The sequence below is a fragment of the Ideonella sp. genome (assembly GCF_044358605.1).
In the GTDB taxonomy this organism is placed as follows: Bacteria; Pseudomonadota; Gammaproteobacteria; order Burkholderiales; family Burkholderiaceae_C; genus Ideonella.
On record NZ_JBIKNQ010000009.1, the window covers coordinates 1 to 56,648 of the forward strand.

A 56,648-nucleotide genomic window follows, 5' to 3' on the forward strand; every position below is an offset into this window, starting at 1 on the left:
GTTTTTGTCGCAATCCGGCGAGGAACTGAGCGTCATGGCTCGGTCTTTGGGCCAAGTCTTCAGAGCGCAAGACGTCGCCAATCAAAGACCAAGTGTGCCAATCTTCGCGGGTGCTGTCGTCAGACCATTGCTGGCAGAGGCGCTCCAACTCGGGCGCGTCCGCCGCTTCGCCATCGAAGAGCGCGCTGATCTGCTCAGGCGTCAGCGGGGGCGATTGGGGAATGGCGCGTGTCATGAGCTAACTCCTACAGACCAAGCAACAAGATCATCCCACTCACCACCGCTCACCCGAGCGGGTCGCCAACAGGGGGCGCAGGCGCAATGCGATGGCTTCTCGGGCACGGAAGATCCGCGACCGAACGGTTCCAATCGGGCAAGCCATGATGTCGGCGATCTCTTCATAACTTAGACCTTCAATCTCGCGCAAGGTGATGGCCTGCCGAAGGTCCTCGGACAGTGCTTCAATGGCGGCATTCACTGCGGCAGCGACTTCTTTGCTGGCCAACTCCGATTCCGGCGTGGCTCCATCGCTTGGTTCCAAATCCGGCCGATAAGTTTCATCATCTTCATCAGCACTTGCCCGAGAGGCCTCGATGACCAAAGGGTCGCGCTGAAGGTCACCCAAAGCCCGCTTAGCCGTATTGACGGCAATGCGGTAGAGCCAGGTGTAGAACGCGCTCTCGCCACGAAAGCCTGGAAGGGCGCGGTAGGCACGGATGAACGTTTCCTGGGCAATGTCTTGCACCTGGTCGACGTCGCGCACCATGCGGCCGATCAGGCGCTCGATGCGGCGCTGGTATTTGATGACCAGCATTTCAAAGGCCTTGGTGTCGCCGCGCTGCACGCGCGCCACCAAGGCGGTATCAATGTCCGCAGGGCTTTCCATCAGGTGCCAGCGAGCGCATCAAGCGCGCAAGACCCGTAGGGTGCGACAGCGAGTTGCTGGGGCCGCGCGGCCGTTGGCGCGACCTTCATGCTGGCTAGCCGGCGCGTCAAATCCGGCGGAACACCAGCGTTCCGTTGGTGCCACCGAAGCCGAAGTTGTTCTTAACAGCCACATCGATCTTCATGTCCCGAGCTTCATTGGCACAGTAGTCCAGGTCGCACTCGGGGTCTTGGTTGAAGATATTGATGGTGGGCGGTGAGACTTGGTGATGCAAGGCCAGCACGCTGAACACCGACTCGACACCACCGGCGCCGCCCAGCAAGTGACCCGTCATGGACTTAGTGGAATTCACCACCAGGTTCTTGGCATGGTCACCAAAGGCCAGCTTGATGGCATTGGTTTCGTTCAGGTCGCCCAGCGGCGTGGAGGTGCCATGGGCATTGAGGTACTGAACTTGGTCGGGGTTGAGGCCGGCATTGCGCAACGCCGCCTTCATGGTGCGCTTGGGGCCGTCCACGTTGGGGGCGGTCATGTGATAGGCGTCTGCCCCCATGCCGAAGCCAATGACTTCAGCATAGATGCGCGCGCCACGGCGTTTGGCGTACTCGTAGTCTTCCAAGACCATCACGCCAGCGCCCTCGCCCATCACAAAGCCATCGCGGTCTTTGTCCCAAGGGCGCGAGGCCGTAGCTGGGTCATCGTTGCGGGTGGAAAGCGCACGTGCCGAGGCAAAACCGCCCACGCAGAGCATGGACACGGTGGCTTCAGAGCCACCCGCCACCATCACGTCGGCGTCACCTGCTTCAATCATGCGCGCAGCCTGGCCGATGCAATGCAGGCCGGTGGTGCACGCCGTCACGATGGCGAGATTCGGACCGGTAAAGCCAAACCGAATAGAAACGTGCCCGGAGATCATGTTGATGATCGAGGCAGGCACAAAGAATGGCGAAATCCGGCGCGGACCACGGTCAAACATGAGTTTGGCCGTCGCCTCGATGCCGGGCATACCGCCAATCCCTGAACCGATGAGGCAACCGATGCGTTCGGCTTCGTCTTCTGTCAGGGCGTCGCCCGTTGGCAGCCCCGCATCCTGAACGGCCTGAATGGCCGCGGCCATGCCGAAATGGATGAAGGTGTCCATGGCCTTGGCTTCCTTGCCGGGGACGTAGTCCTCGACTTGGAAACCTTTGACCTCACCGGCAACTTGGCAGGTCAAGCCCGACGCATCGAACTTGGTGATGGTGCCAATGCCTGAGCGGCCGGCGACCAAATTGGCCCAGCCTTCGGAAACGGTGTTGCCGACCGGGCTGATGAGCCCAAGGCCGGTAATGACGACGCGTCGACGAGTCATGCGTGAAGATCGGTGCGTTGTAGGGCCCAGGGCCCGTCAAAGCGGGCGACTGGTATCGGGCACCCAATGAGTGCCCTGAGTCAAGATCAAGCCTTGGCGTTGTTCTTGGCGTAGTCCACCGCCAATTGCACCGTGGTGATCTTTTCGGCTTCTTCATCGGGGATCTCGATGCCGAATTCGTCTTCCAGAGCCATGACCAGCTCCACAGTGTCCAGGGAATCTGCGCCCAGGTCGGCCACAAAGGCCTTGTCGCCGACAACGTCAGCTTCGGGAACGCCGAGTTGTTCGGCAATGATCTTCTTGACGCGTGCTTCGATATCGCTCATATCTCCTCCGGGAGGTGATTCAAAAACGGGGCGGATTCTACGCTGGCAGCGTGGGTACTCCGCCCCAGGGGGTTCAGTTCATGAACATCCCGCCATTGACGGGAAGTTCGCTGCCAGTGATATAGCCCGCTTGTGGCGAAGCCAAGAACGCCACGGCATGGGCGACTTCTTCGGCTTGCCCCAGGCGTTGCAAGGGGATTTGTTGCTGAAGCGCAGCCTTTTGCGCTTCAGGCAGTGCATCGGTCATGTCGGTGGCAATAAAGCCTGGGGCCACACAGTTCACCGTGATCGAGCGGCTGCCCAGTTCTCGGGCCAGCGAACGGGTCATGCCCGCCACACCGGCCTTGGCCGCAGCATAGTTGGCTTGGCCCGCGTTGCCCATCCCCCCAACCACCGAGGTGATGTTGACGATGCGGCCATAGCGCTGCTTCATCATGGGCCGCAGCACGGCGCGCGACATGCGGAACACCGCCTTGAGATTGGTGTCGACCACCGCATCCCAGTCGTCGTCCTTCATGCGCATGGCCAAGGTATCGCGGGTGATGCCGGCGTTGTTGACCAACACGTGCAAGGCACCATGCGCCTTCAAGATGCCGTCAATGGTGGCATCCACCGCTGCAGCATCATTGACATTGAGCACGACGCCGCGGCTTTCACCCAAGCCCGCCAAAGCCTCTGTGATGGCTTGTGCGCCTGACTCTGAGGTGGCGGTGCCGATGACGTGCAGACCTTGGCGCGCCAGTTCCATGGCAATGGCGCGGCCGATACCGCGCGATGCGCCGGTGACGAGGGCCACTTGCCCCGCGAATGTGGTGACCTCACTCATGCGAGCATTCCCTTCACTTCTTGCAGGCTGGCTGGGTCCAACACGGTGGCGGACTGAGCTTCTGCATCAATGCGCTTGACCATACCCGCCAGTACTTTGCCAGGGCCACATTCCATGATGTGGGTGAGATCACGCGCACGCAGCGCTTGGATCACTTCCACCCAACGCACGGGGCCAAAAGCCTGGCGATAAAGAGCGTCTTTGATGGCCGCCGGATCTTGCACCACCGCCACATCGACGTTGTTGACCACGGCGATCTCGGGCGAGCGGACCTCGATCTCACTCAAACGAGCCTTGAGACGCTCAGCAGCAGGCTTCATCAAAGAGGAATGAAACGGTGCCGACACGGGCAGAGGCAACGCACGCTTGGCGCCCCGTGACTTGAGCAAGTCACAGGCTGCGGCCACGCCTTCTTTGGTGCCGGCAATGACCGTTTGCTTGGGGTCATTGAAGTTCACGGCTTCGACCACGTGGCCACTGGCGGCAGCGGCGTCCAAGCAACCGGTTCTGACAGCCTCAGCATCGAGACCCAAGATAGCGGCCATGGCACCCACGCCGACCGGCACGGCTTCTTGCATGGCTTGTGCTCGCAGGCGCACCAGGGGCAGTGCATCAGCCAGGCTGAGACTGCCCGCGGCCACCAAAGCGGTGTATTCACCCAAAGAATGCCCGGCAACGGCTGCCGGCTTGGCACCGCCTTCAGCCAGCCATGCACGGTAGCAGGCGATGCCTGCCGTGAGCATCACGGGCTGGGTGTTGGTCGTAAGGTCCAACTGCTCTTTGGGGCCAGCTTGGATCAAACTGGCCAAGTCTTCACCCAAAGCCGCATTGGCTTCACGCAGAGTGTCGCGGACGGCGGGGTGGTCGCCCCAAGCGTCCAACATGCCCACCGCTTGGGAGCCTTGGCCCGGAAATACAAATGCAAATGCTGTCATGGAAGTCTTGCGTGGGGAGGTCAGAAATCCAACAACACCGCGCCCCAGGTGAATCCACCGCCCACGCCTTCCAGCATCACGGTGTCGCCCCGACTGATGCGGCCAGAACGAACAGCATGATCCAAGGCCAACGGGATGGACGCCGCTGAGGTGTTGCCGTGTTGATCAACGGTCACGATGACACGATCAGAAGGCACTTTGAGCTTGCGCGCAGTGCCTTGCATGATGCGGATGTTGGCCTGATGCGGGATCAGCCAGTCAATGTCGTCTTCAGTGCGGCCGGCGGCTTCCAGCACTTCGCGTGCGACCTTTTCAAGCACCGATACGGCAAGCTTGAACACGGCCTGACCGTCCATGCGCAACAGCGGTGAGCCCAAGACCTGACCACCAGACACCGTGCCGGGTGTGCACAGCACATCGGCGTAACGACCATCGGCATGGAGCTTGGTGGCCAAAAGGCCAGGCTCAGCACTGGCTTCTAGCACCACGGCGCCAGCGCCATCCCCGAACAGCACGCAGGTGGTGCGGTCGTTGAAATCCAGAATGCGAGAGAAAACTTCAGCGCCGATGACCAAGGCCTTCTTGGCCGAGCCTGCTCGAATCATCGCGTCAGCCACGGTCAGGCCATAGACAAAGCCGGCACACACCGCCTGCACGTCAAAAGCCGGGCAGCCCACGATGCCTAAGCGACGCTGGATCAAGCAGGCCACCGACGGGAACACCATGTCCGGCGTAGAGGTGGCGACGATGATCAGATCGATCTCTTGGGCCGAGATGCCCGCAGCCTCAAGTGCCCGTTGAGCAGCTTCTGTGCCGAGATCGCTGGAGGTCACCTCAGGCGCCGCAAAGTGGCGCGCATGGATGCCTGTGCGCTCGACGATCCACTCGTCAGAGCTTTCCAGGTTCCGCTCGGCGAGTTGGGCCACCAAGTCTGCGTTGGTGACACGTCGCGGCGGCAACACACTGCCGGTGCCGGCAATGCGGGTGTATCGGGGCAAAGTGGAAGATGCGGTCATGCTGCAACAGGTGCACCCGACGCGCCGTCGGCTGCAGAAGGCATCGCCTCAAGAGTCTCGATGATGCGATCCCGCACCCGATCGAGCAGACGATTTCTGGCTGCATCATAAGCGCGCGCTAATGCCCGCTCGAAAGCAAATGCATCGGCAGAACCATGGCTCTTGAACACAAGGCCCCGCAAACCGAGCAGCGCAGCACCATTGAAACTGCGCGGATCGACCCGGGCTCTGAAGCGCTTCAGCACAGGCAAGGCCACCAATGCGGCTAACTTCGTCCACCACGTCCGAGTGAACTCTTCTTTGATGAAGTGCGCCAGCATGGACGCGAGGCCCTCTGTGGTCTTCAGGGCCACATTGCCAACGAAACCATCGCAGACCACGATATCCACCGTGCCCTTGAAGATGTCATTGCCCTCGACATTGCCGTAGACATTGAGGTGACCATCATCTGCAGCAGCGCGCAACAAATCGGCGGCTTGCTTAATGACTTCGCTGCCCTTGATGGCTTCCGCTCCGATATTGAGCAAACCCACCGACGGCTCGGCTTTGCCGTCGACGGCCGACACCAAGGCACTGCCCATCACCGCGAACTGCAGCAGGTGTTCTGCAGAGCAATCAACGTTCGCACCCAAATCCAGCATGGTGGTGAACTCACCGCGATCATTGGGGATCACCGACGCAATCGCGGGGCGATCAATGCCGTCCAGGGTCTTGAGGAGATAACGCGCCAGCGCCATCAGGGCACCTGTGTTGCCCGCAGACACGCAGGCATCAGCCGCAGGGGGCGACTCCCCTTGCGATTTCAGTTGGCTGATGGCGACCCGCATAGACGAGTCTTTTTTGCGACGCAGCGCCACCTCGACCGGGTCATCCATGGTGACCACTTCAGAGGCGTGAACATGAACGCAGCGCGGCCAACCCAAAGCAGGCGCGAGGCCCTCTGGCGTGCCGACGAGCAGCAACTCAGCCTGCGGATGCGCCGCCAGAAAGGACTGACAGGCCGGCAAGGTAACAGAGGGGCCATGGTCGCCGCCCATGCAGTCCACGGCGAGGCGGACACGCGATAGGGGCGTCAGAGAATCGGTGTGAGACACAGCGTAGGCAAAGCGGGCGCAAACTTCAAGCGCCCACTCTCTGAACGCAAGAGCATTCGAGAGGACCTGCGGCGCACCACATGGACATAGCGAAACACTGCAAGAGCGCTCGCTCAGCCACCCCAAAAGATCAGGCGTCAGCCTTGGTCTTCAGGACCTTACGGCCACGGTAGAAACCGGTCGGGCTGATGTGGTGACGCAGATGCACTTCACCGGTGGTGGCCTCAATGGCAGTGCCCGGCTGGGTCAGCGCGTTGTGGGAACGATGCATACCCCGCTTGGAGGGCGACTTTTTGTTCTGCTGAACAGCCATGGAAATCTCCTGGTGCGCTTTAAAAACGCAAAACAGCGCGCGATAAACCCAAGGGCTGAAACTTGCATCCGCAAGACTCAGCGGGCTTACCCCGGCGCTCGTCAAATCATCGGTTCAGGACTGAAGCCAAAACCGCACACACAACCCTCGCGGGCCGCCCGGCACCCTCAGCATAGGCGCGCATCAATCACTGAGGCGCATGCCGTAAGACCGGGAAAGTCCGCGAGTATAGCATGCACACGTCATTTGCCCAACTTACCCTTCAAGCCCGCCAATGCAGCGAACGGGTTCTCCTCGGGCACTACCGGCAGGTCATCTGCAGGCACTGGCAGCGGTTTGGGGCACACGCCGTGGCGTGGCACCAGCGGCATGCCCAAAATCAACTCATCCTCGATCAGCTCGAGAATGTTCAGCCAGCGCGGCAGGGCCAAGACATCGTCTTCCAACTCGGCATCCAGCGCCTCGGCTTCCTCCTCGGTGTTCACAAAGCGCACCCAGCGGTCCAGCGAGAGATGCTCACGCACTGGCCCCAGGCATCGCTGGCAGACCAGCGCCACCTCGACATCGGCGGCCAGCCGCCCCCACATTTCAGGTGGGCCACCCGTCACGGGACGCAGTTCGCCTTGGAACTGCCACGCCACCGAGGTCTCTGGCGGCATGTGCTCGGTCATGGTGAGTTCATGCAGACGCTCAAGCTGGGCGACTGAGGCTTGGCCTTGCACGGTTTGGGCCTCCGTGATCAGCGGTTTGATGTCGAGCCGCAGGGGGTTGAGTGATGTTGCCGTCATGGCCCGGAGTTTAAGGGGGCAAGAGTGGGAAAATCGGCGCATGTCGCCCTCCCCTGCATTGATTTTGGCCTCCACATCGCGCTACCGGCGCGAGTTGCTGGAGCGTTTCAGGACTCCTTTCCAAGCCGTGTCGCCCCACGTCGATGAAACTCCGCTACCGGGCGAGCGGCCCGCAGACTTGGCGCTGCGACTGGCCTTGGCCAAAGCAGAGGCTGTGGCCAGCCAATACCCTGATGCTGTGGTGATTGGCTCCGACCAAGTGGCCGACGTGGACGGAGAAGCCGTGGGCAAACCCGGTACCCACGAACGCGCTGTGGCTCAGTTGACCCGCATGAGCGGCCGACAAATCGTGTTTCAAACCGCAGTGGCTGTGGTGCGCCGCAGTACCGGCTTTGCACAGGTACAACTGGCCCCGGTGCAGGTGCGGTTCCGCCCACTCAAGCCCAGAGATATTGAGCGTTATCTGCGCCTGGAGCAGCCCTACGACTGCGCTGGGAGCGCAAAGTGCGAGACGCTGGGCATCTCTCTGCTCGAAGCCATCGTCTCTGACGACCCCACAGCGTTGATCGGCCTACCCTTGATCCGCACCGCAGCCTTGATGCGCGCAGCCGGACTGGACCCGCTGCTTGCTGCCGAGGGGCTGGCATGAGCGACACCCGCGGACGCTTGGTCTTGGTTCCTAACACGCTGGATTTGGCCACCAGCCCGACAGCGATTGAGCAGGTGCTGAGCCTAGGGGCATTGCAGCGCGCCGCTGGCCTGCAGCACTGGGTGGTGGAGAACGCCAAGACCGCCCGCGCGTTTCTCAAGCGCGTGAATGAGGTGCAGCCTTTAAGCAAGCCTTTGCAGGAGCTTTCCATTCAGGAGATGCCCAGAGCCCGCAAAGGCAGCACCGAAGGCATTGGCGCAGACGCTTGGGAGGCCCTGCTGGCCCCCGCGCAAATTGGGCACGACATCGGCCTGCTGTCAGACGCCGGCTTGCCCGGTGTGGCCGACCCAGGTGCTGGACTGGTGAGCGCTGCGCACAGGCGCGACATTGTGGTGGACGTCTTGGCGGGGCCGAGTTCATTGACCTTGGCCCTGGCCGCCAGCGGCTTGAACGGTCAACGCTTTGCGTTTGAAGGCTATCTGCCCCAAGATAACGCGGAGCGGGCTCAACGGGTGCGCGCTCTGGAAGCGCGCTCTGCGCAGGAGGGGCAGACCCAAATCGCGATTGAGACGCCCTACAGGAACACCGCGCTGTTGACGGCATTGATCCAAGCCCTGAAGCCCAGCACTCGGCTCAGCGTCGCCTGGGGCTTGACCTCAACAGGCGGCGGCTGCAAGACTCTGAGTGTGGCTCAATGGCGCCAACAAGCCAGCCCGACACTCCCGGCCGACCTGCCCGCAGTGTTCATGTGGCTGGCTTAACGGCCACCAAGCCCCAGCCAAGGGCGACGCCCAGGGCATCCGCCGCCAAGTCGGGCAAACTGGCTTCACGGTAGCCCGTCAAGCCTTGGGCCACTTCAATCAAGGCCCCGAGCCCTAGCAACATGCCGGCCAGCGGCAGCTTGCGCCACCAGCCGGTGCGTGCGCCCATCACCCACAAGACGAAGAAGGCGAAGGCGTGCTGCACCTTGTCGGCATAAGGCACGGATCTGGGGGACGGCGGCATGGGTGCCAGGGCCAGGACAAGAATGGTCAGCACCGTCACCACAAACACAGCGCGCCAGAGACGCGGACGCCAATCAGCACTCATGAAGCTACTCAGGCCTTGCCGCCACCCAACAAGGCCGCTACTTTGCGCTTGGGCCGGATATTGGGTGACAAGCGCACCGGCGCTTGAGGTGCAGGGCCACGCTCCCAGGCGGCAGGCTGCTCGCGCTCAGAGGATTCGTAAGGCCTATCAAAGAAAGGATCTTTGGGCGCAGCCGGAGGCCGAGACTCATAGCGAGGTTCGCTGCGCGGTCGCGCAACAGGTGCGTCTTCAGTGTCGCGAAAGGAAGGGCGTCGTGGCCGGTCATCCTCGAACTCCAAGGCATCGAGGTCGATCTTCTTCTTAATCAGCTTTTCGATGTCACCGATCAGTCGCGCATCGCTGCGCGCCACCAAAGTCACCGCCAGCCCAGAGGCGCCCGCTCGGCCGGTGCGGCCAATGCGGTGAACATAGTCTTCGGCATTGAAGGGCACATCAAAGTTGAAGACGGCTGGCAGGTCCGCAATGTCTAGGCCGCGCGCTGCCACATCAGTGGCCACCAGCAAATCCACTTCGCCCGCCTTGAAGGCTGCCAGGGCTTTCAAGCGCTCATCTTGTGACTTATCGCCATGCAGGGCCGAAGTACGCAGGCCGTCCCGCTCAAATGAACGGGCCAAACGGGCCGCACCGAGCTTGGAGTTGACGAAGACGATGGACTGCTTGATGTCGTTGTCCCGCAGCAGCTTGAGCACCGCACGGCGCTTGTCATCGCCCTCCACGCTGTAGAAGCGCTGCTCCACCGTTGAGGCGGTGGCATTGGCACGCGCCACCTCCACCAAGACCGGGTCTTGCAGATAGCTGGAGGCCAAGCGCTTGATCTCGGGTGAGAACGTGGCCGAGAACAGCAAGGTCTGGCGTTGCTTGGGCAGGTAGCTGAGGATGCGCTGCAGGTCCGGCAAAAAGCCAATGTCCAACATGCGGTCGGCCTCGTCCAGCACCACGTACTCGACTTGACCCAAAGAGCAGTTCTTGGCTTCGATGTGGTCCAGCAAGCGGCCTGGCGTGGCGATCAAAACTTCCACGCCCCGCTTCAGGTCCAGCGTCTGGGGCTTCATGTCCACCCCGCCAAACACCACCAACGACCGCAAGTTGCTGTGCGTGGCATAGGCCTTGACGTTTTGCGCCACTTGATCCGCCAGCTCGCGCGTGGGCGCCAGCACCAAGGCCCGCACGGGGTGGCGAGCCGGTGAGGCGCTGCTGTTTTCGTGCCGCAGCATTTTTTGCAGCAACGGGATGGAAAACGCTGCCGTTTTGCCCGTACCCGTCTGCGCGGCCCCCATCACATCACGGCCCGCCAACACCACCGGGATGGCTTGGGCTTGAATCGGCGTCATGAAGGCGTAACCCTGGTCTTCCACCGCTCGCAAGAGCTTGGGATCCAGTGGAAGCGTGTCAAAACGGGCGGGGGAAGCGTCCACAGGGGCGCTGGGCTCTAAGGCAGTGTTTTCAATAGTCATCGCCTTGCATTATCTCCTTTTGCTAGAAATCACGGCAATTGACTACACTCACGGGCTGGCATGCGCTATGGCGTTTTTCCGGAGATGCGCCCAAAAAACTCAAAAAAGCATCGCCGATCCTTACCTGCATTCAAAGGCATCTCATGATCCTCGTCACCGGCGGCGCCGGCTTTATCGGCAGCAACTTCGTGTTGGACTGGCTGGCTCAATCCGATGAGCCCGTCATCAATCTAGATGCGCTGACTTACGCCGGTAATTTGGCCAATTTGGCGTCGTTGCAAGGCAACAGCCGCCATGTGTTTGTGCACGGCGACATCGGCGACCGCACTTTGGTCGACCAGTTGCTGCGCACCCACCAGCCCCGCGCCATCGTGCACTTTGCGGCTGAAAGCCATGTGGACCGCTCCATCCATGGCCCCGGCGCCTTCATGAAGACCAATGTCGAAGGCACCTTCAACCTGCTCGAAGCAGCCCGTGCCTATTGGGGCACGCTGCAAGGCGAGGCCAAGGCGAACTTCCGGTTTCACCATGTCTCCACGGACGAGGTCTACGGCAGCTTGAAGCCCACCGACCCGCCCTTTGCCGAGACCAACCCCTACGAGCCCAACAGCCCCTACAGCGCCAGTAAGGCGGCCAGCGACCACCTTGTGCGCGCCTGGCACCACACCTACGGCCTGCCGGTGGTCACCACCAACTGCTCCAACAACTACGGGCCCTATCACTTCCCCGAGAAGCTGATCCCGCTGATGATCGTCAACGCCTTGGCAGGCAAGCCTTTGCCGGTGTATGGCGATGGCCAGCAGATCCGCGATTGGCTGTACGTTAAGGACCACTGCAGCGGCATCCGCGCTGTGCTGGCCAGTGGCCGCCTGGGCGAGACCTACAACATCGGCGGCTGGAACGAGATGGCCAACATCGACATCGTCAAGACGGTGTGTGCCCTGTTGGATGAGCTGCGCCCAGACCCGGCTGGCCCCTATGCACGCTTGATCACCTATGTGACCGACCGCCCGGGCCATGACCGCCGCTACGCCATTGACGCCCGCAAGATCGAGCGCGAGCTGGGCTGGCGTCCTGCAGAGACCTTCGCAACCGGCATTCGCAAAACGGTGCAGTGGTATTTGGACAATGCCGAGTGGGTAGCTCAGGTACAGAGCGGCGCCTACAAGGAGTGGGTGGCGGCGAACTATCAAGCCCGCTGACAGCTTGCTCGGCCGCAGCCCGCTGCCCTAGGCGCAAGCCCACCACACCCTATGCCCGTTGTGTGAAGTTCTGCAGTCGAGAATTTGGCACTTTCTGGGCTCGGTAGAATCAACGATTCGCGTCAAAACCTAAAAAGGGGCGGCATCTAGCCCACCCCACCGTCATTCCCCTATGAACAAGCCCTTGACTCAGCAACTCCGGTGGATGGGCGCCCTTGCGGCACTTTTCGTCTTGCTCACGCAATCCGCGATTGCACAAAACGCAGCCGATGCGGGCCGCGACTCCTTCGGGGCAGGGCAAACCATGGACGGGCAAGCAGCGCCAGCGGGTGCTGTTCGGCTGCGTCAACCCCAGGCCTTAACACGCGATATGGGCGAGTACGACGAAGGGGCGAGTGCTCCCTTCCGAGCCAAGGCAGCCCCCTATGTGCCTGGCGAGTTCGAGCAATACGCGCGAACACAATCGGGCATTCTTGATCTCAAGCGCTTCGGCGCCGAGTTGCTGATCGAACCCGCCAGCAGCAGAGCAGAGGCCCAGACCGCCGTCCCTCCTGACTACACCATCCGACCTGGCGATGAAATCAGCCTGACGCTTTGGGGTTCAGTGGATGCTGATTTGCGTCTCAATGTCGACCGCACCGGAAAGATCTCCATCCCTCGCATTGGTGCAGTGCAGGTGGCGGGTGTTCGCCACGCGGATCTGGCCGATGTGATCGCCCGCCGCGTCTCTACCGTCTTCAGAAACTTTCAGGTTGCAGCCACGCTGGGGCAAATCAAAGGCGTGCGCGTGTTCGTCACTGGGTATGCCCATCGCCCGGGCAGCCTGACGGTCAGTGGCTTGTCTTCAGTGCTCCATGTTTTGGTCAAGGCTGGAGGCCCGTCGGCAGCCGGAAGCTTTAGAGACATCCAACTGCGCCGGGGCGGTCAGGTCGTGGCCAAGTTGGACCTTTATGACATCCTGATCCACGGCGACCGCAAAGCCGACCAGATCGTGCAGGCCGATGATGTCATCCACATCAGCCCTGTGGGCCCCCAAGTCGCCATCGTGGGCAGTGTGAACCTGCCTGCGGTGTTTGAGCTCAAGCCCAAAGAGAACCTCAGCGACGCGCTGCGCATGGCTGGCGGCTTCAACGCGGTGGCGGACCGTACACGGGTGGCGGTGGAACGCCTTGAAGACCGTGCCACTGGCCGTGTGGCTGAAATGCGCCTGCCAGAGAACGGCAACAGCCTTCTGGGCACCGGCGATCTAGTGCGCGCCTTCAGCAGCATTTCGGCGGCGCTGCCCAAAGACAAGCAACGCAAGCGCGTCAAGGTTGAGGGCGAAGTGGTCAACCCAGGTGAGTACATCCTCCCTGCCGGCAGCACCATCGCAGATGCTGTCAAGGCCGCTGGAGGCTTGACGAATGCGGCCTATGTCTTCGGCACTGAGTTCAGCCGCGAACGTGTGCGTCAGCAGCAGCAAGACAACTATGACAAGGCATTGCGTGACCTAGAGACAGAGATGGCTAAGTCCCAAGCCAGTCGACGGGTTTCAACGGGCGAGGAAGTCGCCGCCCAAACCAACTCCACAGCAGCCAATGCACGCCTGATTGAGCGCCTTCGTTTGGTACGGCCCACCGGACGAGTGGTTCTCCAGATCGCGCCTGAAGCGAAAGAGTTGCCGAACTTGGCATTGGAAGACGGCGATCGGCTGCATGTCCCCAGCCAGAGTACATCGGTGGGCGTGTTCGGCAGCGTGTTCAACGCTGGCAGTTTTATCTACGCCTCTGGTGCCACGACCGGGGACTTCCTCAAGCTGGCCGGCGGCCCCACCCGGGGTGCGGACGCCCGGAGCATGTTTGTGGTACGGGCCAATGGCTCGGTGGTTAGTGCACGGCAGGGCGCGAGCTTTTGGGGGTCTGGCGTATCCGGCTTCGAAACCGCTGCCTTGTTGCCAGGCGACACCATTTTTGTTCCTGAAGAGCTGAACAAGACGACACTGACGCAAGACGCGAAGGATTGGACGCAGATCCTCTATCAGTTCGGCTTGGGCTTGGCGGGCATTAAGGCTCTGGGGATCTGACATGACTGACCATTCCGTCAATGCCGCTCAGTATCCAGACGACATCTCCATTGGAGAACTGCTAGAGCCTGTACTGGCACGTTGGCTTACCGTTCTGGGAGTGTCCATTGGAGGCGCGGCAATCGCGCTTGGTGTGTCCTTCCTCATCCCGCCGACCTTCGTTTCCACCACCACCTTTCTGCCACCACAGCAGCAGCAAAGCGCGACCTCTGCAGCACTTTCTTCGTTAGGCGCATTAGCCGGTCTAGCGGGTGGCGCCGTCAAGACCCCAGGGGATCAGTACGTAGCCTTCATGCAAAGCGTGACAGTTCAAGACCGAATGATTGATCGGTTTAAGCTGATGGAAGTCTATGACGCTAAGTTTAGGCAGGACGCCCGATTGGATCTGGGAAAGAATGTGCAGATCGGGCTAGGCAAGAAAGACGGCTTGATCAGCGTCACGGTTGAGGATACTGACCCCCAAAGAGCAGCCAGTATGGCGAATCAATACGTCGAGGAGTTGCGCAACATCTCCTCAACTTTGGCCGTTACCGAGGCTCAGCAAAGACGCGTCTTCTTCGAGAAGCAATGGCAGCAATCGAAGGTAAAGCTAACAGAAGCTCAGAAGTCTCTGGAGGCCAGCGGCTTCAATGCCAATGCCCTGAAAGCCGAGCCCAAGGCTGCCGCAGAGGCCTATGCACGTTTGCGTGCCGAACTGGCGACCGCTGAGGTCAAGCTCCAGACGCTAAGAGCAACCTTGACTGATACGACACCTGAGGTGCTGCAACTCGCGGCGACTGTTCAGTCACTTCGGCAACGCCTGAATGAACAGGAGTCTGCAGTTACCGCTCAAGACGGCCCAAGTGCTGACTACATCACACGCTATCGCGAGTTCAAGTATCAGGAGACTTTGTTCGAACTGATGTCCCGCCAGTATGAAATCGCCAGAGTGGATGAAAGCAGGGAGGGTGGCTTGATTCAAGTGGTCGATGTGGCCCAGCCTGCTGAACGTAAATCCAAACCTAAGCGCTCAGTTTTCGTAGTGCTTGGCGGCTTTTTTGGCCTCATGGTGGCTTCAGGCTTGGTGATTTGGCGGGCTCGGCGAGCCACAGCTCGATGAGCCCAAGTATTGCTGTTCGGCTCGGGCACCAAGTGCATACAAGGTGCTCCGCAGGAGTAGCGAGTTAGATTTTCGAGGGATGCCCAACCGAGAGAGGGTTGGGCTGCCAGGTGAGGTTCGACCCACGTGTTGCGCCCCTGCTTGACAAACAACAGGACAGGTAATGAAGTATGAACATTCAAAACTCTAAGATTGCAGTCATCGGTTTGGGCTATGTGGGCTTGCCTCTGGCTGTGGAGTTTGGGAAGCAGCGCGCCGTGATCGGCTTTGACATCAACGCTGCGCGTATTAGTGAGCTGAGATCTGGCCACGACAGTACTTTAGAGGTGAATGAGTCTCAACTCGCTGAAGCGACTCATCTGCAGTTCAGCAACCAATTGGATGACTTGAGGAGCTGTGGGGTATTCATCGTCACCGTTCCCACGCCTGTAGACCAAGCCAACCGCCCGGACATGACGCCGTTGGTCAAGGCGAGTCAGACGGTTGGACAGTCACTCAAGCCCGGTTCCATTGTCATATACGAATCGACGGTCTATCCAGGTGCCACGGAAGAGGTTTGCGTCCCGGTACTCGAGAAGTTCAGTGGTCTCAAGTTCAATGTCGACTTCTTTTGCGGATACAGCCCTGAGCGCATCAACCCAGGGGACAAGGTCAACACGCTTACCACCATCAAGAAGATCACCAGCGGCAGCACAACGGCCGTCGCAGAGGCCGTTGACGGACTCTACAGAAGCATCATCAAGGCTGGTACCTGGAAAGCCAGCAGCATCAAAGTTGCTGAAGCTGCAAAAGTCATCGAAAACAGCCAGCGCGATCTGAACATTGCGTTCGTCAATGAGTTGTCCGTTATTTTTGAGCGCATAGGTATTGATACCCTGGAGGTGCTCGAGGCCGCAGGCAGCAAATGGAACTTCCTGCCGTTCCGTCCGGGCATGGTGGGGGGCCATTGCATCGGTGTCGATCCGTACTACCTCACCCACAAGGCTGAAGAATTGGGCTATCACCCCCAGGTGATTTTGGCTGGGCGGCGAATCAATGATGACATGGCGCGTTATGCCGCACGCAGCATCATCAAGCGTATGCTGAATGGAGGCATCGATGTGGCTCGAAGCACGATTGGTGTTCTCGGGGTCACTTTCAAAGAGAACTGCCCTGACATTCGCAACAGCAAAGTCGCCGACTTGGTCAAGGAGTTGGCCTCATGGAATGCCAAAGTCGTCGTGATGGACCCTTGGGCTGATGCTGACGAGGTGATGCATGAGTACGGCATCCCACTCGGAACTATTGATGCAGATCACCCTGTGGACGCGCTGGTCGTCGCTGTTGGGCACCAAGAGTTCCGAGAACTCTCACCCGAAGCCCTGAAGTCTTACTGCCGCTGGGAGCACACACCGGTGTTGGGGGATCTGAAGAGCCTCTACGACAAGCAGGCCCTGGCAAACGCTGGATTCAACGTCTTTCGCCTTTGAGAACTCCCATGAAGAACTTTGCACTTATCGGCGCGGCCGGTTATATCGCCCCACGCCACATGCGCGCCATCAAGGAGACAGGCCATCATATGGCGGTGGCCTATGACATCAATGACTCGGTTGGCATCATCGACAGCATCTCACCTCAGAGTGAGTTCTTCACTGAGTTTGAACGCTTCTACGAACATGCGCAGTGCCTCAAGCGGGACCCAGCTACGCGCGTCGACTATGTGGCCATATGCAGCCCCAACTACCTGCATCATCCTCACATTGCAGCGGGCTTGCGCCTAGGTTGCGATGTCATCTGCGAAAAGCCATTGGTGCCCACACCAGCGCTGATGGACGAACTGGAGCGCCTGGAGCAAGAGACCGGCCAGCGCATCTACAACATTCTCCAGTTGCGTCATCACGATGCTATTTTGAAGCTCAAAGAAAAGGTCGCTGCAGCGCCCTTAGACAAGAAGTTTGACGTCGAACTCACCTACATCACGTCCCGCGGAAAGTGGTACATGGAGAGCTGGAAGGGAGACCCTCGAAAGTCGTTCGGTGTTGCCACAAACATCGGTGTGCATTTCTATGACATGCTGCATTTCATTTTCGGTAAGCTTCAGCGCAACGTTGTCCATTACAGCGGAGAAGCGAAAGCTGCTGGCTACCTCGAGTATGAGCGGGCACGAGTACGTTGGTTCCTGTCAATTGATGCGAATGATTTGCCTGAAGAAGTGAAAGGCAAAAAACCCACCTACCGCAACATTGACATCAGCGGAGAGCAACTCGAATTCAGCGAAGGCTTCACGGACCTTCACACCACCAGCTATCGTGAGATCTTGTCTGGGCGTGGTTACGGCCTCAAGGATGCCCGCCACTGCATTGAAACAGTGGATGTCATCCGTACCGCCCAAATCGTTCGTGGCGCGGACAATGAAGTACATCCCTTTGTGAGCCGTTTGGCATGACCGTCTTTGTTCATGCTTCCGCCATCGTCGATGAAGGCGCGCAGATTGGCGAAGGTTCGCGAGTCTGGCATTTCGTGCATGTGTGCGGAGGGGCTCGCATTGGCAAGGGCGTTTCACTTGGCCAAAACGTCTTTGTCGGAAACAAAGTGGAGATCGGTGATCACTGCAAAATTCAGAACAATGTTTCTGTCTACGACAACGTCACCCTTGAAGAGGGTGTGTTTTGCGGCCCCAGCATGGTGTTCACCAATGTGTACAACCCGCGCTCACTCGTAGAACGCAAGAGTGAGTATCGCGACACACTGGTCCGCAAAGGCGCCACCCTGGGTGCCAACTGCACCATTGTCTGCGGCTGCACTGTTGGAAGCTTTGCCTTCATCGGTGCCGGTGCGGTGGTGAATCGTGATGTGCCTGACTTCGCCCTGGTGGCCGGTGTTCCGGGACGGCACATAGGCTGGATGAGCAGACACGGTGAGCGGATTCCCTTGCCTTTGCAGGGCGACGGGGAATACCTCTGCCCACACACCCAAGATCGGTATGTGCTGAATGGACGCGTCCTGACCTGCGTTCCATCCGCTCAAGCCGCCCCATGAACGAATTGAACTTATTGAGCGAAGGCCACTATGGAGTTTATTGACCTCAAGGCGCAGTACAGTGCACTGCGCGACAGCATCAACGCTCGCATTCAAACGGTACTCGACCATGGTCAGTACATCATGGGGCCCGAAGTACATGAGTTGGAACAGCAGTTGGCCGCATTCACTGGTGCCAAGCACTGCATCACTGTATCGAGCGGAACTGAAGCCCTGTTAATCGCACTGATGGCGCTCAATCTGCGCCCTGGCGACGAAGTCATCACCACTCCGTTTACCTTTGCCGCAACGGCCGAAGTGATCGTATTGCTGGGTGGTGTTCCCGTTTTTGTGGACATCCAACCAGGCACATGCAACATCGACCCGGCACTGATTGAAGCCGCCATCACCCCGAAGACCCGTGCCATCATGCCGGTGAGCCTGTATGGTCAAGCGGCAGACATGGACGAGATCAACGCTATTGCTGCTCGCCATGGTGGTCTGCCAGTGATCGAGGACGCCGCCCAGAGTTTCGGAGCCACCTACAAAGGTCGGCGTAGTTGCAATCTCTCTACTTTCGGATGCACGAGCTTTTTTCCTAGCAAACCTTTAGGCTGCTATGGCGATGGCGGTGCCATCTTCACTAATGATGATCAGTTGGCGATAGCGAGTCGCGAGATCCGTGTACACGGCCAGAGCGCTCGCTACACACACACCCGCCTCGGGGTTGGTGGTCGCATGGACACACTTCAATGCGCGATCGTATTGGCGAAGCTCGAACGGTTCCAGTGGGAGTTGGACCAACGGAAACACCTTGGCGAGCAATACCGGAGCTTGATCACCGAAACCTGTGGCTCAAGTGTTGAACTGTTGGAAGTCAAGCCAGACAGAGACTGTGTCTGGGCCCAATTCACGGTGAAGGTTAAGAATCGGGAAGCCGTTCAAGACGCGCTGAAGCAAACCGGAGTTCCCACTGCGGTGCATTACCCAAAGCCTCTGCATTTGCAGCCCGCTTATGCCCTGCCAACACCTCAAACTTTTGAGCATAGCGAGCGTATGGCCAAAGAGGTCATGAGCCTACCCATGAGCCCTGATTTGAGCAGCACAGACCTCCAAACTGTAGTGAATGCCCTTGCCAAATCATTGAACACACATTGACACCTCAGAGGCTAGCGCTGTGCCCTCTCCTCCCCCGTCAGTACGCACGGCGAAACAAGGCTTCGTCCGAGCCATTGCCGTGCTCGTGGGAGGAACCGCAGCTGCGCACGCTGTCACAGCACTGGCCATGCCTATCCTCTCCCGCCTCTATGATCCTGCAGACTTCGGAGCCCTTGCCGTACTGACAGCTATCGTGTCAACAATCGGCGTTGTTGCCTGTCTCCGATACGATGTGGCGGTTGCCCTGCCACGAAGCGATGAAGACAGTCTGGCACTCTTGACCATCTCGCTGGCCAGTGCAGCAGTCGCAGGTCTCTTGGCTTGCGCTGTCGTTGCAGTATTTTTCGACAGCTTAGTATTATGGTTTGGAGAACCGGCACTAGACCAAGGGAAATGGCTTATTCCCATCGGCATATTCTGCTTTGGCGCATGGAATGCCCTCCAAAGTTGGCATATTCGACAACAGAATTTCGGATCCATCGCTAAAGCTCGCCTAGGTCAAGCGCTGGCCACGTCAAGTGTACAAGCCATCTCCGCAACGATGGGCGCCGGCACAATTGGGTTACTCGCAGGACCTGCTGCCGGGTTTGCAGCAAGTTTAGTCGCATTGATATATCTTGGAAGAGATTATTTTATAAAGTCTTTCGCAATCAGGATATTAAAGAATTTAAAGACAATCGCGAAACAGTATATAAAATACCCCCTATACTCCACATTAGAAGCCTTCTCAAACCAAGCCGCCTCACAAGTCCCAATCGTCATAATTGCGGCCACTCTCGGTACAACTCAAGTTGGACATCTGGCTCTCGCGATGCTGGCTTTACAGGCGCCTATGAGTCTGCTCGGTTCAGCCGTAGGGCAAGTTTATTTGTCACGAGCACCTGAGGAGCACCAACAGGGTAAATTGGGAGATTTCACATCTCATGTGATTGCAAATCTTGTCAAGGTCGGTGCAGGTCCAATTCTAGCGATAGGCATTATATCACCCTCACTATTTCCCGTGGTTTTCGGAAGCAACTGGGAAGCAGCAGCAGTATTTGTAACTTGGATGGCGCCATGGTTTTTCCTGCAATTCATTGCCTCACCAATTTCGATGGCATTGCATGTTGTAGGAGCCCAAGGAGCCGCTATGGGTTTGCAAGTATTCGCCCTCGTGATTCGAGTTGGCGCCACTTGGGGAGCCGGTCAAGTTTTTCCCACTTGGATGATTGAAACCTACATATTATCCGGCGCCTTTGTATATTTTATTTATACATTCATCATATTGAAACATCTACAAAAAATCAATCAAAAAACAGCACTCCCGCCGCTGAACAAACTGCTACTGTGGATTTCACCTTGGCTTCTTGCCTCCGTTGCTGCCGTTATCGCAGTAGGAGAAATCCAGCAATGACCGCGAAGATAATAGATAAGCATTGCGCCCAAGATGGCGATTTGCGCCCGCAGCATCTCCCTCAAAATTCAAAGACAAGACAGCTGAACCTTTTCGAAAAGGCATTAGTCCCTCAAAATGGCCTTTTTATTTTTTCAGCGATACTGTTGGTTGTATATGCGATTGCCCCTGCAGCAGTCTACTTGATTGCGCCTGTTGGAGAATCCTTTTTACTGCTCAGCCTCATTACTATCTGCGCAGTGACAAGCATGCTGCTTGGATCACAGATATCGTTGTTTGACTCCAGATTCAAACCTTCCGCTCCACGTCTGGCCATAGATCGTCGTGTCTTTATTGCCGTGACTTGGCTAATATTTATTGCATTTGTGCTCATTACATTTTCAACAGCGCCATCAATTCCAATTTGGACAGCCTTGCGAGGGGGCGCAACGAGCAATGAATTGAGTCAAGAGCGCGGTGAGTTCCTAAAGGGTCGAGAAGGTGCTGGGATTGCCCTCCTTTACATTAGTACCTTTCTAGTCAACACAATTGTGCCTTACAGCATAGTATTGCTATATCGTGTCAAATCCTCGCTTAGACACTGGGCAGCCGCAGTATTTTTCCTCTTCTGCATCAGTTTTATGCAGAAAGCATTGTTCCTTAATTTGATTCTCCCACTGCTGGTTTTTCTGGCGATCACCAGAAAACTTTCCACCAAGATTTTCTTACCCGTTATTTTTGGGACTGTTGGCCTGTTACTTCTGACCACTGCACTTTCCTTGGCAGGCGAGGGTGGCGACACCAGCAATACACGATCAAGCGATTACTTGACCGCTCTGTATGCGCCAAGCAATCCTATTGATTACTTCATCTGGCGTGCCGCGGCAGTACCTATATTTACTGCAACGGACACGCTAGTTGTGCATTCAGAGCAATTTGGATCCCGCCCACTCATGGGGGCAACCAGCACGCTTATCTCCTCTATTCTCGGCATTGAGCGCATAAACCTTGAGCGATTCGTTTTCGAACATCAGTTTGGCGGCTGGAATGACACAGCCAACTCAAATGCGGTCTTTTGCATTGATGCGTATGTGAATTTTGGATGGCCAGGTGTAGTTATTTTCGGGTTAATCATTGGCCTCACTTTTCGCTGGTTTAAGATTTCGACGGATATTGGGTTCCAATCTCTGTGGCTGATATTTGCCTTTGTTTTGTTTTCCGCCCCTCTTATTGGCATGCTGCTGAGCAATGGATTCGCTTACATGCTACTTCATGGACTCTATATCAGAGTAGATCGTCATGGCACTTAACTCTAAAACTTTCAAAGTTGTCACCATCGTCGGTGCTAGGCCCCAGTTTGTGAAGGCCGCCGCGCTTAGCCCAAGGTTGCAAGAAACAGGCACTCTGAGCGAAACAATTGTGCATACTGGCCAGCACTTTGATCGAACGATGTCAGATATCTTTTTTGAAGAGATGAAGATACCGGACCCAAAGATCAATCTAGGCATTGGCGGCGGATCTCATGGTCAAAACACTGGGCGAATGATTGAGGCACTGGAACGTGTGTTTATAGAAGAGTGCCCGGATACCGTGCTAGTGTATGGCGACACAGATTCGACTCTGGCTGCAGCGATTGCCGCGTCTAAAATGGGAATTAAGCTCACTCATGTGGAGGCTGGCCTACGCTCCTACCGGCGTGCAATGCCTGAAGAGATAAATAGAGTTCTTACAGACCATGTTTCTGACATACTATATACGCCCTGTCAAAGTGCAATCAGTAATCTGCTGAAGGAAGGTATTGCCGAGAGTAAGATACACAACGCTGGAGATGTTATGCTGGATGTCGTTCGGCGCTTCCAGGGTATCGCAAAGACTCAGAGCAACATAGTTCGAGAATTGAACCTATCCCAAGCTCGATTCAGCTTGATGACGCTGCATAGAAAAGAAAACGTAGATAGCAAGGCGTCGTTAGAGAGAATATTTAGCGGCATTGCACAGTCTGGCGTTGATACCGTGTTTTTAATTCACCCCAGAACTACAAAAATGATCGAGAGTTTCGGCCTAAAGATTCCGGCTAATGTCCGTGTCATTGCACCTGTTGGATACATCGACATGCTGGCACTCATTGAGGCGTCAAGCTTGGTGATGACAGACAGCGGCGGTCTTCAGAAAGAAGCCTATTTTTTGAATAAGCCATGCGTGACCCTTCGCGAAGAAACCGAATGGATTGAGCTCGTCGAGGCAAAGGTGAACGTTCTTGTTGGTTCTAACCCCGAACTCATTCTGTCTGCACTATCAAAGACAGACTGGCCTGTGCAGTTCAACGCAGTCTATGGCGATGGGCGTGCGGCAGAGCGGATTGCCGAAGACCTTCTTCACAGACTTCAAATCTCCACGAATTGATCATGAACGTCGTTCTAATTGCGCACTATTTTCCACCTATCAATAGCTCTGGGGCGAAGCGCGCTGAGGCACTGTCAAAGTATTTTGTGAGTTTCGGGCATACCGTGTCCGTCATCACGCCTCAGAAGAACACCTCTCATGGTGAGTTTACCGAGAGTGTTCCCCCAGGAGTCAACTTGATCGAGCTTAATTGGCTCGGCCTGCGGCGAGCATCCATTGACAACGGAGGTCGCTTTGAACCAATGTATTCAGGAAGGCCGTCTCTCGCCCGACGAGTTAAAGATTGGGTGATGGATCTATTGGGACAGATTCCAGACCCTAGATTACCGTTTTCATTCTCGTTTTTGAGCCCATGGTTCTCAAATGAAGCCAAGTCTGCGATTAAGGCTGCAGATATAGTGATCGGCACTACACCACCATGGCCAATGGTGTTGGCGGCATTGATTTGCAAGTTTCGGTTTGGAAAGCCCTGTGTTTTGGACTACCGCGATCATTTCAGTGAGTGTCACGAGATGCCGGGTGGACGTTTCGCCAAAGCTCTTGAGAAGGTCATTGACCGCAGATTGGTTCAATCAGCAAATCATATTGTTTGCATTTCTGAGCCAATGTCTAAGTACTATCGCACCTTGAGCCCGAATGTCTCCACTATTCTGAACGGTTATGACCATGAGTTGATTGAACAAGCTCGCACACTGGAGCGTGAGCCAAAGGATTCAAATACCTTAGTGGTTCGATACATGGGAATTGTTTCCCCAGGTAGAGTACCTCATAATATTCTTAGGGCACTTGTTCGATTGAAGGCTTCTCACCCCTTGCTTTTCGATAATTTTAGATTTGAGTTTTTTGGTAATGCCGCCGTACTGCAGAATGAGCTGCAGTTAAAATATCCCGACATAGTGAATGCATTTCATTTTTTTGAACCAGTACCATACCTGGAGTCACTTCAGAAAATAGTTGAAGCGGACTATCTTTTATTCAGCGAAACCTCTTCGAAGAATACATTGAGTGCCCAAGGCATACTGACCACAAAACTATTTGAGTACTTGGGATCCGGGAGACCAATACTTGGAGACATATCGCCAGATACTTTGGCCGGCTCTCTTGCGCTAGAATGCAGCCGGCGCCATATCATCAGCGATGATTCGGAGCAATTTTATAAAAACTTTTCCGATGCAAGCTTCTACGCTCGGCAAGAAGATTATGTTTCACCAAGGACATTTTCACTTTCTCGAATGGCTCAAGCCAAGCAGTACTCCGACTTGGCTCAGCAAGTCATCCACAGCTAATTAATTTAGAGTCCGTATGCGTCCATATCAAATTTGCTCCCACTGCATCATGGATACCACCGACCCGAACATCACGTTCGATGCGCGTGGGTGGTGCGATTACTGCAATAACTACGAAGCGACCATTGCTCCCAATTGGCATACCGATGCCCGAGGTCAGGCTCAGCTGACCCAGATGGCGGAGAGCATCAAGGCAGCGGGGCGTGGCCGCGACTTCGACTGCATCATCGGACTCTCTGGCGGCTTGGACAGCTCCTACGCCGCCTATGTCGCTAAAGTGAAGATGGGGCTTCGTCCTCTCCTGTTCCATGTGGATGCTGGCTGGAACACTGACCAAGCCGTTGGCAACATCGAGAAGCTGGTGGATGGCCTGGGGCTGGATCTCTACACCGAGGTCGTCAATTGGGAAGAGATGAAGGATCTGCAGGTCGCATTTCTTCGGTCTGGCATTCCGGACCAAGACCTGGTCCAAGATGCTTCGTTTTTCTCTGCGTTGTATAAGTTTGCACGTCAGCACAAGATCAAGCACATCATCACAGGTTCAAATTTTTCAACAGAGTGCTGCCGAGAACCCGAAGAGTGGGGGGGCTATCTCGGCATTGATACTTGGCTTTTCAATGATATTCATCGGCAGTTTGGAAAGCGCCCACTGGATTCGTTTCCATTGACGGATATTCTGCGTTACAAGCTTCTGTACCAGAAGATCTTGGGCATGAAGGTCTATCACCCGCTGAACCTGGTGCCCTTTGAAAAGAAGGCCGCAGAAGACGAGCTGGGCTCATTGTTCGGCTGGCAGCGCTTTCAACACAAACACCATGAGTCTCGCTTCACACGTTTCTATGAGGACTACTGGCTTCCCCGCCGTTTTGGCTACGAGAAGCGAAGAGCTCACTTCTCCAGTCTCGTCCAGACTGGGCAGATGTCGCGCGACGCCGCTCTCGATCGCATCTCCCGCCCCGAGATGGATGAGCACTTTTTGAAGCAGGAGTTCGAGTACGTCGCCCACAAATTGGATCTCTCTGTGGATGAACTCCAGGCACTGTTCGACTTGCCCAAGAAGACTTATAGGGACTATCGCAATAAGCGTTGGATGATCGGGTTAGGCGCCAACATTATGCGTATGCTGGGCCTAGAGAAAAGGTACTTCAGATGATCCGTATCGTCGACTATGGTGTGGGCAATATCCAGGCCTTCATGACCATGTTCAAGCGCCTAGGGCTACCCGCTGAGCGGGCGCGTACACCTGAGGACCTGGCCGATGCGCAACGACTCATTCTTCCTGGTGTGGGCGCGTTCGATCACGCCATGACCTTGTTGAACCAGTCCGGCATGCGTGAGCCCCTGACAGCCATGGTCCTCGACCGTAAAGTGCCGTTGCTGGGCGTGTGTGTAGGCATGCAGATGTTGGCCTCCGGGTCAGATGAGGGTATGCTTCCTGGCCTGAATTGGGTGCCAGGAAGAGTCAAGGCATTTGCCACTACGGCCGAGTCGTCCAAGCTCCCGATGCCTCATATGGGCTGGAATGATTTGGAACTGCGAACCAACGATCGCTTGTTCTCAGACTTCGAGCGAGACCCTCGCTTTTACTTTCTGCATTCCTATTACTTCGAAGCGACAGATAGGCAGCATGTCGCGGCTACAGCCACTTATGGCCTAAAGTTTGATTGCGTCGTCGCACGCGACCACATCTACGGCGTTCAGTGTCATCCTGAAAAGAGCCATCACTTCGGCGCACAGTTGCTGAAAAATTTTGGGGAGATCTGAGCACCATGCTGCGCCCACGCATCATTCCGTGCCTACTCGTGCACAAAGGCGGTCTGGTCAAGACACAAGAATTCAAGTCCCCTAAATACGTTGGGGACCCCATCAATGCGGTCAAGATCTTCAATGAGAAAGAATCTGATGAGCTCGTTGTGCTTGACATTGATGCCAGTGCAAACCGGGTCGAGCCAAATTACACACTGATCGCCAAGCTTGCGGCTGAATGCAGAATGCCTCTGTGCTATGGCGGCGGCATCACTACTGCAGAACAAGCAGCCCGAATCATCGATCTGGGCGTAGAGAAAGTTGCCATCAGTGCTGCTGCTGTCGCTAACCCAAGTTTGCTGACCGACATTTCCAATGCCATTGGCCGCCAAAGCGTGGTCGCCATCATCGATGTGCGCAAGCGCTCCGGCCTATTTGCGAAGGGTTATGAGGTCTGTACCCATAACGGCAAGAACGTTCACAAGATTGATCCACTCGTTCTGGCTCAACAGTTGCAAGAAGCCGGCGCAGGTGAAATCGTCATCAACTCGATTGATCGTGATGGGATGATGAAGGGGTATGACCTCAGCCTAGCCAAGCAGATGCGAGATGCCTTGCGGGTGCCCCTCACAGTTTTGGGTGGGGCAGGAACGCTAGACGACATCGGCGCCCTCATCAAAACCTGTGGAGTAGTTGGAGCGGCTGTTGGTAGCTTGTTTGTTTTCAAGGGCCAGTACCGTGCGGTCCTGATCAACTACCCCACAAGTCAACAGAAGGACGAGCTCTGTGCGGCCGCTCTGGCCCCTTGATGCTCGAGAGGAATCATCATGTTTAACAATAAGACGCTCTTAATCACTGGTGGCACGGGCTCATTCGGCAATGCTGTGTTGCGCCGCTTCCTGCAATCGGACCTTCGCGAGATTCGCATCTTCAGCCGGGACGAGAAGAAGCAGGACGACATGCGAAAGCTGTACAGCAGCCCTAAGCTGAAGTTTTATATCGGCGACGTTCGCGACCGCCAGAGCATTGCTGCAGCCATGCGGGGGGTGGACTATTGCTTCCATGCCGCCGCTCTGAAGCAGGTTCCGTCGTGTGAGTTCCACCCCATGGAGGCGGTACGGACCAATGTCCTAGGCACAGAGAACGTTCTTGAGGCAGCTGTTCAAGCACGTGTGGCTCGCGTGGTGTGTCTGAGCACCGACAAGGCTGTCTATCCCATCAACGCCATGGGTATCTCTAAGGCGATGATGGAAAAGGTCATGGTCGCAGCCTCGCGCAATCTTGAAGGCACAGGCACGGTCATTTGCGGCACGCGCTATGGCAACGTGATGGCATCAAGAGGCTCGGTGATCCCGCTGTTCGTGGACCAAGTCCTGAATGGCAAGCCCATCACCATCACCGACCCGGCCATGACTCGGTTCATGATGACACTCGATGACGCGGTGGAATTGGTGCTCTACGCTTTCGAGCACGGCAATAACGGTGACATCTTTGTTCAAAAGGCGCCGGCAGCAACCGTAGAAGTCCTGACGCAAGCCATTTTGGCTCTGATGAAAAGACAAGATCATGAAGTTCGCGTGATCGGAACCCGGCACGGCGAGAAGCTTTATGAAGCGCTTTTGAGTCGAGAAGAAAGAGCCGCTGCGGAAGACCTGGGAGGCTACTACCGGGTGCCACCCGATGGCCGCGACTTGAACTATGAGAAGTTCGTCAACCAGGGCGAAACAAGCATCAGCATGAGTGAGGACTACAACTCTCACAACACAGAGCGCCTAGATGTCGCCGGCATGACCCAGTTGCTGTTGAAACTCACCTTCATGAAGCGCATTGCCAATGGCGAGCGAGTTCAGGCCGAGGAGTAAGTCATGCGCATAGCCATCACTGGCGCCCGTGGCTTCATGGGCAAAAATCTCAAGGTGCACCTGGGGGAAAAAGGCTACCGTGATCTGATCGATATCCCTCACGATTCGGATATCCATCAGATGAAGTCTTTGCTGAATGACGTTGACTTTGTGTTCCATCTGGCGGGTGTCAATCGCCCGCAGAATACTGATGAGTTTGTGTCGGGCAACGCGCAGTTCACAGAATTACTTTGTGCAGCCATGGCCGGGCAGCCCAAGTGCCCCAGCGTGGCCTATGCTTCATCCACTCAAGCGGCGCTTGACAACCCATACGGCAGAAGCAAGCGATCCGCTGAGGATGCGTTGTTGGCCTATGGCCGACAGAATGGCGTTGGCGCCTATGTGTTCAGACTGACCAATGTCTTTGGCAAGTGGTCTCGCCCCAACTACAACTCTGCAGTTGCAACGTTTTGCCATAACATCGCTCGGGACTTGCCCATCAGCATCAATGACCCCAATGCTGCTGTTCGCTTGGTGTACATCGACGATGTGGTGGCCAGTTTTTCAGGCCTTCTGAGCAACTCCAACCTCACCACTGGGTACTGTGAGGCAGGCCCGGAGTACGACGTCACGGTGGGAGCTTTGGCGGAGACCATTCGCGGCTTTAAGCAGAGCCGCGAGACCATGCTGACGGACAGGGTTGGGCAAGGGCTCACTCGCGCGCTGCACTCCACCTATGTCAGTTTTCTACCGGTGGAGTCATTCCATTACGATGTTCCGCGACACGGTGATCCACGTGGCGTCTTCGTCGAAATGCTCAAAACACCTGACTGTGGGCAGTTTTCTTACTTCACTGCACACCCAGGCATTACACGCGGTGAACATTATCACCACTCGAAGACAGAGAAGTTTCTTGTCATCAAGGGCCAAGCTCTGTTTGGGTTTCGGCACATTGTGACGGGTGAGACTTATGAACTGACGGTGCAGGGCGGTGAAGGCCGAATCGTAGAAACTGTCCCAGGCTGGACGCACAACATCACCAATGTGGGCCAAGAGGAAATGATCGTCATGCTTTGGGCCAATGAGATTTTTGACCGCGAACGACCGGACACCTTTGCGATGAAAGTCAAGCCATGATCAAGATGAAAGTTGTCACTGTCGTTGGCACACGCCCAGAGATCATCAGACTTTCGCGGGTGATGGCGAAGCTGGATGCGCACTGTGAGCACATCATCGTTCATACAGGCCAGAACTACGATTACGAGCTGAACCAGATCTTTTTCGATGATCTTGGAATTCGAAAGCCCGACCACTTTCTGAACGCAGCCGGCGCTACAGGTGCCGAGACCATCGGTAAAGTCATCATTGCGGTCGATCAGGTACTCGCTGAGGTCAAGCCCGATGCCATGCTGGTATTGGGTGACACCAACAGTTGTCTCGCGGTCATTCCAGCTAAACGCCGAAAGATTCCGACCTTCCATATGGAGGCTGGGAATCGGTGCTTTGATATGCGGGTACCCGAGGAGATCAATCGCAGAATCGTTGATCACACTGCGGACATCAATCTAACTTACAGCTCCATCGCGCGCGAGTATTTGATGGCAGAGGGCCTGCCCGCAGACAGAGTGATCAAGACTGGCAGCCCGATGTTTGAGGTGCTCCACCACTACCGTACCAGCATTGAGCGTTCCGACGTTCTGCAGCGCCTGGGTCTCAAGGAAGGCGAGTTCTTTGTGGTGAGTGCACACCGCGAGGAGAACATTGACTCCGATAAGAATTTCGGTAAGTTGGTATCCACCTTAAACAGCATCGCGCGCACCTACCAACTACCCGTCATCGTTTCCACTCACCCGCGCACCCAGAAGCGGGTTGATGCGGTGGGCGCCAAGTTCGAGCCGCAGATTCAACTCCTCAAGCCCTTGGGCTTCACTGACTACAACAAGCTGCAAATCACGGCGCGAGCCGTGCTCTCAGACAGCGGAACGATCAATGAAGAGTCGTCCATCATGAACTTCCCGGCCCTGAATTTGCGGGAGGCCCACGAACGCCCCGAGGGCATGGAAGAAGCTGCGGTGATGATGACCGGCCTGGAAGAACTTCGCGTGATGCAGGCCTTGTCCATTCTGCAAACTCAAGCCCGGGGTGAGGAACGACATTTGCGCCAAGTGGCAGACTACAGCATGCCTAATGTGTCGGACAAAGTTTTGCGCATCATTCACAGCTACACCGACTATGTGAATCGAGTAGTTTGGAAGAAGTACTGACATGCGTGTGCTGATCGTCAGCCAGTATTTTTGGCCTGAGAACTTCCGTGTCAATGACTTGGCAACGGAACTCGCCAGCAAAGGGCATCAAGTCACTGTGCTGACGGGGTGGCCCAATTACCCTGATGGTCAAGTCTTCCCGGCTTTCCGAGAGCAACCCAAAGCGTTTCAATCATTGTCAAGTGTAGAGATCGTCAGGGTGCCACTGCTTCCACGGGGCACTGGTGGACTCAGATTGATGCTCAACTATCTGTCCTTCACGTTGAGCGCCAGTATCTTGGGGGCCTGGAAGCTGCGTGGTCGTGCGTTCGACGTGGTGTTTGTGAATCAACTCTCTCCCGTCACGGTGGGCCTGCCTGGCGCCCTGATTGCGAAGATAAAGCAGGCCCCGATGGCCATGTGGGTTCTGGACCTTTGGCCTGACACCTTGCACGCCATCGGTGTGGTGCGATCACCCAAGGTGTTGAGCTGGGTCGGTCAACTGGTGGCGTTCATTTATCGACGCTGCGACCTAGTTCTGGCGCAATCAAAGAGCTTCATTCCGGAGATCCGCAAGCTAACCCCTCCCGGTAAAGCTGTTGAGTATTTGCCGAGTTGGGCGGAAGACATCTTCCAAAGCACCGAGGTATCTCCAACAACAGAGATTGCCCATCAAGAGGGTAGCTTCGACGTGATGTTCGCAGGAAACATCGGGGAGGCTCAAGACTTCCCGTGCATTCTGGGGGCGGCGGACCTACTCAAACACCATGCCCATATTCGCTGGCTGATTGTCGGTGATGGGAGAATGCGAGCTTGGGTTGAGCAAGAGGTGCAGCGGCGAGGCTTGCACAAAAACGTCTTACTCCTCGGGCGCTTTCCCGTTGAGCGGATGCCTTCTTTCTACCAAAGAGCGCATGCCTTGCTGGTCACTCTGCAAGACAAGCCCATCTTTGCCATGACAATTCCGGGCAAGCTGCAGTCCTATTTGGCAGCAGGCCGTCCTGTGGTCGCAGCCCTGAACGGCGAAGGGGCGGCCCTGGTACATGAAGCAGGCGCCGGTCGTGTCTGTGCAGCGGGTGACAGCCAAGGCTTAGCAGACGCTGTGCTGGCACTTTCGCGCATGACTGATGCGGAGCGCAACAGCATGGGGCGCAAGGGACGCCAGATCAGCGAGCAAGAGTTTGAGCGTAGCGCCGTGCTGGGAAAGCTTGAACACCTGCTGCTCTCTATGCGCGCGACCTAAGCCAATTGACCCCAACCAGACCCCAGGGGAACTCAACAACTTACCAATGTCATGAAGCGGATTTTTGACTTCACTCTCGCGGTCATTGCAAGCGTCTTTTTGGCACTACCGCTGCTGATCGCCTTCATCGCCATTCGACTGACCTCCCCTGGCCCCGCTCTGTATTGGAGTGACAGAGTCGGCAGGAACAACGTCATATTCAGGATGCCTAAATTCCGCAGCATGCGAGTCGGCACCCCTGCTGTTGCAACCCACTTGCTTGCAGACCCTCGTTCCCATTTGACACCCATTGGGTCCTTTTTGCGCAAAAGCAGCATCGACGAGTTGCCGCAGTTGTGGAGCATCCTCGCCGGAGACATGAGTTTCGTCGGCCCCCGCCCGGCGCTCTTCAACCAAGAGGATCTGATCCAGCTGCGCACCTGTAAGAACGTCCACACCTTGCTGCCTGGACTGACCGGCTGGGCCCAAATCAACGGACGAGACGAGATACCGATCCCCCAAAAGGTCGCATTGGATGAAGCGTACCTTCAGCGCCAGAGCTTCTGGTTTGATGTTCGGATTCTTTGGCTTACGTTTGTCAAAGTGGTCCGCAGAGACGGCATTACTCACTGATGAAACGATTGCTTGTTTTGGGCGCCGGAGGCCATGGTCGGTCCGTGGCTGAAGCCGCGCTCGCCACGGGCCAGTATCAAGTCGTGGGTTTTCTGGACGATGGTGCGGACATCGGCGCACGGGTGCTGGGACTGCCGGTCAAGGGGCGTGTTTCGGAACTGTCTCACTGGCTTGCCAGCGTGGACAGCATCATTGTCGCGATCGGTCACAACCTCACACGCGCCCAACTCACTGACACCATTCCTGAAGGCTCACTGGCCACCATCATCCACCCCACCAGCATTGTGGCCCCGTCAGCGCAGATAGGAGCTGGCAGCGCCATCATGGCCGGCGCGATAATAGGAACGTCGGCCACGATCGGCAAAGGCGTCATTGTCAACTTAGGCGCGGTCGTGGATCACGACGGAGCAGTACTGGACTTCGGGCACTTGGGCGTCAATGCGTCCATGGCTGGGGCATCCAGATTGGGAAGGGCAGCTTGGCTGCAGTGTGGTGCTTGCTTAGGCTCTGGCGTCTGCGTCCCAGACGGTGCAGTAGTTCCGCCTGGGCGAGGCCTGAGCGACTGGGTTGCTTGATATGTCATTGGAAGAAGTTTCGCGTCTCCTACTTGCTCTCCCTCGGGCGGTTAAACGATTATTGGCCATCTTGGTCGATGCTAGTTTGTGCGTGAGCACCGTTTGGTTCACGTTCTCTTTGCTGGCCGAAAAGTGGGTCGCAATTGATCAAACCGTCGTGCTGGCGATGGCCATCTCCTGCTTCATCGCACTTCCAATCTTCATTCGATTGGGCCTGTATCGCGCCATTTTCCGTTTCTCAGGCTCCAATGCATTGTTGAGGGTTGCCGTCTCTGTACTGATTTACGGCGTCCTCTATGCGGGGCTGTTCTCTGTCGTGGGGTTCCTCGGCATCGCACGCTCATTTGGGATTGTTCAACCGTTGCTCTTGCTGGTCGCCGTTGTGGGGGTTCGCTCCTTGGCTCACTATTGGCTGGGACAGCGATACCTCTACAAGATAGGCAAAGGTGACCTGCCTCAAGTCGCCATTTATGGAGCCGGTGCTGCGGGTCGCCAGTTGGCAGCAGCGCTGGGGCGAGCGACACACGAAAGCCGACTGGTGGCCTACATCGATGATGACCGCAGTTTGCGCGGTCATAGTGTGGATGGCTGCAAAGTGTTCCATCCTGACGACTTGCAGCAACTTATAGAAGAGTTGGACGTCACAGATGTGCTGCTGGCCGTCCCGTCCATCACCCGAACGCGGCGTAATGAGATTTTGAGCCTCTTGCGTCAGTTCCCTCTTCATGTACGAACTGTGCCTGGGCTCTATGACCTCGCCCAGCGAAAAGTGGAACTGAGCGATGTCCAAGAACTGGACGTTGAGGATCTCTTAGGGCGGGAGGCCGTTGCCCCCGACAGCAAGCTACTGAACCAAAACATCCGTGGTCACGTCGTGGTGGTCACTGGCTCAGGCGGCAGTATTGGAAGTGAGCTTTGCAGACAAATTCTGCGCTGTCAGCCAAGCAAGCTCCTGTTGGTTGAGTTGAGCGAGTTTGCTCTCTATCAAATCCACCGAGACCTGCAAAGCATGCAAACGGAGAGCGCTGAGCTTGCATCCGTCGAGTTGATTCCATTGCTTGCCTCGGTTCAAAACACAGCGCGCATGAGTGCCATCATGCGGACATGGCAGCCCCACACGGTCTACCACGCTGCGGCCTATAAGCACGTCCCTTTGGTCGAGCACAACCCAGCAGAAGGTATTCGCAACAATGTGTGGGGCACTTGGTCTTGCGCTCAAGCAGCGATGCAAAGCGGGGTGAAGAATTTCGTCTTGATCAGTACGGACAAAGCCGTGCGTCCGACCAACATCATGGGTGCCAGTAAACGCTTGGCAGAAATGATTCTCCAGGCGATGGCGGCTCAAAATGCCAGAGCGACTCAATCGGCATCCACTACTTTCTCTATGGTGCGATTTGGCAATGTATTGGGCTCATCAGGCTCCGTCGTGCCCTTGTTCAGAGAACAAATTCGCAAAGGTGGCCCCATCACCTTGACGCATCAGGAGATCACTCGCTTTTTCATGACCATTCCGGAAGCCGCTCAGCTTGTGATTCAAGCGGGGGCCATGGGGATTGGCGGAGATGTCTTTGTGCTGGACATGGGCCATCCCGTCAAGATCATTGATTTGGCACGGCGTATGGTCGAGCTGTCAGGCCTCTCGCTGAAAGGCCCGGAGAGGCCCGATGGTGACATCGAGGTTCAAGTCACGGGACTGCGGCCGGGAGAAAAGCTTTACGAAGAGCTGCTCATCGGCGACAACCCCAAGCCGACCCAACACCCACGGATCATGAAGGCCCACGAAGACTTTTGGGAGTGGGGACGACTCGGGCCGGTGTTGCAGTCACTCGATGAGGCTCTCTCACTCAATGATGTGCCCAGAATCCGTCAGTTTCTCAGTGAGCTGGTGTCTGGCTATCAACCCAGCAGTGATGTTGTGGATTGGGTCCATTTGGAGGAGCATCGCTGAGCCTCCATCCCTGCGACTCTTTGTCACTCCAATGTCGCTGGAGTGCCTACTGTATTGAGGTCCTCTGAGGTCGGCACGGTCATGACGGTCAATCCCAATTCAATGGCCTGAGCCGTCAGCGCCTTAGCCAGCTGTTCATTGTCTCCATCCAGAGCGATGATGGCATGTGTCGCCTTGTAGGTTAAGGCGGGGTCACGAAGCTTCGAAAATCCCCCTTCCACTCTGACGCCACTGATGCGAGTGCCATGCATATGCGCATCCTCAGCCAAAGCCATCAAGACGAACCAACCGTCACGGCGATGTAGGCCTGCAATCAGTCTTCGCGCCGTGGTCCCGGCGCCTAGCACCACGGCATAGCGGGTGTCGTCCAACTCACCTGAGGAAACTGACTCCGCATGCTCTTGGATCATGCGATACAAGGCGCGCATCCAAACCAAGCCAAAGAGCACGAAAAATGGATGCAGCACCAGCACAGCCCGAGCTACCCCAACCAACTGCGCCATCAGAATTGCGACCGCACTGATGAGACCAGCAGCAGAACAGGCCAGTACCAAGCGCCTGAAGTCGTCGAAGGCAAAGTATCGCCACATGGATCTGCGTACTCCGCTCACTTGCAGGCAAACCAGATACACCGCCACCACACCTAACGAGACATAGTCGTCATACCAGGGACGGCCAGGCTGCCAGCGCTCAAAGCCTAAGCGAAACAGATAGGTCAAGTGCCATGTGGCCAATACCATCGCCCCATCGAGTACAAGCGCCAAGCCGGACCGGAACTCGTGCGCTTGCTCAGTCAGTGCTGAGACGGTTCGCCAGAAATGTCGATGTCGCATCAGGTTTCTCAATGCCTTCAAAGATTTTTCCGAGACAAAGATAGTCTTGACCGTGAGGCCTAGTATCTTGAGGTCTCCAGCCAGCGAAGCGTGGTCGACATAGTTGACTGACACTCGCAGTTTATGGGGCAATACTTGGTCTACATAGGCCTTTTCTGGGTCTTGGGCGCGGGCCAAGAGGTCGTTTTCATCCTTGAACAAGATGGAGGCGAAATCGGTGATGCCTGGGCGCACGCTGAGCACTCTGTCCTTCTGCTCTTGCGTATATACGGCGACATACCGAGGCACCTCGGGTCTTGGCCCGACCAAGCTCATGGTCCCGCGAAGCACATCGAACAGTTGCGCTAACTCATCAATCTTGTAGCGCCGCAACACGCCGCCAACGCGGGTAATGCGGCTATCCCCAGCCACAGTCAGTTGAGGCCCAGCGGCTGAGGACACCGACATTGTCCTGAACTTGAATATTCTGAAGCTCTTGCCGTAGCGCCCTACCCGCTCCTGTCGGAAGAAGATAGGCCCGGGTGAATCAAGCTTGATTGCGATCGCTACGATCACAAACACTGGCGACAGCAGCACCAAGCCCAACAAGGCACCTGCGATGTCAACGAGACGCTTCAACACGGCATATCGCCCTTCGCAAGCGCGTCTGCGAGTGCAGAAGAAACGCGCGACACATCCTCAAGGGTCATGCTCGAATAAATAGGCAAGCTGATCATGCGCTCAAATGCATGCTGGCTGGCTGGATAGTCCTCCGCCTTCAAAGCGTAACGGTGTCTCCAATAGGGGTGCAGATGCAATGGAATGTAGTGCACAGAGCATCCGATCCCCAATCTGAACAGATGATCTATCACTGCATCCCGCTGCGCTACGCCCTCAGTGCTCAAGCGGACAACAAAGAGATGCCAGGAATGAACATCTTGGTCAGCGGCACAAGGCGGAAGAATCAGCGGTAAGCCCGTAAGGGCTCGCCGATACCCTTCCGCCAAGCGGGCACGTTTGGCTTGAAAAGCACGCGCCCGCTTGAGCTGATGAATCCCCAGCGCCGCCGCGATGTCCGTCAGGTTGTACTTGAACCCCGGCGCCACGATCTCGTAGTACCAACTGGGCACTTTGGCAGTGAATCGGTCAAAGGCGTCGCGGTTGATGCCGTGTAGGCGCATGACCTTGGCGCGGGCGGCCAAGTCTGCGTTGCGGGTGACCAGCATGCCGCCTTCACCGGTGGTGATGGTCTTGTTGGCATAGAAACTGAACACCGTGGCGTCGCTGGCCAAGGTGCCGATCATCTGGCCGGCATGCGTGGTGGGCAGGGCGTGGGCGGCGTCTTCCACCACCTTCAGGCCGTGGCGCTGGGCGATGTCCAAGATGGCCGTCATGTCGGCCGCCAGGCCCGCATAGTGCACGGGGATGATGCACTTGGTGCGTGGCGTGATGGCGGCTTCGATGGCCGCGGGTGAGATGTTCAGCGTGGCGGGGTCAATGTCCACCAGCTTCACGTCGGCCCCCAAATAACGCACCACTTCAGCGGTGGCGGTGAAGGTGTGGGTGGTGGTGATGACCTCGTCACCCGGCCCGATGTTCAAAGCTTCGAGCCCCAGGTGCAGGCCGGCCGTGGCGGAGTTGACGGCAATGCAGTGCAGGGACTCATCGCCCAAGAAGGCGGCAAAGTCAGCCTCAAAGCGCTTGGCCTTGGGGCCTGTGGTCACCCAGCCCGAGCGCAGGGTGTCCACCACTTCGGCGATTTCTTCCTCCCCGATTTCGGGCAGGGCAAAGGGCAGGAAGGGGAGCTTGTCGGTACTCATGACTTTTGAATCCAGACCAGCCGGTGCGAACGCAGCAGCGGCAAGGCATTGAAGAGGTGATAAAGCGAAGGATGCAGGCGGCAGACGCGGCGCGCAATCGGCGGCGCCAAGGTCAGGCGCTGGGCCTTCAGGCGCCCTTGCGGGAACAAAGCCTGCACACGGCTGAGCGGCACGCCGCGCACATCGCGGTTGCGTGGATTGTCCATGCAGAAGTCATACCAGAGCACCGCGCCACCCGGCTTGAGCCACTGCCACATGGCTTGGGCGAGGCGCTCTTGGGTCTCGTCTTGCAGCAGCGAGGAGAACACCGTGGCTTGGAAAACGATGTCCTGGCTGGCGGGCGCTATGCCCAACGCAGAGGCATCACCCGCCAAGAGCTGTACCGCCTCAGGCAGCACCTCACGCGCGGTGGCCAGGCGCTCAGGCAGCAACTCGCAACCGGTCAGATGCGCTGGCATGAAGCCCGCACGCAAAAACTCCAGCAAGTTGCCCCCAGCGCCGCAGCCCACTTCCACCAGGCGCAGCGGTGCCACATCGTGCCAGCCCCGCTCGCCAAGGCCTTGCAGGATGGCGCGCTGCCGCTCTTGCACCAGTTGCCACACATCGGGCTGCAGCAGGCTGTAGCGGCTCATGCCGGCTTCGCGCCGGGCATAGCGCTGGGCCATGTGCTGGAGGTCGTCACTCATTGGCAAGCCTCCACAAAGCGCTGCGCCAAGACCGGGTAGGTGTGGTGCGCCTGCACAAAAGCACGGCCCCGCTGGCCCATGGCTTGCCGCTCAGCCGGGCTGCAGGCCAACAACTGCTGCATTGCTGAGGCAATGGCCGGCACATCGTCCGGCGCCGTGGTCAAGCCGGCACCCGCCTCGGCCACCGGGTCATTGCCTGCCTCCACCGCATGCAGCACGGGCACACCGGCCATCATGTAGTCCATCAGCTTGTTGGGCGCAATGCCAAAGCGGTAGATGGGCACGCGCTGCCAGCCGATGTAGGCCACATCCAGCGCGGCCAAGAAGCTGGGAATCTGACCCTTAGGGATGGGGCCACACCAATGCACTTTGCTTAAGGCCTCGGCCTGGATGCGGGCCACCAGGCGCTCGCGCTCATGGCCGTCACCCACCCACACAAACTGGATGGGTGCGTCGCGCAGTTGCGCGGCCACATCCAGCAAAGTGTCCAAGGCATTGGGCAAGCCCATGGAGCCGGCATAGCCCACCACGGCGTCGCCCGCAGCGCGGGCCTGGGCCAACACGGCCGCCACCGCAGGCGACAGGGCCTCGGGTGCTGCGGCCCAATCATCGGGGGAGATGCCGTTGGGCACGATGTGCAGCTTGCGCAGGTCCAGCCCGCGCGAGGCCATGTAGTCGTGCACTTTGGGCAGCATCGAGACCACCACATCGGCATCGCGGTAGGCGGTCTTCTCAGCCCAGCCACACAGCAGCGCAAAAGGGTGATGGGGCGACATGCCTGAGAGCTCAATGGGCGAGAGCGGCCAGAGGTCATGCACCTCAAAAACCAGCTTGGCCTTGGCCATGCGCGTCAAGCGGCGGGCCACCCAAATGTCCATGGGATAGGTGCTGGAGGCAATGACCACCTGTGGCGCCACCTCGGCCACGATGCGTTCACTGGCCGCCCACAGCGCCTGCTGAAACGCCCAGATGTTCTTCACCCGCCCCAGGCCATTGCCCTGGTAAGGCGGAGACGCAAACCACTCGTACTCGATGCCGTCGATCAACTCGACGCCCAACTGCTGCGGCTGCCGCGAGCGGACATGCGAAAAGTCGGCTGCCAATGTGCGCACGCGGTGACCGGCACGTACCCATTCGCGCGCCAGGTAGTAAGGCCGGTACTCCATGCCGTGGCGTGGCGAGCCCGCATAGTGGTTGAGATAGAGGATGTTCATTTCAGGGCTTGCAATCGCTGCACATAGCTCGCCACGGCTTGGGGGAACAGCGCATGCTCGGCCACCCAGCGGTGCAGTCCCAGGCTGATCTCATCCCCTCGCAGCGCCAAGGGCTGCAGTTGGCTCGGCGACAGCACAGCCCCCGCGCCCAAGATCAGCCCATTGACACCGTCTTGCACCAGCTCTCGGTTGGCCGGCAGATCTGACAGGATCGGAATGGCGCCGTAGGCCATGGCCTCCAGCACCGAGACTGAGACCGAGTCGCTCTGCGGCAGACTCAGATACCAGCGTGCTTGCGCATAGAAGCGGGCTTGTTCCGCTGCAGACAGCCGCCCCACAAACTGCACGCGCTCCCCCAGCCCAGCCTGGGTGGCCTGGGCTTGCAGGGCCGTGGCCAGAGAGCCGCTGTTGGCTACCACCAAGCGGGCTTCGGGCCACTGCGCAGCCAGTTGGGCAAACACGGCCAGCACCCGCTCAGGCGCATAGATGGGCTCCAAGCCCCGGTTGGCAAAGAACAAAGCCTCGTCCCTTTGACCAGGCATGGGGGCTGGGGGCATCAGCTCCAGCCCAAAGGGAAAGGTCATCACCTCGCCCGCCCCCAAGGCCTGCATGCGCAAGGTCATGTGGGCCGAATCACTGGTGGACAAGGCACAGGCCCGCAGCACCCGCCCGGTGACCCAACGCATCAGCGCACTGCCCTGCGGCGTCACCAAAATGTCCGACCCCCAGGCCGAGCCCACCATGCGGGCTTTGACGCCACAGCGCAAGGCCAGCCAGGCCAGCGTGCCGTGGGAGCTGAGGTAATGCGGCGCCAGCCAATCCGGCTGGGCGGCTTTGAGCCAACGCACCACCGTGGGCAAGGCGCGCAGCAGGCCCACATTGCCGCCTTCAAAGTTCGGCTGCGTGCCCAAGGCCAGGCGCTGGGCGCTGGGGATGATCTCGTCAAAGCCCGGCGCAAAGCCCCGGCTAGAAAGTGCCCACAAATCGACCTGCCCCCGCAAGGCGCGGGCCCACTTCAGCAGGTGCGGGCTGTCGCCATCGCCCATCAAAACCAGCCGCAACATACTCAGCGCGACCCTGCGTCGCTCAAGGGTCCGGCCCAGGCTTCGCGCAGCGGTGCCAGGTCAGGGTAGCGCTGCAAGAGCCGCTCGTCAGCATGGCGGGTGTCGCCCACGATGCGCGCGGGCCGACCTTCCAGGATCGCAAAGTCCGGGTAGTCGCCGCGCACAAAGCTGCCCGCACACACCAGCGTGCCCTTGCCCAAGCGCGTGTTGGCCTCGATCAGCGAATGCGGGCCGATGAAACTGTAGGCGCCAATGTGGATGGGCCCGGCAATCCAGCCAGGGCGCGAGCCCAGGTGCGCCGGCCACTCGGTATAGCCCTCGCCCAGCAGGCGCAGTGCCCGGTGCGAGCTGTGCGTCACCAGGCTGCAATGGCTGGTGATCTGCACCCCTTCGCCCAATGCAATGCCGCCACTGGCCTCCAGAAAATTGAAGGGGCCGATGTAGACGTGGTCCGCTAGGCTCAGGTGCTCGCGGTGCTCGATACACGCAGCGGGCGAAATGCGCGTGAAGGGTCTCAAGGCCGCATCAGGCCCGCCCGAGCGCTCGCCAAACACCATGCGGTAGGCCCACGGGTGCCAGCACCAGCGGCGCACACGGTTGAGCCAAGCTCTGAAAGCAGTGGAGATCTTCACGGGGCCGATTGTCCGCCACTCGCGGCCTGCCCAGGCCAATGCAGCAGCCGCCAAAAGTAATAGCCAAAGTAAGCGCCCATGGCCAGAGACACCGCCCAGCCAGCGCCCACCAGCCCACCCCAGGCCAAGCCCAGCGCCAGCGCTGCCGCAAACAAGACCTGCCCTACCAAGGCCAGCTTCAGCGCCCAGGCCTGCCCGCCCCAAGCCATGGTGACCACGCCCAAGGGCGAGGCCACAAAGTGCAGCCCGATATAAGGAGCCAAGGCCCGAGCCAATTCGCCCGCCGGGCGCCAGGGTGCGCCAAACGCCGCTTCAAAGCCCCAAGGGGCGGCCAGCATCAACAGCAGCGTCAGCCCCAAGCCCAGCCCGCCCAGCAACAACATGACCTGCCGCAGCGCGGCGCGGGCATGCGCAGAATCCCCAGCCGCCGCCAGCTTGGGGTACAGCGCCTGAGACACGGCCCCGCCCACCAAGCTGGCCGGGGCCTTGAGGTAGCGCAGTGCCAGCCCCCAGAAGCCTGCGGCCGCCGGGCCCAGGCTGGCTGCCACCAGCGCCAGCGCCAGCGTGTCTTGCAAGGCCCCCGCAAAGGCGTGGGGGGTGTTGAGCAGCGGAAAGTCTCGGTGCCAACGCGCCACCTCACGCCAAGCCGGGCCGCCTGCGGGCCAACTCAGGCCCAGGGGCAGGCGCAGGCACAGCATGGCCAAAAGCGCCGCGGCGATGGGCGCCGCGATCAGCCCTTGCACACCCCAACCCGCCCAGCCTGCCGCCACCTGCGCCAAGGCCGCGCCGCCGTACTGCAGCACCCGCGCGGTGGCCAAGGCGGCAAAGGCCTGGGCCCGCGTGGCCCACAGCGTGGCCAGAGACAGCGCCCCGGCCACCGCCACCGCCAAAGGCAGCCAAGCGACCCAATGCCCGGCGCCGACCCACCACCACCCCACGGCGCCCAGCCCACTCAGGACGGCGCAGGCCAGCAGCAGGCGCAGGCACAAGACGCGCAGGGTGTTTGCCTCGGTGTCATCTTGCGCCATGGGCAGCGCAAACTCATAGCGCGCGCAGGCCACCACCGCCACATTGGCAGCCACGGCGGCAAAGAGGTGGTAGAGCCCAAACTCCATGGGGCTGAAGAGCCTCGTCAGCAGGGGCCCGAGCAACAGGGGCAGGGCTTGGGCGGCAGCGCCACCGGCCAGCAGGGTCAGGCTGGCTCGGCCCAAGCCCCTAAAGCTCTGGCTGCTGCCCGGTGAAGGCGTGTCAGGCACGCGGCCCCACCACGGCGGCCAGTGCAGCCACCACCTGGTCTTGGTCGGCCTCGCTCAAGTCCGGGCTCATGGGCAAGCTCATCACCCGCTGGGCCAGGTGTTCGGCTACGGGGCAGCCGCCCGCTGGCGCATAGGCTTGGTAGGCCACCTGCTGGTGCAAAGGCTTGGGGTAATGCACGGCAGTGGGCACGCCAGCGGCCTGCAGCGCAGCCTGCACTTCAGCTCGGCCCTCGACCAGCACGGTGTACTGGCCCCACACGCAGTCCCGATCAGGCCGCACAGTGATCAGGCCCACGTTCAAGCCCGCCAAGCGCTGGTGGTAGCACGCCCCCAAGGCATGGCGGCGGGCCAACTCCCACTCCAGGCGCGGCAGCTTGGCCAGCACCACGGCGCACTGCAAGGTGTCCATGCGGCCGCCCACGCCCACGCGGGTGTGGGTGTAGCGAGCGCTTTGGCCGTGCACGCGAATTTCCCGGGCGGCCTGGGCCAACTCGGCATCATTGGTGAACAGCGCACCGCCGTCGCCATAGCAGCCCAGCGGTTTGCTCGGGAAGAAGCTGGTGGCCCCCCAGGTGCTCAAGGCCCCGCTGCGCTGGCCTTGATACAGCGCGCCAAAGCTCTGTGCCGCGTCCTCGATCACCGGCAGACCGTGGGCTTGGGCGATGTCATTGATTTCGGCCATGTCGGCCACTTGGCCATACAGGCTGACCGGCATGATGGCTCGGGTGCGGGGGGTGATGGCGGCGGCCACTTGGCGCGCATCCAGGTTGGCGGTGTCGGGCTCCACATCCACAAACACGGGCACCCCGCCCAGCAACACAATCACTTCAGCGGTGGCAGCAAAGGTGAAGGGGCTGGTGATGACCTCATCACCCGGCTTCAGGCCCAGGCTCATCAAGGCGATCAGCAGGGCCTCGGTGCCGCTGGCCACGGTGACGCAGTGCTGCACGCCCACCCATTGGGCCAGGGCCGCTTCCAACTGCGCCACCTCCGGGCCCATGATGTATTGGCCGTGGTCCAGCACGCGGTGAATGGCGGCGTCGATGTCGGTCTTGAGGGCCGAGTACTGGGCTTTGAGGTCGATGAATTGCATGTCAGGCGATCAGGGTCAGATGGCCGCCGCTGAGGCGGTAGCGCTCGCCGGTGGCCGGGCAGGTGGCCTCGGCGCCGTCCCCGGCCTTGACCGGCAGCGCCAGCTTCTCGCCGTGGCGGCTCATCCAGCCGATCTGCCGCGCCGGCACACCGGCCATCAAGGCATGGGCGGGCACGTCTTTGGTGATCACCGCACCCGCGCCCACAAACGCATAGGCGCCGATGGTGCTGCCACACACAATGGTGCAGTTAGCCCCCAAGGTGGCACCTTGGCACACCAAAGTGCGGCGGTATTCGTGTTTGCGCACCACCGTGGCCCGAGGGTTGTGCACATTGGTGAACACCGCGCTGGGGCCAACGAACACGCCGTCCTCCAGGGTCACGGCGTCATACACCGAGACATTGTTCTGGATCTTGACGCCGTCGCCGATGCACACCTCATTGCCGACAAACACGTTCTGGCCCAGCGAGCAAGCCGCGCCAATGCGGGCACCACTGCAGACGTGGCTGAAATGCCAAACCTTGGTGTCGGCACCGAGTTGCGCGCCCTCATCCACCACCGAGCTGGGGTGCACCCAGGCCGTCATGGCTGTGCGGCCCGCACAAAGGGATGGGCATCAGCACCCGGGGCCGTCAAGCCCATCTGCCGCAGCGCCTCGACCGTTTCCACGCAATGGCGAGCATCTGCCAAACCGTAGCCACGCCCCTGCAAAATCTCGCGGTAGCTGACCGTGTGCAGATCGGTGAAGCCCTCCGAAAACTCCAGTTGCTCGCCCGAGATATCAATGCTGCGGAAGGTGGTCTTCTTGCCTTGAACCTCTGGGGGCAAGTCACCCGCATCGATGGAGAGGAACCATCGCACACGGGCGCGTTCGTACTCCAAATAGCCTGCGGCTTTGGATTCGTTGCGCAGGTGGACTTGGCTGTGCTGCAAGCTGCCAAAAATGAAGTGCAACATGTCGAAGAAATGCACCCCAATATTGGTGGCCACACCAAAGGACTTGCGCGGGTCCCCCTTCCAGCTCTCGTGATACCACTTGCCGCGCGAGGTGATGTAGGTGAGCTCCACATCAAACTTGCGGTCAGCGGGCGCCTGCTGCACCTTGTGGCGCAAAGCGAGGATCGCCTCGTGATGGCGCAGTTGCAGGATGTTGAAGACACGGCGCCCTGTTTCACCTTCAATGCGAGCCAATTCATCCAGCAGCGCCACGGTGGGCACCAAGGGCTTCTCGCAAATCGCATCGCAGCCCAAGCGCAGGCCCGCGGCAATGTGCGGATGGTGCAAGTGGTTTGGGCTGCAAACACTGACCACATCCAGCGCGGTGCTGGGGTCGCGGCGCAAGACCTGCGCATGCTCATAGAAGCGCTCAAACTCGGTGAAGAACTCAGCCTGCGGAGCGATGGAGTCGATGATGCCCACCGAGTCATTCACGTCAAAAGCCACGGCCAACTCATGGCCCAGGTCTTTGATGGCGCGCATATGGCGGGGGGCGATGTAGCCGGCGGCGCCGATCAGTGCGAATTTGCTCATGGGGCGAAAGAAGATTGGACTTGAGATTCAGAGGCGGAACACATGGAAGCCGGCGTCCGCCAAATCTTGCCGGTCGTACAGCGCTTTGACATCGGCCAGCACCGGCTGGGTGCCGCGCACCAAGGCTTTCAGCTCACTCACCCCCAGCGCACGGTACTCGCGGTGGGCGACGGCCACCACCAGGGCATCAAAGGGGGCTTCGTCCTCCAGCCGCGCCAGCGCAATGCCGTACTCGTGTTGCACCTCGGCGGCATCGGCGTGTGGGTCGACCACCACCACCGTGGTGCCGTGGTCTTGCAACTCACGGATCAGGTCGATCACCTTGGAATTGCGGGTGTCGGGGCAGTTTTCCTTGAAGGTCATGCCCAGCACGCCCACACGGCAACGCGGCACATCTAAGCCTTGCTGCAGCATGCGCTTGATGGTGTTGCGGGCCACATAGCGGCCCATGTTGTCGTTGATGCGCCGCCCGGCCAAGATGACCTGCGGGATGTAGCCCAACTGCTCAGCTTTGTAGGTCAGGTAATAAGGGTCGACGCCAATGCAATGACCGCCCACCAGTCCGGGCCTGAAAGGCAGGAAGTTCCACTTGGTGGACGCGGCGGCGATGACTTCGGCGGTGTCGATGCCCATGCGAGCAAACACCACCGACAACTCATTCATCAAGGCGATGTTGAGGTCGCGCTGGGTGTTCTCAATCACCTTGGCGGCTTCAGCCACCTTGATGCTGGAGGCTTTGTGCACCCCGGCCGTCACCACCGAGGCATAGACCGCAGCGACAGTCTCCAGGGTGGCTGCATCGCAGCCCGAGACGATCTTCTGGATGGTCTCGAAACGGTGCTCGCGGTCACCGGGGTTGATGCGCTCGGGGCTGTAGCCGGTGAAGAAGTCGACGCCATGACGCAGGCCCGAGACCTGCTCCAGCACTGGCACGCAGTCTTCCTCGGTGGCGCCAGGATAGACGGTGGACTCATAGACCACGATGTCGCCGCGCTTCAAGGCCTGGCCCACGGTGCGCGAGGCCGCGACCAAGGGAGAAAGATCGGGCTTGTTAGCACTGTCCACCGGCGTGGGCACCGCAACGATGAAGAAGTTGGCCTCACGCAGCACCGCCACGTCTGCCGTGTAGCGCACCTGGGCTTGCGCCAACTCGACCGCAGTGACTTCGTCGGTGCGGTCATGGCCCGCCTGCAGCTCCGCAATACGGGCGCCGTGAATGTCAAAGCCAATCACCGGCGCCTCGGGCGCGGCCTTGCGCCCAAACGCGACGGCCACAGGCAGGCCCACATAGCCCAAGCCGACGACAGCGACCAAACGTTGCATGAGTGTTCCCACAGCCCTCGCATCAACAAGGACTGTCCAGCCAAAAGGGATTGATTTTAGGAGTGCGTTGGGCCTGCGTCAGGGCTGCCCGTAAAATCGACCTTCCTTCGGCTGGCCAAAGTGCCCGCCCCCTACCCCTTCTATCCCCCACACCCCGCCATGAGCGCCGACTCCACCACCCCGCTGACGCCCGACGACCACAACCAACTGATCGCTGAGCGCCGCGAGAAACTGGCCGCCCTGCGCGAGCAGGCCAAAGCCAGCGGGGTAGCGGTGTTCCCCAACGACTTCAAGCCCACCCACCATGCTGCCGCGCTGCACCACAGCCACGGCACGCTGGAGAACGACGTGCTGGAAGCTACCCCGGTGCGGGTGGCCGTGGCCGGGCGCATGATGCTCAAGCGGGTGATGGGAAAAGCCTGTTTTGCCACGCTGCAAGACGCCTCGGGCCGCATTCAGCTCTACATCACCCTGGACGCTGTGGGTGCCGATGTGCTGGCTGCTTTCAAGCATTGGGACCTGGGCGACATCCTGGGCTGCGAAGGCACGCTGTTCAAGACCAAGTCGGGCGAGTTGTCGGTCAAGGCGACCGCTGTGCGCCTCTTGACCAAGAGCCTGCGGCCCCTGCCGGACAAGTTCCACGGCATGACCGACCAGGAGCAGAAGTACCGCCAGCGCTATGTCGACCTGATGACCGACGAAGACGCACGCACACGCTTCATGGCCCGCTCTAAAGCCGTGTCTTCGATCCGCAACTTCATGGTTGAGCACGGCTTCCTGGAGGTCGAGACGCCCATGCTGCACCCCATTCCCGGTGGTGCCAATGCGCGGCCGTTTGTGACCCACCACAACGCGCTCGATCAAGAGATGTATTTGCGCATTGCGCCCGAGCTCTATCTGAAGCGCTTGGTCGTGGGTGGCTTTGAGCGGGTCTTCGAGATCAACCGCAACTTCCGCAACGAAGGCATTAGCGTTCGGCACAACCCCGAATTCACGATGATGGAGTTCTATGCGGCCTACTGGAACCACCACGACCTGATGGACTTCACCGAGGCGGTGTTGCGCCATGCAGCGCGCGCGGCCACCGGCAACGCCCGCGTCACCTACGCCGGCAAAGAAGTGCATCTGGACGAGCCCTTTGCGCGCCTGTCGGTGCGCGACTCGCTGGTCAAGCATGCCGGGCTGACCGAGGCCGAAGCCGACTCGGCCGACGCCGTGAAGGCCAAGCTCAAGGCCCTGGGCGAAGAGCCGCCCAAGCACTGGGGCCTGGCGCAATTGCAGTTCGGCCTGTTTGAAGCAGCGGTCGAAGACAAGCTCTGGCAGCCCACCTTCATCATCGACTACCCCGTGGAAGTCTCGCCCCTGGCCCGCGCCTCGGACAGCAACCCGGCCATCACCGAGCGCTTTGAGTTGTTCATCACTGGGCGTGAATTTGGCAATGGCTTCTCGGAGTTGAACGACGCCGAAGACCAAGCCGCCCGCTTCCATGCCCAGGTGGCCAACAAAGAAGCCGGTGACGACGAGGCCATGTTCTATGACGCCGACTTCATCCGCGCCCTGGAATACGGCATGCCCCCGACGGGCGGCTGTGGCATCGGGATTGACCGGCTGATGATGCTGATCACCGACTCGCCCAGCATCCGCGACGTGATCCTCTTCCCCGCGCTGCGCCGCGAGGCTTAAGTCTGTGAACGACCTGCTTGCGCTGGCCGCCCGAGTCCGGGACGAGTTGGCCCAGGCAGTCTCGACCCGCGGCCACCCTTGGCGCACGGCCACCTTGGCCACGGTGAGCCCCGAAGGCCTGCCAGACGCCCGCACGGTGGTGCTCAGAGAGTGGGATGAGCACGAGCAGACCTTGGTGTTTTTCACCGACGCCCGCTCGCCCAAAGTTCAGCATCTGCAGCATCAGCCTCAGGCTGCGCTGGTGCTGTGGCACCCAGGTCTGGGTTGGCAGTTGCGCATGACCGTACGCACCGAAGTGACTTTCGAGGGCTTGGCGGTGAGCTCGCGCTGGGCTCGCCTGAAAATGACGCCTGCGGCGCAAGACTACCTGTCGCCTTTGGCGCCGGGTGATAGCCTGGGGAGCTTGAGCCCAGCGGCTGCCAGCCGCCCCCACTTTGCGGTGGTACACGCCCGGGTGTTGGCCGTGGACTGGCTGAGCCTGAACCCTGAAGGCCACCGCCGTGCCCGCCTCTGCCCCCCCGAACTCGCCGCCTGGCTGCAACCTTGACCTCTTGTTCATGACCATCACAGCTCCAGAGCCCAGCCACGACGGCTTTGACCGCGTCTGCCAGCATTTGCAAGCCCAAGGCCACGCTCACCCAGCTCAGTGGCTCCACACGCCTGCGCGCACTTGCCAAGAGGCGGCTGAAGCCTTGGGGCTGCAAACCGGGCAGATCGCCAAGAGCGTGATCTTCAAACGCAAGAGTGACAACCGCGCGGTGTTGGTGGTGGCCTCAGGAGACCAGCGTGTCGACGAGAAGAAGGTGGCCGCGTTGGTCGGCCCCATCGGCCGGGCCGATGCGGACTTTGTCAAAGCACAGACCGGCTTTTCGATTGGTGGTGTTTCACCCGTGGCGCACCTGCATCCGCCGGTCACCCTGGTGGACGACACGCTGTTCCGATTCAACGAAGTGTGGGCGGCGGCAGGCCACCCCAATGGCGTGTTTCGCTGCAGCCCGCAAGATTTGCTTCGGTTGACGGGTGCGCCATCGGCCGATGTCGCCCAGAAGGCCCAAGCCGCCCAACCGAGCCCATGAGCACCGCCCCCATCCCCTCCCCCTGCACCGGGGTGTGCCGCATCGACGCCCAAACGGCGCTGTGCGCCGGCTGCGCGCGCACCTTGGACGAGATTGCCACTTGGTCACGCCTGTCTGATGAGGCCAAGCTCGCCGTGCTGGCGGACTTACCTCAACGCGGCACAAGCAGCACAAAGACAAGCCCCGGCTCGCCACAGTCTTGACCCGCGGCCTCTCGGGCGCAGTCCCAGCTTTCCCGAAGACCCCCGCCTTATCTCACCGGACTAAACACGCCGGCAGCCACTAGCCACGCCGCTTTATCACTGCAGCGACTGCCAGCACCACCGCCAAGATGATGCTGTTGGATACAAGTCCGGCCAAAACGGCCTCCATGAGGACGACAGACTGACTGGGCAGAGTCGATGGAACGATAACCGCAACAAACACGACGCCCAGCGCCAGTGGAATCCAGCGTCCTGTCACAGCTGCAGTACGCAACATGGTGATGACCAATGCGACCATCAAGCCGATGCGGAAGGGGTCGATCAGTTGCGATAGAACGGTATCGATCACTGGGTTCATTCCTATGACATTTTCCAAATGATAGGCGCGACGTTCGATAAAACGTCAACATCGGTCTCACATAAAAAAACCGGGCAGAGACCCGAAAGTCTCCGCCCGGTTGCATCTGTTCGATTGATCAGCTCTTGTGATCGTCGGAGAAGATGTCTTTCTTATGCGTACCGCCTGGAACAAACAGGGCACCAATCACCACGGTCATGACAGCAATCACGATCGCGTACCACAGGCCAGAGTAAATGTTGCCCGTCTGTGCAGAGATCGCGAACGCTGTGGCAGGCATCAGACCACCGAACCAACCGTTGCCGATGTGGTAGGGCAGCGAGAGACCGGAGTAGCGGATGCGGGTTGGGAACATTTCCACGAGCATCGCAGCGATGGGGCCATAGACCATGGTCACCAAGATGACGAGGTAGGTCAGGGTCAGGATGATGGCCATCTTTTGACCGTCGAAGATGTCAATGAAGTGCTTTGCTTTGACAACGGTTGCGTTATCGGCGGGCACCAGCGGGTAACCGGCCTGCTTCAGCGCAGCATTCAACGAACCTTCGAAGGCAGCTTTCGCTTTCTTCAACTCATCCCCACTGACCTTGCCAGCGTTGTATGACTCGATCGTGGTTTCGCCAACCTTCACCACCGCGAGGCTGCCGGGGGCGGCGCTTTCCACGCTCGAATAGTTCACCGACGAGCGAGCCAGCTGTGCCTTAGCGATGTCGCATGAGGATGTGAACTTGGCGGTACCAGTCGGGTTGAACTGGAACGAGCAGTCGCCGGGCGCCACAGTCACGGTCACCGGGGTCTGATGCGCTGCGTAAATCGCGGGGTTGGCGGTCTTGGTCAGGAAACCAAACACCGGCAGGAAGGAAACCGCACCCAACAGGCAGCCAGCCAAAATGATGGGCTTGCGACCGATGCGGTCAGACAGCGCGCCAAAAAACAGGAAGCCGCCGGTACCGAGAATCAGCGACCAAGCCACCATCACGTTGGCGGTGAAGCTGTCGACCTTGATCACGTTCTGCATGAAGAACAGCGCGTAGAACTGACCGGTGTACCAGACAACTGCCTGACCGGCAACCAGACCCAGCAGAGCAATCAGTGCGATCTTGCCGTTTCTCCAGTTTCCGAAGGCTTCACTCAGCGGCGCCTTGGAGGTGCGGCCCTCTTCCTTCATCTTCTTGAATGCTGGGCTCTCGTTCATCTGCAAACGGATGTACAAAGAAATCAGCAGCAGGAAAATCGAGCCGATGAACGGAACGCGCCAGCCCCAAGCGTTGAAGGCTTTGATCATGGTGGGGTTGCCATCAGCCATCAGCACTGCGACACCATCCTTCATCAGAGGCACGTCGGGGTAGTTGCCGTTCACATAGCCCTGCACCGAGAGGATCACAATCAGCGAAAGCAGCAGGCCCAATGTCGCGGTGGTCTGGATGAAGGCGGTGAAGTAGCCGCGCTGGTTCGCGGGAGCGTGTTCTGCCACGTAGATCGCGGCGCCGCCGTATTCACCACCAAGAGCCAGACCCTGCGCCATCCGCAGCAAGATCAGAGTGATCGGAGCGGCAACGCCCCAGCTCTCGTAGTTGGGCAGAATCCCGACGAGGAAAGTCGAAACACCCATGATGACGATGGTCATCAAGAAGGTGTACTTGCGGCCGAGCATGTCGCCCAGCATGCCAAAAACCAGCGCACCAAACGGACGCACGATGAAGCCGGCGGCAAAAGCAAGCAGCGCGAACACGTTTCTCGTGGCTTCCGGGAACGCAGTAAAAAACTGTGCTCCGATGATGCCTGCAAGAGCGCCATAAAGGTAAAAGTCATACCACTCGAAGATAGTGCCTGCAGACGAAGCTGCAATCACTTTTTTCTCCTCCGCGGTCATGGGGCGAGAGCGTTCTCGCGTGTTGCTTAGCGCGTCATTTGTCGCCATTTGGTTGCTCCATTCATTAGTCCAACAATTTGCCAGACAGCTATTCCCTGAACTTCACTCGGGTTGCATCATCGATTCTTACTCTCCTGCTCACACAACAGAATAGGAACCTGATTTCGCCACAGAAGAGACACTCCACACTTCAGCCATCATGCGAGCGATTGACTCGAAGAAGGCACTGATCTGTGTGCGGCAACCGGAATGTGCCGTCGGTACCTTACTGATAAATTGCAAGACGGGGCCGGGATCACCAAGATCAGGGAAAGCACCTAAGCGATAGATTGCTTGTTGCTGCCGCTTCATTTCCCACAAGAAAGTTAGTGAATACTTGCGAAAAGTCTTTAGCTAGAGCAAACCAATGCACAGAAGCTAAACACCCAATATTTCTTACGCACCAATTACATAGCACAGCCACCCAAGCTAGGGGAAATACTCATTTCGAGGGTAAATACTGGTTAAGAGCGTACTCCTAACCTACTCATTCCAATTCACCGAAGAAACCCAGTGTGGATGCTGAAATCAAACCCAAGGGTTAAACCTGATTTTGTCAGTTTCGATTAAGCCTGGCGTCAGAACACGGTCAGAGGCTCCCGAGATAGTGCGGACCAGCGTCACCAATTTCGAGTGACGCGGGGACTATGGAGACCATGAATGGCGACAACAGTCACCAAGACTCCGATGTCAGCGGAGGAGCGCAAGGTGATCTTCGCTTCTTCGCTGGGCACGGTGTTTGAGTGGTATGACTTTTATCTCTACGGCACTCTGGCCGTGATCATCGGCAACCAGTTCTTCTCAGCACTGGACCCGGCATCGCGCACCATCTTCGCCCTGCTGGCCTTTGCGGCCGGTTTTATCGTGCGTCCATTCGGGGCCTTGGTGTTCGGGCGCTTGGGCGACATGATTGGACGCAAGTACACCTTCTTGGTCACCATTCTGATCATGGGCTTGTCGACTTTCATTGTCGGCGTGTTGCCCAACTACGCGTCGGTGGGCTTGGCGGCTCCCATCATCTTGATCGGCCTGCGCCTGCTTCAGGGTCTAGCTCTCGGCGGCGAGTATGGCGGCGCCGCCATTTTTGTGGCCGAACATGCCCCACAAGGTAAGCGCGGCGCTTACACGGCCTGGATCCAAACCACGGCTACGTTGGGGCTCTTGCTGTCGCTATTGGTGATCATGGGGGTGCGGTCTGCACTGGGCGAAACTGCCTTTGCAGAGTGGGGTTGGCGCCTGCCCTTCCTAGCGTCGTTTCTGCTACTGGCCATTTCGATCTGGATTCGTCTGTCGATGAACGAGTCTCCAGCCTTCAAGAAGATGAAGGAGGAAGGCAAAACTTCCAGGGCGCCCATCACAGAGTCGTTCGGTCGCTGGCGAAACCTGAAGATCGTCATCTTGGCGCTGTTCGGCTTGACGGCTGGACAAGCTGTGGTTTGGTACACGGGTCAGTTCTATGCATTGTTCTTTCTGACAGATGCGCTCAAAGTGGACGCCAGCACCACTCACGTGCTGGTCGCCGCATCGCTGCTCATTGGCACGCCCTTCTTCCTACTATTCGGCTCACTGTCAGACAAAGTAGGTCGCAAACCGATCATCATGCTGGGCTGCTTGGCTGCAGCGCTCACCTACCTCCCCCTGTTCAATGCGTTGACGCAAGCCGCCAACCCTGCGCTGGCCAAGGCCCAAGCCGTCAACAGAGTGGTCGTGGTGTCGGATCCGGCAGAGTGCTCATTCCAATTCAATCCTGCCGGTACAGCCAAATTCACCAGTTCCTGCGATATCGCGAAACAGCAGCTATCGGCCCGCTCGGTGAGCTACCAAAATGAGTCGGCGCCCACGGGGGTCGCCGCTGTGATCCGGGTTGGCGGCGTGCAGATCATGAGCTTTGACGCTGCCAGAATCAGCGCTGAAGACATAGCCGCGCAAGAAAAGGCGGCTGCTGTGAAGGTGGGCGCTTTGCGGGCCTCCCAAGCGGCAACTCCAGAGGAAGTTCGACAGGCCGAAGACGCCTTGGCAAGCTTCAGTCGTGACGCTCGTGCCGCAACCCTCAAAGCGAAAGAGGCCCTCATGACCGCCGAACTGAGCAGCGCGTTGCAAAGGGCCGGATACCCTGAGAAGGCAGACCCTGCCGGAGTCGACAAGCCTAAGGTTATTCTCATTCTGTCCATCCTCGTCATCTATGTGACCATGGTTTATGGCCCCATCGCAGCCATGCTGGTGGAGATGTTCCCCACCCGTATTCGCTATACCTCTATGTCCTTGCCTTATCACATCGGCAACGGGTGGTTTGGGGGCCTGCTGCCCGCCACTGCATTGGCCATCGTGGCACAGACAGGCAATATGTACAGCGGTCTCTGGTACCCCATCACCATCGCAGGCGCCAGCTTCGTGATCGGCATGCTGTTCCTGAAAGAGACCAAAGACGTGAACATTTACACCAATGACTAATGCGTTAGCTGACCCCCGCCTGTAGAGGGCATCTCGGTAGAGCTTGACACGCATCAACGCTTGAGTCTTAGCGCAGCGCTAAGGTTTGCTTTTCTTTGTCTGAGGCTTTGGGATGTTCGAACGCCTGCTGGTCCCCATCGACGGCACACCCACCGCTGAGCGCGCCATGACGGCCAGCATTGCGCTGGCTCGTCAGCTGCAAGCTGCCATCGTAGGCTTTATTGCCGAGCCCGACCTGCGCGCGGCCTCTGACAAGCCCTTAGCGACAGACAAGACACCGACCAAAGCCAAGGCCGCTGCGGACTCACATGCTCATCAGGTGCTCAAGAAATTTCAGGCTCAGGCGACAGCGGCCCAGGTCCCCTTCGAGGGCGTGATGGCCTATACCGCCGAGATCGACGAGGCCATCATCAGCACTGCGCAGCAACAGCACTGTGATTTGATTGTGATGGTGACCCACGGTCGCGGCGCTTTTGGCGAGCGCTTGTTCGGCTCTCACACCAAGTCAGTGATGAGCAAGTGCGCGCTGCCTCTATTGGTGCTGCGATAAGCTCAGAGGCTGCCGCATAAAGGTTCTGAGCGCCTCCAGCGCCAGCCCCGCTTGCTCCTCAGGCACTTGGTGCCCCACATTCGGCAACAACAGCAAACGCGCATTGGGCATCAACTGGGCAAAGCGTTCGCCCACCGCTGGCGGGACTTGCTTATCTTGTTGCCCCCATATCAGCAGGGTGGGTCGACTCATCACCTTGAGTCGCTTCACGGCCGCGTGATCGGCGGGCTGGGCCAGAAATTGGCGCAGCGCTTCGCGATTGCCTTCCCTGAGCAGCAGCTCGTGATAGCGGGCCACCTGGGCTCGGGTGATGCGCTCGGGCTGGGCATAGGTGGCGGCCAAGCTGTGCTCCACCAATGCTTGCGGCATCAGGCCCTCGCCCAAGGCGCCCATCACAGGCCAACTCGCCATCCTGAGCCCAGGCACTTGGCGCAGGGGCGGGTCAGGCCAGCCCGTCGCGCCCATCAAAACCAGGCGCTGCACCTTGCTGGGAGCCATCAAGGCGAGGCGCCATGCCACCTCCCCCCCGAGGTCGTGTCCCACGATGATGGCTTGCTCGATCTTCAGCTCATTCAAGAAGCGCAAAGTAAAGCGCGCGAGGTTCTCCGCGCCGTAATCAACGGCAGCCCCGTTGAGATGCGCCTCTGAAAAAGGCCCTGTCAGTCCAAAACCCGGCAAGTCCAGGCGAATCACACGGTGCCGGGGTGACAAGTCCTGCGCCCAAGCATCCCACACGTGCAAGCTGGCCGCCACACCGTGCAAAAAAACAATGGGATGCGGATCATGGCGCGGCCCTTCGTCGCGCCAATGCACGCCCTGTCCATCCACCTCCATGAAGTCTGAAGGCGGCATGGCCCAACGCCCCACCAGCGCTTCCACCGGAAGGTCAGGCGCTCTGAGCAAAGGCAGCGAGAGTGCGCTCAGCATCAGCAACAGGCCCAGGCCACGCCACAGCACCCTCTTCATGTGCTGGCCGTCCTGCTCAAAATCTGAGGGGGTCGCAAGAGCTTGCTTCTCCAATCGGGGCTGAGACAAATCGCTTGCAGCCACATTTCCTTGATACGCTTAGGGCCAAGTCAGCCCTTCTTGCGCTCATCATGCCCGCATCCTCTGTCTTCAATGCCAAGATTTGCCCCGCATTCCAGCGGGTTTTGGTCGCGACGCTGCTTTTGGGTGGGCTCAGCCTATCGGCCACGGCTCAAGAGCGCGTCACGCGCTATGGTGCTTGGGCCCAAGGACATGCCGCCGGCAAGATGGTCGTGACCGAATCCAGCAGTGGCTCCTCCCCCCAGGCGGTCACGGAGTGGCGCATTCACTACCACTACCTTGACAACGGTCGAGGCCCTACCCTGGCGGAAACCTTGCGCGTCGATGCTGAGGGCAGGCTGCTCTTGCATCAGGTCAGTGGGCGCTCAGAGTTCGGCTCGCCCGTGCGCGAAGTCTTCATTCGATCGGGCGACAGCGCTCGCTGGGATTCGGGTGCCGACCAAGGCAGCGCCAAGCTCAGTGCGGATGAGCTGGCCTTCTACAGCCCCATGGAGGGCAGTCCGGGTACCTTGAGTCCTGTGCTCAAGACCGCCCAGCGGCTGGGTTTGGACTCTGTTCCAACGCTGCCCCGGGGTGCCGCTCGCATCGAAGTGCTGGACCGGCTGCTCTGGCGCAAATCCGAAGCCGGTAGCCCCACGGTGGCCCTGGCCTTGGTGGCATTGCACGGTGCCGATGTGTTTCCGACCTTATCTTGGGTGCGGGATGACGCTGATCGTGCCTTCTTTGCTGATGTAGGCCCCGGCTGGAGCCTGATCGAAGAAGGCTTTGAAACCGCAGCACCTGAGTTGCTGGCTCGCCAAGATGCGGCGGAGCAAGCCCGGCTCAAAACCCTGATGAGTGCGGTACGGCAGCCCCTGCCAGGCAAGACCTTGATCCGTGGCGCGCGCTGGTTTGATGCACCGGCCGCGATGATGCGCGAGCCCGAAGACGTGCTGATTGAGAACGGCCGCATCATCGCCCGCGGGGCCGCTGCCAGTGCCCACGCCAACATCACCAACACCATTGACGCGCCGGGCAGCAGCCTGTTGCCAGGCCTGTGGGACATGCATGTGCATGTGGGCAAGTCCGACCTGCTCTTGCACCTCGCCGCAGGCGTCACGACCGTGCGCGACCTCAGCAATGACAACGAGTATCTGGGCAAGCTGCGGCAGCAGTTGGGCCAAGGGGAGCTGCTCGGGCCCCGGGTTCTGGCCAACGGCTTTATTGAGGGAGAAAGCCCGTTCTCTGCGCGGGGGGGCTTTGTGGTGAATTCACTGGGCGATGCGCTCAAAGCCGTCGACTGGTATGCGGACAAAGGCTACACCCAGCTCAAGCTCTATAACTCCTTCAAGCCTGAATGGGTCGGTCCCACGGTGGCCCATGCGCATAAAAAGGGCTTGAAGGTGGGCGGTCATGTCCCAGCCTTCATGCGAGCGGCCGATGTG

At 58.8% G+C, this 56,648-nt stretch carries 56 protein-coding genes (1 of these 56 running past the window's edge); 30 read left to right on the forward strand and 26 right to left on the reverse strand.

Annotation, left to right across the window (positions count from 1 at the left end; all coding sequences use genetic code 11):
• The 10 genes from ACIQ3Q_RS04855 to ACIQ3Q_RS04900 all read right to left on the reverse strand — a co-directional run.
• On the reverse strand, window positions 1-235 hold a 235-nt coding region (locus ACIQ3Q_RS04855; protein WP_396267868.1), incomplete at its 3' end, for a sigma-E factor negative regulatory protein.
• 39 nt (window positions 236-274) lie between these two features.
• Complete coding sequence (rpoE, locus tag ACIQ3Q_RS04860; RefSeq protein WP_396267869.1) at window positions 275-886, reverse strand: RNA polymerase sigma factor RpoE; 612 nt, start codon at window positions 884-886, stop codon at window positions 275-277.
• A gap of 106 nt (window positions 887-992) precedes the next feature.
• Window positions 993-2,237: a beta-ketoacyl-ACP synthase II gene (fabF, locus tag ACIQ3Q_RS04865; protein WP_396267870.1), complete on the reverse strand. Its 1,245-nt coding sequence runs from the start codon at window positions 2,235-2,237 to the stop codon at window positions 993-995.
• Between the two features lie 86 nt (window positions 2,238-2,323).
• Window positions 2,324-2,563, reverse strand: coding sequence for an acyl carrier protein (gene acpP, locus ACIQ3Q_RS04870; RefSeq protein WP_210808750.1), 240 nt, complete (start codon window positions 2,561-2,563; stop codon window positions 2,324-2,326).
• Between the two features lie 73 nt (window positions 2,564-2,636).
• Window positions 2,637-3,389 (reverse strand): 3-oxoacyl-ACP reductase FabG, encoded by a 753-nt coding sequence (gene fabG, locus ACIQ3Q_RS04875; RefSeq protein ID WP_396267871.1) that lies wholly within the window; start codon window positions 3,387-3,389, stop codon window positions 2,637-2,639.
• Entirely contained in the window at window positions 3,386-4,324 is a 939-nt protein-coding gene (gene fabD / locus ACIQ3Q_RS04880; protein ID WP_396267872.1) for an ACP S-malonyltransferase, read from the reverse strand. Before fabD ends, fabG begins: the two co-directional genes overlap by 4 nt.
• A gap of 20 nt (window positions 4,325-4,344) precedes the next feature.
• Window positions 4,345-5,322, reverse strand: coding sequence for a beta-ketoacyl-ACP synthase III (locus ACIQ3Q_RS04885; RefSeq protein WP_396267965.1), 978 nt, complete (start codon window positions 5,320-5,322; stop codon window positions 4,345-4,347).
• Between the two features lie 14 nt (window positions 5,323-5,336).
• Entirely contained in the window at window positions 5,337-6,416 is a 1,080-nt protein-coding gene (gene plsX, locus ACIQ3Q_RS04890; RefSeq protein ID WP_396267966.1) for a phosphate acyltransferase PlsX, read from the reverse strand.
• Between the two features lie 148 nt (window positions 6,417-6,564).
• Complete coding sequence (gene rpmF / locus ACIQ3Q_RS04895; RefSeq protein WP_210808742.1) at window positions 6,565-6,747, reverse strand: 50S ribosomal protein L32; 183 nt, start codon at window positions 6,745-6,747, stop codon at window positions 6,565-6,567.
• Between the two features lie 242 nt (window positions 6,748-6,989).
• Window positions 6,990-7,535 carry a YceD family protein gene (locus ACIQ3Q_RS04900; protein WP_396267873.1) on the reverse strand — a complete coding sequence of 182 codons (546 nt, stop codon included), beginning with the start codon at window positions 7,533-7,535 and terminating at the stop codon, window positions 6,990-6,992.
• Between the two features lie 40 nt (window positions 7,536-7,575).
• Between ACIQ3Q_RS04900 and ACIQ3Q_RS04905 the strand changes: the two genes are divergently transcribed.
• Window positions 7,576-8,184: a Maf family nucleotide pyrophosphatase gene (locus tag ACIQ3Q_RS04905; protein WP_396267874.1), complete on the forward strand. Its 609-nt coding sequence runs from the start codon at window positions 7,576-7,578 to the stop codon at window positions 8,182-8,184.
• Window positions 8,181-8,945 carry an SAM-dependent methyltransferase gene (locus tag ACIQ3Q_RS04910; RefSeq protein ID WP_396267875.1) on the forward strand — a complete coding sequence of 255 codons (765 nt, stop codon included), beginning with the start codon at window positions 8,181-8,183 and terminating at the stop codon, window positions 8,943-8,945. The genes ACIQ3Q_RS04905 and ACIQ3Q_RS04910 overlap by 4 nt, the downstream gene beginning before the upstream one ends.
• Here the strand turns inward: ACIQ3Q_RS04910 and ACIQ3Q_RS04915 are convergent.
• On the reverse strand, window positions 8,929-9,273 hold the full coding sequence (locus ACIQ3Q_RS04915) for a VanZ family protein (RefSeq protein ID WP_396267876.1): 345 nt from the start codon (window positions 9,271-9,273) through the stop codon (window positions 8,929-8,931). The two genes, ACIQ3Q_RS04910 and ACIQ3Q_RS04915, sit on opposite strands and share 17 nt — an antisense overlap.
• An 8-nt stretch (window positions 9,274-9,281) precedes the next feature.
• A complete protein-coding gene (locus tag ACIQ3Q_RS04920; RefSeq protein WP_396267877.1) occupies window positions 9,282-10,727 on the reverse strand; it encodes a DEAD/DEAH box helicase in 1,446 nt (481 codons plus the stop codon).
• Window positions 10,728-10,870: 143 nt separating this feature from the next.
• On the opposite strand from ACIQ3Q_RS04920, the gene rfbB reads away from it, so the two are divergent.
• The 21 genes from rfbB (at window position 10,871) to ACIQ3Q_RS05025 (ending at window position 34,514) form a co-directional block, all read left to right on the forward strand.
• Window positions 10,871-11,929, forward strand: a complete 1,059-nt coding sequence (rfbB, locus tag ACIQ3Q_RS04925) for a dTDP-glucose 4,6-dehydratase (RefSeq protein WP_396267878.1) — start codon at window positions 10,871-10,873, stop codon at window positions 11,927-11,929.
• Window positions 11,930-12,101: 172 nt separating this feature from the next.
• Window positions 12,102-13,991, forward strand: coding sequence for an SLBB domain-containing protein (locus ACIQ3Q_RS04930; RefSeq protein WP_396267879.1), 1,890 nt, complete (start codon window positions 12,102-12,104; stop codon window positions 13,989-13,991).
• 1 nt (window position 13,992) lies between these two features.
• Window positions 13,993-15,090, forward strand: coding sequence for a GumC family protein (locus tag ACIQ3Q_RS04935; RefSeq protein WP_396267880.1), 1,098 nt, complete (start codon window positions 13,993-13,995; stop codon window positions 15,088-15,090).
• A gap of 170 nt (window positions 15,091-15,260) precedes the next feature.
• Window positions 15,261-16,559: a nucleotide sugar dehydrogenase gene (locus ACIQ3Q_RS04940; protein ID WP_396267881.1), complete on the forward strand. Its 1,299-nt coding sequence runs from the start codon at window positions 15,261-15,263 to the stop codon at window positions 16,557-16,559.
• 8 nt (window positions 16,560-16,567) lie between these two features.
• Entirely contained in the window at window positions 16,568-17,515 is a 948-nt protein-coding gene (locus ACIQ3Q_RS04945) for a Gfo/Idh/MocA family protein (protein ID WP_396267882.1), read from the forward strand.
• A complete protein-coding gene (locus ACIQ3Q_RS04950; RefSeq protein WP_396267884.1) occupies window positions 17,512-18,108 on the forward strand; it encodes an acyltransferase in 597 nt (198 codons plus the stop codon). The genes ACIQ3Q_RS04945 and ACIQ3Q_RS04950 overlap by 4 nt, the downstream gene beginning before the upstream one ends.
• 30 nt (window positions 18,109-18,138) lie before the next feature.
• On the forward strand, window positions 18,139-19,245 hold the full coding sequence (locus ACIQ3Q_RS04955) for a DegT/DnrJ/EryC1/StrS family aminotransferase (protein WP_396267886.1): 1,107 nt from the start codon (window positions 18,139-18,141) through the stop codon (window positions 19,243-19,245).
• Between the two features lie 19 nt (window positions 19,246-19,264).
• Window positions 19,265-20,638 carry an oligosaccharide flippase family protein gene (locus ACIQ3Q_RS04960; protein ID WP_396267887.1) on the forward strand — a complete coding sequence of 458 codons (1,374 nt, stop codon included), beginning with the start codon at window positions 19,265-19,267 and terminating at the stop codon, window positions 20,636-20,638.
• Window positions 20,635-21,927: a hypothetical protein gene (locus tag ACIQ3Q_RS04965; protein WP_396267888.1), complete on the forward strand. Its 1,293-nt coding sequence runs from the start codon at window positions 20,635-20,637 to the stop codon at window positions 21,925-21,927. The genes ACIQ3Q_RS04960 and ACIQ3Q_RS04965 overlap by 4 nt, the downstream gene beginning before the upstream one ends.
• A complete protein-coding gene (gene wecB, locus ACIQ3Q_RS04970) occupies window positions 21,917-23,020 on the forward strand; it encodes a non-hydrolyzing UDP-N-acetylglucosamine 2-epimerase (protein ID WP_396267889.1) in 1,104 nt (367 codons plus the stop codon). The genes ACIQ3Q_RS04965 and wecB (ACIQ3Q_RS04970) overlap by 11 nt, the downstream gene beginning before the upstream one ends.
• Window positions 23,021-23,022: 2 nt before the next feature.
• Window positions 23,023-24,306 (forward strand): glycosyltransferase, encoded by a 1,284-nt coding sequence (locus tag ACIQ3Q_RS04975; protein WP_396267890.1) that lies wholly within the window; start codon window positions 23,023-23,025, stop codon window positions 24,304-24,306.
• 16 nt (window positions 24,307-24,322) lie between these two features.
• Complete coding sequence (locus ACIQ3Q_RS04980; protein WP_396267891.1) at window positions 24,323-25,459, forward strand: N-acetyl sugar amidotransferase; 1,137 nt, start codon at window positions 24,323-24,325, stop codon at window positions 25,457-25,459.
• Window positions 25,456-26,070 carry an imidazole glycerol phosphate synthase subunit HisH gene (gene hisH, locus ACIQ3Q_RS04985; RefSeq protein ID WP_396267892.1) on the forward strand — a complete coding sequence of 205 codons (615 nt, stop codon included), beginning with the start codon at window positions 25,456-25,458 and terminating at the stop codon, window positions 26,068-26,070. Before ACIQ3Q_RS04980 ends, hisH begins: the two co-directional genes overlap by 4 nt.
• A 5-nt stretch (window positions 26,071-26,075) precedes the next feature.
• On the forward strand, window positions 26,076-26,861 hold the full coding sequence (locus ACIQ3Q_RS04990; protein WP_396267893.1) for an AglZ/HisF2 family acetamidino modification protein: 786 nt from the start codon (window positions 26,076-26,078) through the stop codon (window positions 26,859-26,861).
• 18 nt (window positions 26,862-26,879) lie between these two features.
• Window positions 26,880-27,914 carry a polysaccharide biosynthesis protein gene (locus ACIQ3Q_RS04995; protein WP_396267894.1) on the forward strand — a complete coding sequence of 345 codons (1,035 nt, stop codon included), beginning with the start codon at window positions 26,880-26,882 and terminating at the stop codon, window positions 27,912-27,914.
• Window positions 27,915-27,917: 3 nt separating this feature from the next.
• Window positions 27,918-29,030, forward strand: a complete 1,113-nt coding sequence (locus tag ACIQ3Q_RS05000; RefSeq protein ID WP_396267895.1) for an NAD-dependent epimerase/dehydratase family protein — start codon at window positions 27,918-27,920, stop codon at window positions 29,028-29,030.
• A complete protein-coding gene (gene wecB, locus ACIQ3Q_RS05005; RefSeq protein WP_396267896.1) occupies window positions 29,027-30,157 on the forward strand; it encodes a non-hydrolyzing UDP-N-acetylglucosamine 2-epimerase in 1,131 nt (376 codons plus the stop codon). Before ACIQ3Q_RS05000 ends, wecB (ACIQ3Q_RS05005) begins: the two co-directional genes overlap by 4 nt.
• Before the next feature lies 1 nt (window position 30,158).
• On the forward strand, window positions 30,159-31,379 hold the full coding sequence (locus tag ACIQ3Q_RS05010; protein WP_396267897.1) for a glycosyltransferase family 4 protein: 1,221 nt from the start codon (window positions 30,159-30,161) through the stop codon (window positions 31,377-31,379).
• Between the two features lie 51 nt (window positions 31,380-31,430).
• Window positions 31,431-31,991 (forward strand): sugar transferase, encoded by a 561-nt coding sequence (locus tag ACIQ3Q_RS05015; RefSeq protein ID WP_396267899.1) that lies wholly within the window; start codon window positions 31,431-31,433, stop codon window positions 31,989-31,991.
• Window positions 31,991-32,566 (forward strand): acetyltransferase, encoded by a 576-nt coding sequence (locus tag ACIQ3Q_RS05020; RefSeq protein ID WP_396267900.1) that lies wholly within the window; start codon window positions 31,991-31,993, stop codon window positions 32,564-32,566. The genes ACIQ3Q_RS05015 and ACIQ3Q_RS05020 overlap by 1 nt, the downstream gene beginning before the upstream one ends.
• Window position 32,567: 1 nt before the next feature.
• On the forward strand, window positions 32,568-34,514 hold the full coding sequence (locus tag ACIQ3Q_RS05025; protein ID WP_396267901.1) for a polysaccharide biosynthesis protein: 1,947 nt from the start codon (window positions 32,568-32,570) through the stop codon (window positions 34,512-34,514).
• Between the two features lie 23 nt (window positions 34,515-34,537).
• On the opposite strand, the gene ACIQ3Q_RS05030 is transcribed toward ACIQ3Q_RS05025, so the two are convergent.
• Genes ACIQ3Q_RS05030 through ACIQ3Q_RS05080 form a run of 11 tightly spaced genes read right to left on the reverse strand, consistent with a single transcriptional unit; the run spans window position 34,538 to window position 45,944 of the window.
• Window positions 34,538-35,968 (reverse strand): sugar transferase, encoded by a 1,431-nt coding sequence (locus ACIQ3Q_RS05030; protein WP_396267902.1) that lies wholly within the window; start codon window positions 35,966-35,968, stop codon window positions 34,538-34,540.
• Window positions 35,962-37,146 carry a DegT/DnrJ/EryC1/StrS family aminotransferase gene (locus tag ACIQ3Q_RS05035; RefSeq protein WP_396267903.1) on the reverse strand — a complete coding sequence of 395 codons (1,185 nt, stop codon included), beginning with the start codon at window positions 37,144-37,146 and terminating at the stop codon, window positions 35,962-35,964. Before ACIQ3Q_RS05035 ends, ACIQ3Q_RS05030 begins: the two co-directional genes overlap by 7 nt.
• The gene (locus ACIQ3Q_RS05040) at window positions 37,143-37,832 is read right to left on the reverse strand and encodes a class I SAM-dependent methyltransferase (RefSeq protein ID WP_396267904.1); all 690 of its coding nucleotides are present in this window, start codon (window positions 37,830-37,832) and stop codon (window positions 37,143-37,145) included. The genes ACIQ3Q_RS05035 and ACIQ3Q_RS05040 overlap by 4 nt, the downstream gene beginning before the upstream one ends.
• A complete protein-coding gene (locus ACIQ3Q_RS05045; RefSeq protein WP_396267905.1) occupies window positions 37,829-39,046 on the reverse strand; it encodes a glycosyltransferase family 4 protein in 1,218 nt (405 codons plus the stop codon). The genes ACIQ3Q_RS05040 and ACIQ3Q_RS05045 overlap by 4 nt, the downstream gene beginning before the upstream one ends.
• Window positions 39,043-40,110 (reverse strand): glycosyltransferase, encoded by a 1,068-nt coding sequence (locus ACIQ3Q_RS05050; RefSeq protein ID WP_396267906.1) that lies wholly within the window; start codon window positions 40,108-40,110, stop codon window positions 39,043-39,045. Before ACIQ3Q_RS05050 ends, ACIQ3Q_RS05045 begins: the two co-directional genes overlap by 4 nt.
• Before the next feature lie 2 nt (window positions 40,111-40,112).
• Entirely contained in the window at window positions 40,113-40,742 is a 630-nt protein-coding gene (locus ACIQ3Q_RS05055) for an acyltransferase (RefSeq protein ID WP_396267907.1), read from the reverse strand.
• Window positions 40,739-41,998 (reverse strand): lipopolysaccharide biosynthesis protein, encoded by a 1,260-nt coding sequence (locus ACIQ3Q_RS05060; RefSeq protein WP_396267908.1) that lies wholly within the window; start codon window positions 41,996-41,998, stop codon window positions 40,739-40,741. The genes ACIQ3Q_RS05055 and ACIQ3Q_RS05060 overlap by 4 nt, the downstream gene beginning before the upstream one ends.
• On the reverse strand, window positions 41,991-43,091 hold the full coding sequence (locus tag ACIQ3Q_RS05065; protein ID WP_396267909.1) for a DegT/DnrJ/EryC1/StrS family aminotransferase: 1,101 nt from the start codon (window positions 43,089-43,091) through the stop codon (window positions 41,991-41,993). The genes ACIQ3Q_RS05060 and ACIQ3Q_RS05065 overlap by 8 nt, the downstream gene beginning before the upstream one ends.
• Before the next feature lies 1 nt (window position 43,092).
• The gene (locus ACIQ3Q_RS05070; protein ID WP_396267910.1) at window positions 43,093-43,677 is read right to left on the reverse strand and encodes an acyltransferase; all 585 of its coding nucleotides are present in this window, start codon (window positions 43,675-43,677) and stop codon (window positions 43,093-43,095) included.
• Entirely contained in the window at window positions 43,674-44,621 is a 948-nt protein-coding gene (locus ACIQ3Q_RS05075) for a Gfo/Idh/MocA family oxidoreductase (protein WP_396267911.1), read from the reverse strand. Before ACIQ3Q_RS05075 ends, ACIQ3Q_RS05070 begins: the two co-directional genes overlap by 4 nt.
• Window positions 44,622-44,648: 27 nt before the next feature.
• Window positions 44,649-45,944 carry a nucleotide sugar dehydrogenase gene (locus ACIQ3Q_RS05080; protein ID WP_396267912.1) on the reverse strand — a complete coding sequence of 432 codons (1,296 nt, stop codon included), beginning with the start codon at window positions 45,942-45,944 and terminating at the stop codon, window positions 44,649-44,651.
• A gap of 159 nt (window positions 45,945-46,103) precedes the next feature.
• Here ACIQ3Q_RS05080 and lysS point away from each other — a divergent pair, with 159 nt between their 5' ends.
• Genes lysS through ACIQ3Q_RS05100 form a run of 4 tightly spaced genes read left to right on the forward strand, consistent with a single transcriptional unit; the run spans window position 46,104 to window position 48,906 of the window.
• Window positions 46,104-47,627 (forward strand): lysine--tRNA ligase, encoded by a 1,524-nt coding sequence (gene lysS / locus ACIQ3Q_RS05085; protein ID WP_396267913.1) that lies wholly within the window; start codon window positions 46,104-46,106, stop codon window positions 47,625-47,627.
• 4 nt (window positions 47,628-47,631) lie between these two features.
• The gene (locus ACIQ3Q_RS05090) at window positions 47,632-48,174 is read left to right on the forward strand and encodes a pyridoxamine 5'-phosphate oxidase family protein (protein WP_396267914.1); all 543 of its coding nucleotides are present in this window, start codon (window positions 47,632-47,634) and stop codon (window positions 48,172-48,174) included.
• 10 nt (window positions 48,175-48,184) lie between these two features.
• On the forward strand, window positions 48,185-48,703 hold the full coding sequence (locus ACIQ3Q_RS05095; RefSeq protein ID WP_396267915.1) for a YbaK/EbsC family protein: 519 nt from the start codon (window positions 48,185-48,187) through the stop codon (window positions 48,701-48,703).
• Window positions 48,700-48,906, forward strand: a complete 207-nt coding sequence (locus ACIQ3Q_RS05100; protein WP_396267916.1) for a DUF1289 domain-containing protein — start codon at window positions 48,700-48,702, stop codon at window positions 48,904-48,906. Before ACIQ3Q_RS05095 ends, ACIQ3Q_RS05100 begins: the two co-directional genes overlap by 4 nt.
• Window positions 48,907-48,985: 79 nt before the next feature.
• On the opposite strand, the gene ACIQ3Q_RS05105 is transcribed toward ACIQ3Q_RS05100, so the two are convergent.
• Together ACIQ3Q_RS05105 and ACIQ3Q_RS05110 are read right to left on the reverse strand one after the other, a co-directional pair.
• Window positions 48,986-49,264, reverse strand: coding sequence for a hypothetical protein (locus ACIQ3Q_RS05105; protein ID WP_396267917.1), 279 nt, complete (start codon window positions 49,262-49,264; stop codon window positions 48,986-48,988).
• Between the two features lie 118 nt (window positions 49,265-49,382).
• On the reverse strand, window positions 49,383-51,137 hold the full coding sequence (locus ACIQ3Q_RS05110) for an MFS transporter (RefSeq protein WP_396267918.1): 1,755 nt from the start codon (window positions 51,135-51,137) through the stop codon (window positions 49,383-49,385).
• Between the two features lie 699 nt (window positions 51,138-51,836).
• Here ACIQ3Q_RS05110 and ACIQ3Q_RS05115 point away from each other — a divergent pair.
• Both ACIQ3Q_RS05115 and ACIQ3Q_RS05120 read left to right on the forward strand, forming a co-directional pair.
• Window positions 51,837-53,627, forward strand: coding sequence for an MFS transporter (locus ACIQ3Q_RS05115; RefSeq protein WP_396267919.1), 1,791 nt, complete (start codon window positions 51,837-51,839; stop codon window positions 53,625-53,627).
• A gap of 112 nt (window positions 53,628-53,739) precedes the next feature.
• Window positions 53,740-54,177 (forward strand): universal stress protein, encoded by a 438-nt coding sequence (locus ACIQ3Q_RS05120; RefSeq protein ID WP_396267920.1) that lies wholly within the window; start codon window positions 53,740-53,742, stop codon window positions 54,175-54,177.
• Here ACIQ3Q_RS05120 and ACIQ3Q_RS05125 read toward each other — a convergent pair.
• Window positions 54,160-55,143, reverse strand: a complete 984-nt coding sequence (locus tag ACIQ3Q_RS05125) for an alpha/beta fold hydrolase (protein WP_396267921.1) — start codon at window positions 55,141-55,143, stop codon at window positions 54,160-54,162. The genes ACIQ3Q_RS05120 and ACIQ3Q_RS05125 overlap by 18 nt on opposite strands.
• 131 nt (window positions 55,144-55,274) lie before the next feature.
• Between ACIQ3Q_RS05125 and ACIQ3Q_RS05130 the strand changes: the two genes are divergently transcribed.
• Window positions 55,275-56,648 carry the 5' portion of an amidohydrolase family protein gene (locus ACIQ3Q_RS05130; RefSeq protein ID WP_396267922.1) on the forward strand. The gene runs 735 nt beyond the window's last position, so 1,374 of the gene's 2,109 nt are visible here — the first part of the coding sequence; it begins with the start codon at window positions 55,275-55,277; the stop codon falls past the right edge of the window.

Coding starts and splice junctions, on each gene's coding strand:
- ACIQ3Q_RS05040 (WP_396267904.1), bottom strand. CDS start 37,832: ATGAGTGACGACCTCCAGCACATGGCCCAGCGCTATGCCCGGCGCGAA.
- ACIQ3Q_RS04930 (WP_396267879.1), top strand. CDS start 12,102: ATGAACAAGCCCTTGACTCAGCAACTCCGGTGGATGGGCGCCCTTGCG.
- fabF (WP_396267870.1), bottom strand. CDS start 2,237: ATGACTCGTCGACGCGTCGTCATTACCGGCCTTGGGCTCATCAGCCCG.
- ACIQ3Q_RS04900 (WP_396267873.1), bottom strand. CDS start 7,535: ATGACGGCAACATCACTCAACCCCCTGCGGCTCGACATCAAACCGCTG.
- ACIQ3Q_RS05080 (WP_396267912.1), bottom strand. CDS start 45,944: ATGCAACGTTTGGTCGCTGTCGTCGGCTTGGGCTATGTGGGCCTGCCT.
- ACIQ3Q_RS04950 (WP_396267884.1), top strand. CDS start 17,512: ATGACCGTCTTTGTTCATGCTTCCGCCATCGTCGATGAAGGCGCGCAG.
- ACIQ3Q_RS05050 (WP_396267906.1), bottom strand. CDS start 40,110: ATGTTGCGGCTGGTTTTGATGGGCGATGGCGACAGCCCGCACCTGCTG.
- ACIQ3Q_RS05075 (WP_396267911.1), bottom strand. CDS start 44,621: ATGAGCAAATTCGCACTGATCGGCGCCGCCGGCTACATCGCCCCCCGC.
- rpmF (WP_210808742.1), bottom strand. CDS start 6,747: ATGGCTGTTCAGCAGAACAAAAAGTCGCCCTCCAAGCGGGGTATGCAT.
- fabD (WP_396267872.1), bottom strand. CDS start 4,324: ATGACAGCATTTGCATTTGTATTTCCGGGCCAAGGCTCCCAAGCGGTG.
- ACIQ3Q_RS04980 (WP_396267891.1), top strand. CDS start 24,323: ATGCGTCCATATCAAATTTGCTCCCACTGCATCATGGATACCACCGAC.
- ACIQ3Q_RS04940 (WP_396267881.1), top strand. CDS start 15,261: ATGAACATTCAAAACTCTAAGATTGCAGTCATCGGTTTGGGCTATGTG.
- ACIQ3Q_RS05120 (WP_396267920.1), top strand. CDS start 53,740: ATGTTCGAACGCCTGCTGGTCCCCATCGACGGCACACCCACCGCTGAG.
- ACIQ3Q_RS05000 (WP_396267895.1), top strand. CDS start 27,918: ATGCGCATAGCCATCACTGGCGCCCGTGGCTTCATGGGCAAAAATCTC.
- ACIQ3Q_RS05100 (WP_396267916.1), top strand. CDS start 48,700: ATGAGCACCGCCCCCATCCCCTCCCCCTGCACCGGGGTGTGCCGCATC.
- rpoE (WP_396267869.1), bottom strand. CDS start 886: ATGGAAAGCCCTGCGGACATTGATACCGCCTTGGTGGCGCGCGTGCAG.
- ACIQ3Q_RS05110 (WP_396267918.1), bottom strand. CDS start 51,137: ATGACCGCGGAGGAGAAAAAAGTGATTGCAGCTTCGTCTGCAGGCACT.
- acpP (WP_210808750.1), bottom strand. CDS start 2,563: ATGAGCGATATCGAAGCACGCGTCAAGAAGATCATTGCCGAACAACTC.
- ACIQ3Q_RS04920 (WP_396267877.1), bottom strand. CDS start 10,727: ATGACTATTGAAAACACTGCCTTAGAGCCCAGCGCCCCTGTGGACGCT.
- wecB (WP_396267889.1), top strand. CDS start 21,917: ATGGCACTTAACTCTAAAACTTTCAAAGTTGTCACCATCGTCGGTGCT.
- ACIQ3Q_RS04995 (WP_396267894.1), top strand. CDS start 26,880: ATGTTTAACAATAAGACGCTCTTAATCACTGGTGGCACGGGCTCATTC.
- ACIQ3Q_RS04955 (WP_396267886.1), top strand. CDS start 18,139: ATGGAGTTTATTGACCTCAAGGCGCAGTACAGTGCACTGCGCGACAGC.
- ACIQ3Q_RS05095 (WP_396267915.1), top strand. CDS start 48,185: ATGACCATCACAGCTCCAGAGCCCAGCCACGACGGCTTTGACCGCGTC.
- fabG (WP_396267871.1), bottom strand. CDS start 3,389: ATGAGTGAGGTCACCACATTCGCGGGGCAAGTGGCCCTCGTCACCGGC.
- ACIQ3Q_RS04990 (WP_396267893.1), top strand. CDS start 26,076: ATGCTGCGCCCACGCATCATTCCGTGCCTACTCGTGCACAAAGGCGGT.
- lysS (WP_396267913.1), top strand. CDS start 46,104: ATGAGCGCCGACTCCACCACCCCGCTGACGCCCGACGACCACAACCAA.
- ACIQ3Q_RS05025 (WP_396267901.1), top strand. CDS start 32,568: ATGTCATTGGAAGAAGTTTCGCGTCTCCTACTTGCTCTCCCTCGGGCG.
- ACIQ3Q_RS05020 (WP_396267900.1), top strand. CDS start 31,991: ATGAAACGATTGCTTGTTTTGGGCGCCGGAGGCCATGGTCGGTCCGTG.
- ACIQ3Q_RS05125 (WP_396267921.1), bottom strand. CDS start 55,143: ATGAAGAGGGTGCTGTGGCGTGGCCTGGGCCTGTTGCTGATGCTGAGC.
- ACIQ3Q_RS05105 (WP_396267917.1), bottom strand. CDS start 49,264: ATGAACCCAGTGATCGATACCGTTCTATCGCAACTGATCGACCCCTTC.
- rfbB (WP_396267878.1), top strand. CDS start 10,871: ATGATCCTCGTCACCGGCGGCGCCGGCTTTATCGGCAGCAACTTCGTG.
- ACIQ3Q_RS04945 (WP_396267882.1), top strand. CDS start 16,568: ATGAAGAACTTTGCACTTATCGGCGCGGCCGGTTATATCGCCCCACGC.
- ACIQ3Q_RS04910 (WP_396267875.1), top strand. CDS start 8,181: ATGAGCGACACCCGCGGACGCTTGGTCTTGGTTCCTAACACGCTGGAT.
- wecB (WP_396267896.1), top strand. CDS start 29,027: ATGATCAAGATGAAAGTTGTCACTGTCGTTGGCACACGCCCAGAGATC.
- ACIQ3Q_RS04905 (WP_396267874.1), top strand. CDS start 7,576: ATGTCGCCCTCCCCTGCATTGATTTTGGCCTCCACATCGCGCTACCGG.
- ACIQ3Q_RS04965 (WP_396267888.1), top strand. CDS start 20,635: ATGACCGCGAAGATAATAGATAAGCATTGCGCCCAAGATGGCGATTTG.
- ACIQ3Q_RS04975 (WP_396267890.1), top strand. CDS start 23,023: ATGAACGTCGTTCTAATTGCGCACTATTTTCCACCTATCAATAGCTCT.
- ACIQ3Q_RS05070 (WP_396267910.1), bottom strand. CDS start 43,677: ATGACGGCCTGGGTGCACCCCAGCTCGGTGGTGGATGAGGGCGCGCAA.
- ACIQ3Q_RS05015 (WP_396267899.1), top strand. CDS start 31,431: ATGAAGCGGATTTTTGACTTCACTCTCGCGGTCATTGCAAGCGTCTTT.
- ACIQ3Q_RS05115 (WP_396267919.1), top strand. CDS start 51,837: ATGGCGACAACAGTCACCAAGACTCCGATGTCAGCGGAGGAGCGCAAG.
- ACIQ3Q_RS04935 (WP_396267880.1), top strand. CDS start 13,993: ATGACTGACCATTCCGTCAATGCCGCTCAGTATCCAGACGACATCTCC.
- ACIQ3Q_RS05035 (WP_396267903.1), bottom strand. CDS start 37,146: ATGAGTACCGACAAGCTCCCCTTCCTGCCCTTTGCCCTGCCCGAAATC.
- ACIQ3Q_RS05045 (WP_396267905.1), bottom strand. CDS start 39,046: ATGAACATCCTCTATCTCAACCACTATGCGGGCTCGCCACGCCACGGC.
- ACIQ3Q_RS05010 (WP_396267897.1), top strand. CDS start 30,159: ATGCGTGTGCTGATCGTCAGCCAGTATTTTTGGCCTGAGAACTTCCGT.
- hisH (WP_396267892.1), top strand. CDS start 25,456: ATGATCCGTATCGTCGACTATGGTGTGGGCAATATCCAGGCCTTCATG.
- ACIQ3Q_RS05065 (WP_396267909.1), bottom strand. CDS start 43,091: ATGCAATTCATCGACCTCAAAGCCCAGTACTCGGCCCTCAAGACCGAC.
- ACIQ3Q_RS04915 (WP_396267876.1), bottom strand. CDS start 9,273: ATGAGTGCTGATTGGCGTCCGCGTCTCTGGCGCGCTGTGTTTGTGGTG.